Origin of the sequence: Pseudomonas sp. R3.Fl, from assembly GCF_023516765.1 — a bacterium.
GTDB classification, from domain to species: domain Bacteria; phylum Pseudomonadota; class Gammaproteobacteria; order Pseudomonadales; family Pseudomonadaceae; genus Pseudomonas; species Pseudomonas citronellolis.
This window is the reverse complement of record NZ_JAMGSO010000001.1, coordinates 6,082,453-6,139,843: the sequence shown is the minus strand read 5'-3', so window position 1 is coordinate 6,139,843 and position 57,391 is coordinate 6,082,453. Positions and strand designations below refer to the sequence as shown.

General features: G+C 59.2%; 52 protein-coding genes and 3 pseudogenes (2 of these 55 running past the window's edge). 15 read left to right on the top strand and 40 right to left on the bottom strand.

Going from position 1 to position 57,391, the window contains the following annotated elements; genetic code table 11:
• The 5 genes from mmsB to M8R19_RS27210 form a co-directional block, all read left to right on the top strand.
• Nucleotides 1-276 carry the final stretch of a 3-hydroxyisobutyrate dehydrogenase gene (mmsB, locus tag M8R19_RS27230; RefSeq protein WP_249919451.1) on the top strand. The gene continues 618 nt to the left of window position 1, outside the view, so 276 of the gene's 894 nt are visible here — the last part of the coding sequence; its start codon lies off the left edge, out of view; it ends in the stop codon at nucleotides 274-276.
• 2 nt (nucleotides 277-278) lie between these two features.
• Nucleotides 279-1,349, top strand: coding sequence for an enoyl-CoA hydratase/isomerase family protein (locus tag M8R19_RS27225; protein WP_249919450.1), 1,071 nt, complete (start codon nucleotides 279-281; stop codon nucleotides 1,347-1,349).
• A 43-nt stretch (nucleotides 1,350-1,392) separates the two neighbouring features.
• Complete coding sequence (locus M8R19_RS27220) at nucleotides 1,393-2,544, top strand: acyl-CoA dehydrogenase family protein (RefSeq protein WP_249919449.1); 1,152 nt, start codon at nucleotides 1,393-1,395, stop codon at nucleotides 2,542-2,544.
• Between the two features lie 61 nt (nucleotides 2,545-2,605).
• Nucleotides 2,606-3,355 (top strand): electron transfer flavoprotein subunit beta/FixA family protein, encoded by a 750-nt coding sequence (locus tag M8R19_RS27215; protein WP_249919448.1) that lies wholly within the window; start codon nucleotides 2,606-2,608, stop codon nucleotides 3,353-3,355.
• On the top strand, nucleotides 3,355-4,284 hold the full coding sequence (locus M8R19_RS27210) for an electron transfer flavoprotein subunit alpha/FixB family protein (RefSeq protein ID WP_249919447.1): 930 nt from the start codon (nucleotides 3,355-3,357) through the stop codon (nucleotides 4,282-4,284). The genes M8R19_RS27215 and M8R19_RS27210 overlap by 1 nt, the downstream gene beginning before the upstream one ends.
• Before the next feature lie 398 nt (nucleotides 4,285-4,682).
• Here M8R19_RS27210 and M8R19_RS27205 read toward each other — a convergent pair whose 3' ends face one another.
• Nucleotides 4,683-5,726, bottom strand: coding sequence for an AraC family transcriptional regulator (locus M8R19_RS27205; protein WP_249919446.1), 1,044 nt, complete (start codon nucleotides 5,724-5,726; stop codon nucleotides 4,683-4,685).
• A gap of 318 nt (nucleotides 5,727-6,044) precedes the next feature.
• Between M8R19_RS27205 and M8R19_RS27200 the strand changes: the two genes are divergently transcribed.
• From M8R19_RS27200 to M8R19_RS27185, 4 genes are all read left to right on the top strand, one after another.
• Complete coding sequence (locus tag M8R19_RS27200) at nucleotides 6,045-6,455, top strand: ester cyclase (RefSeq protein WP_249919445.1); 411 nt, start codon at nucleotides 6,045-6,047, stop codon at nucleotides 6,453-6,455.
• A gap of 117 nt (nucleotides 6,456-6,572) precedes the next feature.
• Nucleotides 6,573-7,976, top strand: coding sequence for an aldehyde dehydrogenase family protein (locus tag M8R19_RS27195; protein ID WP_249919444.1), 1,404 nt, complete (start codon nucleotides 6,573-6,575; stop codon nucleotides 7,974-7,976).
• A 23-nt stretch (nucleotides 7,977-7,999) separates the two neighbouring features.
• Nucleotides 8,000-8,791 (top strand): SDR family oxidoreductase, encoded by a 792-nt coding sequence (locus tag M8R19_RS27190; RefSeq protein WP_249919443.1) that lies wholly within the window; start codon nucleotides 8,000-8,002, stop codon nucleotides 8,789-8,791.
• Between the two features lie 74 nt (nucleotides 8,792-8,865).
• Nucleotides 8,866-9,732, top strand: a complete 867-nt coding sequence (locus M8R19_RS27185; protein ID WP_249919442.1) for an EthD domain-containing protein — start codon at nucleotides 8,866-8,868, stop codon at nucleotides 9,730-9,732.
• A 101-nt stretch (nucleotides 9,733-9,833) separates the two neighbouring features.
• Here M8R19_RS27185 and M8R19_RS27180 read toward each other — a convergent pair whose 3' ends face one another.
• The 3 genes from M8R19_RS27180 to M8R19_RS27170 all read right to left on the bottom strand — a co-directional run bounded on the left by M8R19_RS27180 (nucleotide 9,834) and on the right by M8R19_RS27170 (nucleotide 11,992).
• Nucleotides 9,834-10,163 (bottom strand): Rieske (2Fe-2S) protein, encoded by a 330-nt coding sequence (locus M8R19_RS27180; RefSeq protein ID WP_249919441.1) that lies wholly within the window; start codon nucleotides 10,161-10,163, stop codon nucleotides 9,834-9,836.
• Between the two features lie 63 nt (nucleotides 10,164-10,226).
• Nucleotides 10,227-11,273: an aldo/keto reductase gene (locus M8R19_RS27175; protein ID WP_249919440.1), complete on the bottom strand. Its 1,047-nt coding sequence runs from the start codon at nucleotides 11,271-11,273 to the stop codon at nucleotides 10,227-10,229.
• A 20-nt stretch (nucleotides 11,274-11,293) separates the two neighbouring features.
• A complete protein-coding gene (locus M8R19_RS27170) occupies nucleotides 11,294-11,992 on the bottom strand; it encodes a nuclear transport factor 2 family protein (protein WP_249919439.1) in 699 nt (232 codons plus the stop codon).
• A gap of 322 nt (nucleotides 11,993-12,314) precedes the next feature.
• On the opposite strand from M8R19_RS27170, the gene M8R19_RS27165 reads away from it, so the two are divergent.
• The 3 genes from M8R19_RS27165 to aldA are packed head-to-tail and all read left to right on the top strand — an operon-like array spanning nucleotide 12,315 to nucleotide 16,239.
• Nucleotides 12,315-13,556: a cytochrome P450 gene (locus M8R19_RS27165; protein ID WP_249919438.1), complete on the top strand. Its 1,242-nt coding sequence runs from the start codon at nucleotides 12,315-12,317 to the stop codon at nucleotides 13,554-13,556.
• Nucleotides 13,557-13,588: 32 nt separating this feature from the next.
• On the top strand, nucleotides 13,589-14,806 hold the full coding sequence (locus M8R19_RS27160) for an alpha-hydroxy acid oxidase (protein ID WP_249919437.1): 1,218 nt from the start codon (nucleotides 13,589-13,591) through the stop codon (nucleotides 14,804-14,806).
• Nucleotides 14,807-14,808: 2 nt separating this feature from the next.
• On the top strand, nucleotides 14,809-16,239 hold the full coding sequence (aldA, locus tag M8R19_RS27155) for an aldehyde dehydrogenase (RefSeq protein ID WP_249920236.1): 1,431 nt from the start codon (nucleotides 14,809-14,811) through the stop codon (nucleotides 16,237-16,239).
• A 218-nt stretch (nucleotides 16,240-16,457) separates the two neighbouring features.
• Here the strand turns inward: aldA and M8R19_RS27150 are convergent, their stop codons facing one another.
• The 19 genes from M8R19_RS27150 to M8R19_RS27060 all read right to left on the bottom strand — a co-directional run bounded on the left by M8R19_RS27150 (nucleotide 16,458) and on the right by M8R19_RS27060 (nucleotide 39,164).
• The gene (locus M8R19_RS27150) at nucleotides 16,458-16,904 is read right to left on the bottom strand and encodes a nuclear transport factor 2 family protein (RefSeq protein ID WP_249919436.1); all 447 of its coding nucleotides are present in this window, start codon (nucleotides 16,902-16,904) and stop codon (nucleotides 16,458-16,460) included.
• Between the two features lie 17 nt (nucleotides 16,905-16,921).
• Entirely contained in the window at nucleotides 16,922-17,668 is a 747-nt protein-coding gene (locus tag M8R19_RS27145; protein WP_249919435.1) for an SDR family NAD(P)-dependent oxidoreductase, read from the bottom strand.
• Nucleotides 17,669-17,728: 60 nt separating this feature from the next.
• Nucleotides 17,729-20,236: an efflux RND transporter permease subunit gene (locus M8R19_RS27140; RefSeq protein WP_249919434.1), complete on the bottom strand. Its 2,508-nt coding sequence runs from the start codon at nucleotides 20,234-20,236 to the stop codon at nucleotides 17,729-17,731.
• Nucleotides 20,237-20,266: 30 nt separating this feature from the next.
• Entirely contained in the window at nucleotides 20,267-21,379 is a 1,113-nt protein-coding gene (locus tag M8R19_RS27135; protein ID WP_249919433.1) for a WD40/YVTN/BNR-like repeat-containing protein, read from the bottom strand.
• A gap of 76 nt (nucleotides 21,380-21,455) precedes the next feature.
• Complete coding sequence (locus tag M8R19_RS27130; protein WP_249919432.1) at nucleotides 21,456-22,853, bottom strand: DUF1329 domain-containing protein; 1,398 nt, start codon at nucleotides 22,851-22,853, stop codon at nucleotides 21,456-21,458.
• A 20-nt stretch (nucleotides 22,854-22,873) separates the two neighbouring features.
• On the bottom strand, nucleotides 22,874-24,586 hold the full coding sequence (locus M8R19_RS27125) for a DUF1302 domain-containing protein (protein WP_249919431.1): 1,713 nt from the start codon (nucleotides 24,584-24,586) through the stop codon (nucleotides 22,874-22,876).
• An 86-nt stretch (nucleotides 24,587-24,672) separates the two neighbouring features.
• Entirely contained in the window at nucleotides 24,673-28,215 is a 3,543-nt protein-coding gene (locus tag M8R19_RS27120; protein WP_249919430.1) for an indolepyruvate ferredoxin oxidoreductase family protein, read from the bottom strand.
• A 44-nt stretch (nucleotides 28,216-28,259) separates the two neighbouring features.
• Nucleotides 28,260-28,970: a glutathione S-transferase family protein gene (locus tag M8R19_RS27115; RefSeq protein WP_249919429.1), complete on the bottom strand. Its 711-nt coding sequence runs from the start codon at nucleotides 28,968-28,970 to the stop codon at nucleotides 28,260-28,262.
• Entirely contained in the window at nucleotides 28,970-30,439 is a 1,470-nt protein-coding gene (locus tag M8R19_RS27110) for an FAD-binding oxidoreductase (protein ID WP_249919428.1), read from the bottom strand. Before M8R19_RS27110 ends, M8R19_RS27115 begins: the two co-directional genes overlap by 1 nt.
• Nucleotides 30,440-30,962: 523 nt before the next feature.
• A complete protein-coding gene (locus tag M8R19_RS27105) occupies nucleotides 30,963-31,349 on the bottom strand; it encodes a hypothetical protein (protein WP_249919427.1) in 387 nt (128 codons plus the stop codon).
• Nucleotides 31,350-31,432: 83 nt separating this feature from the next.
• Nucleotides 31,433-31,933, bottom strand: a complete 501-nt coding sequence (locus tag M8R19_RS27100) for a MarR family winged helix-turn-helix transcriptional regulator (protein WP_249919426.1) — start codon at nucleotides 31,931-31,933, stop codon at nucleotides 31,433-31,435.
• Between the two features lie 299 nt (nucleotides 31,934-32,232).
• Nucleotides 32,233-32,526: a limonene-1,2-epoxide hydrolase family protein gene (locus M8R19_RS27095; protein ID WP_419792504.1), complete on the bottom strand. Its 294-nt coding sequence runs from the start codon at nucleotides 32,524-32,526 to the stop codon at nucleotides 32,233-32,235.
• 242 nt (nucleotides 32,527-32,768) lie between these two features.
• Complete coding sequence (locus M8R19_RS27090) at nucleotides 32,769-33,194, bottom strand: organic hydroperoxide resistance protein (protein WP_249919424.1); 426 nt, start codon at nucleotides 33,192-33,194, stop codon at nucleotides 32,769-32,771.
• Nucleotides 33,195-33,330: 136 nt separating this feature from the next.
• Nucleotides 33,331-34,116 (bottom strand): enoyl-CoA hydratase/isomerase family protein, encoded by a 786-nt coding sequence (locus M8R19_RS27085; protein WP_249919423.1) that lies wholly within the window; start codon nucleotides 34,114-34,116, stop codon nucleotides 33,331-33,333.
• A complete protein-coding gene (locus M8R19_RS27080; protein WP_249919422.1) occupies nucleotides 34,113-35,345 on the bottom strand; it encodes an NAD(P)/FAD-dependent oxidoreductase in 1,233 nt (410 codons plus the stop codon). The genes M8R19_RS27085 and M8R19_RS27080 overlap by 4 nt, the downstream gene beginning before the upstream one ends.
• Before the next feature lie 35 nt (nucleotides 35,346-35,380).
• A complete protein-coding gene (locus M8R19_RS27075) occupies nucleotides 35,381-35,698 on the bottom strand; it encodes a 2Fe-2S iron-sulfur cluster-binding protein (RefSeq protein WP_249919421.1) in 318 nt (105 codons plus the stop codon).
• Nucleotides 35,699-35,745: 47 nt separating this feature from the next.
• Entirely contained in the window at nucleotides 35,746-37,143 is a 1,398-nt protein-coding gene (locus tag M8R19_RS27070) for an enoyl-CoA hydratase-related protein (RefSeq protein WP_249919420.1), read from the bottom strand.
• 10 nt (nucleotides 37,144-37,153) lie between these two features.
• On the bottom strand, nucleotides 37,154-38,359 hold the full coding sequence (locus M8R19_RS27065) for an acetyl-CoA C-acetyltransferase (RefSeq protein WP_249919419.1): 1,206 nt from the start codon (nucleotides 38,357-38,359) through the stop codon (nucleotides 37,154-37,156).
• 22 nt (nucleotides 38,360-38,381) lie between these two features.
• On the bottom strand, nucleotides 38,382-39,164 hold the full coding sequence (locus M8R19_RS27060; RefSeq protein WP_249919418.1) for an SDR family NAD(P)-dependent oxidoreductase: 783 nt from the start codon (nucleotides 39,162-39,164) through the stop codon (nucleotides 38,382-38,384).
• A 257-nt stretch (nucleotides 39,165-39,421) separates the two neighbouring features.
• On the opposite strand from M8R19_RS27060, the gene M8R19_RS27055 reads away from it, so the two are divergent.
• From M8R19_RS27055 to M8R19_RS33560, 3 genes and pseudogenes are all read left to right on the top strand, one after another.
• Nucleotides 39,422-40,363 carry a ketopantoate reductase family protein gene (locus M8R19_RS27055; protein WP_249919417.1) on the top strand — a complete coding sequence of 314 codons (942 nt, stop codon included), beginning with the start codon at nucleotides 39,422-39,424 and terminating at the stop codon, nucleotides 40,361-40,363.
• A gap of 65 nt (nucleotides 40,364-40,428) precedes the next feature.
• Nucleotides 40,429-41,445 (top strand): annotated as a pseudogene (locus M8R19_RS33235) (PAS domain-containing protein); the annotation flags it as partial.
• A 75-nt stretch (nucleotides 41,446-41,520) separates the two neighbouring features.
• Nucleotides 41,521-41,730, top strand: a pseudogene (locus tag M8R19_RS33560) (methyl-accepting chemotaxis protein); the annotation flags it as partial.
• A 116-nt stretch (nucleotides 41,731-41,846) separates the two neighbouring features.
• Here M8R19_RS33560 and M8R19_RS33555 read toward each other — a convergent pair.
• From M8R19_RS33555 to prpE, 17 genes and pseudogenes are all read right to left on the bottom strand, one after another.
• Nucleotides 41,847-42,710 (bottom strand): methyl-accepting chemotaxis protein, encoded by an 864-nt coding sequence (locus M8R19_RS33555; RefSeq protein ID WP_474065104.1) that lies wholly within the window; start codon nucleotides 42,708-42,710, stop codon nucleotides 41,847-41,849.
• Nucleotides 42,702-43,775 (bottom strand): annotated as a pseudogene (locus M8R19_RS33550) (methyl-accepting chemotaxis protein); the annotation flags it as partial. The gene M8R19_RS33555 and the pseudogene M8R19_RS33550, both read right to left, overlap by 9 nt.
• Before the next feature lie 126 nt (nucleotides 43,776-43,901).
• Nucleotides 43,902-45,206, bottom strand: coding sequence for a protoporphyrinogen/coproporphyrinogen oxidase (locus M8R19_RS27035; RefSeq protein WP_283939511.1), 1,305 nt, complete (start codon nucleotides 45,204-45,206; stop codon nucleotides 43,902-43,904).
• Nucleotides 45,207-45,231: 25 nt separating this feature from the next.
• Nucleotides 45,232-46,533: a phytoene desaturase family protein gene (locus M8R19_RS27030; RefSeq protein WP_249919415.1), complete on the bottom strand. Its 1,302-nt coding sequence runs from the start codon at nucleotides 46,531-46,533 to the stop codon at nucleotides 45,232-45,234.
• 190 nt (nucleotides 46,534-46,723) lie between these two features.
• The gene (gene dmpG / locus M8R19_RS27025; protein ID WP_283939510.1) at nucleotides 46,724-47,773 is read right to left on the bottom strand and encodes a 4-hydroxy-2-oxovalerate aldolase; all 1,050 of its coding nucleotides are present in this window, start codon (nucleotides 47,771-47,773) and stop codon (nucleotides 46,724-46,726) included.
• A 13-nt stretch (nucleotides 47,774-47,786) separates the two neighbouring features.
• Entirely contained in the window at nucleotides 47,787-48,731 is a 945-nt protein-coding gene (locus M8R19_RS27020) for an acetaldehyde dehydrogenase (acetylating) (RefSeq protein ID WP_249919414.1), read from the bottom strand.
• 13 nt (nucleotides 48,732-48,744) lie between these two features.
• Nucleotides 48,745-49,533 carry a 2-keto-4-pentenoate hydratase gene (locus M8R19_RS27015; protein WP_249919413.1) on the bottom strand — a complete coding sequence of 263 codons (789 nt, stop codon included), beginning with the start codon at nucleotides 49,531-49,533 and terminating at the stop codon, nucleotides 48,745-48,747.
• 10 nt (nucleotides 49,534-49,543) lie between these two features.
• The gene (locus tag M8R19_RS27010) at nucleotides 49,544-50,410 is read right to left on the bottom strand and encodes an alpha/beta fold hydrolase (RefSeq protein WP_249919412.1); all 867 of its coding nucleotides are present in this window, start codon (nucleotides 50,408-50,410) and stop codon (nucleotides 49,544-49,546) included.
• A gap of 117 nt (nucleotides 50,411-50,527) precedes the next feature.
• Nucleotides 50,528-51,151 (bottom strand): TetR/AcrR family transcriptional regulator, encoded by a 624-nt coding sequence (locus M8R19_RS27005; RefSeq protein ID WP_249919411.1) that lies wholly within the window; start codon nucleotides 51,149-51,151, stop codon nucleotides 50,528-50,530.
• A 123-nt stretch (nucleotides 51,152-51,274) separates the two neighbouring features.
• A complete protein-coding gene (locus tag M8R19_RS27000; RefSeq protein WP_249919410.1) occupies nucleotides 51,275-52,009 on the bottom strand; it encodes a class II aldolase/adducin family protein in 735 nt (244 codons plus the stop codon).
• Entirely contained in the window at nucleotides 52,006-52,362 is a 357-nt protein-coding gene (locus tag M8R19_RS26995; RefSeq protein WP_249919409.1) for a non-heme iron oxygenase ferredoxin subunit, read from the bottom strand. The genes M8R19_RS27000 and M8R19_RS26995 overlap by 4 nt, the downstream gene beginning before the upstream one ends.
• Before the next feature lie 10 nt (nucleotides 52,363-52,372).
• Entirely contained in the window at nucleotides 52,373-53,146 is a 774-nt protein-coding gene (locus M8R19_RS26990; RefSeq protein WP_249920234.1) for an SDR family oxidoreductase, read from the bottom strand.
• A gap of 2 nt (nucleotides 53,147-53,148) precedes the next feature.
• Nucleotides 53,149-54,087 carry a VOC family protein gene (locus M8R19_RS26985; RefSeq protein ID WP_249919408.1) on the bottom strand — a complete coding sequence of 313 codons (939 nt, stop codon included), beginning with the start codon at nucleotides 54,085-54,087 and terminating at the stop codon, nucleotides 53,149-53,151.
• Between the two features lie 12 nt (nucleotides 54,088-54,099).
• Nucleotides 54,100-54,645, bottom strand: coding sequence for an aromatic-ring-hydroxylating dioxygenase subunit beta (locus M8R19_RS26980; RefSeq protein WP_249919407.1), 546 nt, complete (start codon nucleotides 54,643-54,645; stop codon nucleotides 54,100-54,102).
• A gap of 10 nt (nucleotides 54,646-54,655) precedes the next feature.
• A complete protein-coding gene (locus M8R19_RS26975) occupies nucleotides 54,656-55,960 on the bottom strand; it encodes an aromatic ring-hydroxylating oxygenase subunit alpha (protein ID WP_249919406.1) in 1,305 nt (434 codons plus the stop codon).
• Nucleotides 55,961-55,992: 32 nt separating this feature from the next.
• A complete protein-coding gene (locus M8R19_RS26970; protein WP_249919405.1) occupies nucleotides 55,993-57,201 on the bottom strand; it encodes an NAD(P)/FAD-dependent oxidoreductase in 1,209 nt (402 codons plus the stop codon).
• 180 nt (nucleotides 57,202-57,381) lie between these two features.
• Nucleotides 57,382-57,391 carry the 3' end of a propionate--CoA ligase gene (gene prpE, locus M8R19_RS26965; RefSeq protein ID WP_249919404.1) on the bottom strand. 1,940 nt of this gene lie beyond the right edge of the window, so only the last 10 of its 1,950 coding nucleotides appear in the window; its start codon lies off the right edge, out of view; it ends in the stop codon at nucleotides 57,382-57,384.

The window sequence follows — 57,391 nt, the reverse complement described above, 5'->3', positions numbered from 1 at the left end:
AATACCTCCAGCGGTCGCTGCTGGAGCTCGGATACCTACAACCCCTTCCCCGGCGTCATGGACAATACTCCGGCATCGCGCGGCTATAGCGGCGGCTTCGGCACCGACCTGATGCTCAAGGACCTAGGCCTCGCCACCGAAGCGGCCAAGCAGGCGCATACGCCGGTGCTGCTTGGCGCGGCGGCACAGCAGCTATATCAGGCCTTCAGCTTGCAAGGCAACGGCGCCCTGGACTTCTCCGCCATCATCAACCTATACCGCAAAAAAGAGGCATGAGCATGAGCGATGCCGGAGCCCCAGTACTGGTCGAAGTGCGCAATCGTGTCGGCCACCTGACGCTGAACCGCCCAGCCGGGCTGAACGCACTGACACTGCCGATGATCCGCATCCTGCAGCAACAGTTGCAGGCTTGGGCAGACGACCAGGCGATCCTCGCCGTGGTGCTACGCGCCAATGGCGAAAAAGCCTTCTGCGCCGGCGGAGATATTCGTGCACTGTACGACAGTTACCGGGCCGGCACCGACCTGCACCATATCTTCTTTGAGGAAGAATACGCCCTTGACCAATACATCCACGGCTACCCCAAACCCATTGTCGCGCTGATGGATGGCTTCGTTCTTGGTGGCGGTATGGGCCTAGTCCAAGGCGCAGCACTAAGAGTTGTCACGGAGCGAGTGAAGATGGGCATGCCGGAAACCGGTATTGGCTATTTCCCGGATGTTGGCGGTAGCTATTTCCTTCCTCGCCTGCCGGGTGAGCTGGGCCTCTATCTCGGAATCACCGGCATCCAAATCCGTGCCGCCGATGCACTGTATGTACGACTTGCCGATTGGTGCCTCCCAAGCGAACAGATCAGGGAATTCGATCGCCGTCTGGATCAGATCATCTGGGCCCACCCGCCGCGGGAAACCCTAGCTGGTTTGCTTTCCAGCCTGGCCAATAACCGCCTGCCGGGGGCCGAGCTCAAGGCCCTGCATCCAGCCATCGACGAGCACTTCGCGCAACCCGACCTGGCTGCGGTCCGCGCCTCACTACAGGCAGAAAGCCGCCCTGAGTACCAGGATTGGGCTGAGCAAACGGTCGAATTGCTCAACAACCGCTCGCCGCTAGCCATAAGTACCACCCTGAAACTGCTACGCCTGGGCCGTACCTTGTCTCTGGCCAACTGCTTCGAGTTGGAGCTACACCTCGACCGACAGTGGTTTGCCAAGGGTGACCTCATGGAAGGAGTGCGTGCGCTCCTCATCGACAAGGACAAGACGCCACGCTGGAACCCTCCAACCTTGGAGCAACTCGATGCCAGCCGCGTAAACGAGCTCTTTGACGGCTTCCAGCCTGCCCAAACATGACGCTGCGCACCTAAGTCGTACTTTAAAAAATAGAGAAAACTCGATGCATGACCTCGAATTGAGCGAAGAGCAACGCATGATCCGCGACATGGCCCGCGATTTCGCTCGCAGTGAGATTGCACCTAAGTCGCAAGCCTGGGAAAAAGCGGGCTGGATCGACGACGCCATGGTGGCGCAGATGGGCGAGCTAGGGTTGCTTGGCATGGTAGTGCCGGAAGAATGGGGCGGTACCTATGTTGACTATGTTGCCTACGCTCTGGCGGTAGAAGAAATTTCCGCTGGTGATGGTGCCACTGGAGCCCTCATGAGCATCCATAACTCTGTCGGTTGCGGGCCAGTCCTGCTCTATGGCACTTGGGCACAGAAAAATGAATGGCTACCGAGCCTGGCTAGCGGACAGGCCATAGGTTGTTTCTGCCTGACGGAACCACAGGCAGGTTCCGAAGCGCACAATCTCCGTACCCGAGCCGAACTTCGAAATGGGCAGTGGGTACTTAACGGTGCCAAGCAGTTCGTCAGCAATGGTAAACGCGCCAAGTTGGCGATTGTCTTTGCTGTCACAGATCCGGAGCTAGGCAAAAAAGGGCTTTCCGCTTTCTTGGTGCCGACCGACACCCCCGGCTTTGTGGTTGATCGCAGTGAACACAAGATGGGCATCCGCGCCTCCGACACCTGTGCAGTAACACTAAACAACTGCCACATCCCCGAAGACAGCCTGCTAGGCGAACGCGGTAAGGGGTTGGCAATTGCCCTCGCCAATCTCGAAGGTGGGCGTATCGGTATTGCTGCCCAGGCTTTAGGTATAGCGCGAGCTGCATTCGAAGCGGCCTTGAGATACGCACGCGAACGCATCCAATTCGGCAAACCCATCATCGAACACCAGAGCGTAGCCAACCTGCTCGCCGATATGCATACCCAACTCAATGCTGCGCGCCTATTGGTGTTACATGCAGCACGACTAAAAAGTGCCCGAGTTCCCTGCCTATCAGAAGCTTCACAGGCCAAGCTGTTTGCCTCGGAAATGGCTGAGCGAGTCTGCTCCAAGGCCATCCAAGTACATGGTGGCTACGGCTACCTGGAGGACTACCCGGTAGAGAAATACTACCGCGACGCCCGCATAACCCAGATTTACGAAGGCGCAAGCGAAATCCAGCGCCTGCTGATCGCCCGTGAGTTGGCTCACTATAGCCTGTGAGCCTCATTACGCAGGCGATTTTCCATAGCCCTGCTTTTTCTATTTCCATGAGAAGCCCTTTATGAAAGTCCTTGTTGCCGTTAAACGCGTGGTCGACTACAACGTCAAGGTCCGCGTCAAGGCGGACAACTCCGGCGTCGATCTCGCCAACGTGAAAATGTCCATGAACCCCTTCTGCGAAATCGCCGTGGAAGAGGCCGTGCGCCTGAAGGAGAAGGGCGTCGCCAGTGAGATCGTGGTGGTTTCGGTCGGCCCCAGTGCTGCCCAGGAACAACTGCGCACCGCCCTGGCTCTGGGCGCCGACCGCGCGACCCTGGTGGAAACCGGCGAAGAGCTGAGTTCCCTGGCCATCGCCAAGGCCCTCAAGGCCCTGGTCGAGCGCGAGCAGCCGCAGTTGGTGATCCTCGGCAAGCAGGCCATCGACAGCGACAACAACCAGACCGGGCAGATGCTCGCCGCGCTGACCGGCTATGCCCAGGGCACCTTCGCCTCCAAGGTCGAAATCGCTGGCGACAAGGTGAATGTCACCCGCGAGATCGACGGCGGCCTGCAGACCGTGGCGCTGAACCTGCCGGCGATCGTCACCACCGACCTGCGTCTGAACGAGCCGCGCTACGCCTCGCTGCCGAACATCATGAAGGCGAAGAAGAAGCCGCTGGAGGTGGTCAGCCCGGACGCCCTAGGCGTGTCCACCGGCTCCACCGTCAAGACACTCAAGGTCGAGGCACCGGCTGCCCGCAGCGCCGGCATCAAGGTCACGTCCGTGGCCGAACTGGTCGAGAAACTGAAGAACGAGGCGAAGGTGATCTGATGGCTATCCTGGTAATCGCTGAGCACAACGACGGCGCCCTGGCCGGCGCCACCCTGAACACCGTCACCGCCGCGCAGAAGATCGGCGGCGAAATCCACCTGCTGGTCGCCGGGCAGGACGTCGGTGGCGTGGCCGAGGCCGCCGCCCAGGTCGCCGGCGTGGCCAAGGTGCTGCTCGCCGACAACGCCGCCTACGCCCACCAACTACCGGAGAACGTCGCCCCCCTGGTGGTCTCCCTGGTCTGCGACTACAGCCATGCGCTGGCGCCCGCCACCACCAACGGCAAAAACTACCTGCCGCGCGTCGCCGCGCTGCTGGACGTCGACCAGATCTCCGAGATCGTCGAGGTGCTCAGCGCCGACACCTTCAAACGTCCGATCTACGCTGGCAACGCCATCGCCACCGTGCAGTCCTCGGCCCCGGTCAAGGTCATCAGCGTACGTGCCACCGGCTTCGACGCGGCCAGTACGCAAGGAGGTTCGGCCAGCGTGGAAGTCGTGAACAGCGCGTTCGACTCACGCACCTCGGCCTTCATACGCGAGGAACTGGCCAAGTCCGACCGTCCGGAGCTGACCACCGCCAAGATCGTGGTCTCCGGTGGCCGCGGCATGGGCAACGGCGACAACTTCAAGCTCCTCTACGCCCTGGCCGACAAGCTGGGCGCCGCCGTCGGAGCTTCCCGCGCCGCGGTCGACGCCGGCTTCGTACCGAACGACATGCAGGTCGGCCAGACCGGTAAGATCATTGCCCCACGACTCTACGTCGCCGCAGGCATTTCCGGCGCTATCCAGCACCTGGCGGGCATGAAGGACTCGAAAGTCATCGTCGCCATCAACAAGGACGAAGAGGCACCGATTTTCCAGATCGCCGACTATGGTTTGGTGGACGATCTATTCGAGGCCGTGCCGGAGTTGACCAGCACATTCTGAGCTATCACTAGGCAGGCCGACCACGGCCTGCCTGTCTAGCAATAAGACTGCATGCCGGACCACATGAACATGCTCCAGGCTGAGTCAAAGGTCTTCCCTACGACCAATTGTTCGGGATGGAGGAGATCGGAGCTAGAGCAAGCCGATACGATCCGAGTGTGAGGTAATGACGTGGACAACCGGTGAAGCCCCCCATCACCGGTATGCCATTCCTCAATGATATATAAGACGCGCACCATGATCGTCGACAAACGCATGGCCAACGGCTATGCCACCTGGAGCCTTCAACGATACCAAGAAGGCCATCAAGAACATGCAAGGTATGTCGACTGCGATGCCCCTACCTTCGTTGAGCCTAAGCCTGTACCCCAACTTGGGCGCTCTTTCGTCCAAACGGTTTAACGTAAACCAAAGGCTGAAGTACCAAATACCTGAGGCGCCCGTCCTACAGTTTTTTCTTGCTGGGCCAGACTAGGTCGGCGCCCTGTCCAACGCTTGAAGGCACGAGAAAAGGTACTCGCATCAGAGAAACCAAGCATCAAAGAAACGGACTGCACCGTGACGTCCGAGCGGCTCAGGTATTCATATGCAAGCTCTTCACGCAGACGGTCTAGAACCTCCTGGAAGGTCGTCCCTTCATCTTTCAAGCGACGAAGCATCGTCCGCTCAGTCATATGCATGAGATCTGCGGTGCCACGGCGGGATATTTCACCTTCGGAAAACTGCCTCAACAGGCAATCGCGCACCTTCTTGGAAAAGCGCTCCGACAGTTGAGCCATTTGAGTAATGGCCACGCCGTCAAGTAATGCAGCCAGATTTTCATCTGCGGACAGAATCGGACGATTCATATCTTCGCTTCGATAGAGGATGCTGTCTTCTTGCTGTTCGAAATAAATCGGGCATTTCAATAGGTTCGTGTAAGCAGTCACATCAGCAGGACGCTCGTGTCTAAAGTGCACCTCAAGAGGCGCTACCGGCTTCCCAGCGATCCAACTAGTGAAACAGGCTAGACCTGCAATGACGGTGTCCAGGGTTTGGTAGATTGGCGGCGCTCCGCCGGTATCGAAACTGAAGGAAAGGTGCAAGTGCTCGGGGGTTTCGGCAAGTGTCACCGTCGCGGAGCTCGAGATCAATTTGGCGTAACGCGCGAAGCGATGCAGGGCGTCACCGAGAGTGGCGCTGCAACTCATGGCATAGCCGACCACATTAAAAGTCGAAGGCCGAATCTGCGCGGCAACCTTCAGGCCAAAATGGGGGTCCGAGGTTTCTTGGATCGCCGCCCGCCACAAGCGGCTGACCATTTCCTGAGAGTAGCGATTGTTGCCCGACTCAAGCCCTGCAGGATCCATCCCAACCTGGCGAAATATCCGCTCATGCGGCACACCAACACAGTCAAGTGTACGAGCGATGGCCAACACCCAACTTGAGAGTCCCGACTTCATGATCATCTCCTCGCACCCGGCATATCGCGCCACGGGTGTCCGTCTTATTTTTGTTCTCCAATAGACTCACAGAGCATAACGTCTGTCAACATCCACCTCAGGAGCAGCTCGCCCGCCTCGACAACCTCCTAGGCCAGAGCCGCCGGGGCTCTCCGCCAAAACGAGACGGCACCTGCTGGCGACCTCCCAAGGCACATTGTCACGTTCAGCCCGGCATTGGCATTACGTGCCATCGCCATTCTCTGCCCTGAACGTTAGCTTGACTCTCGGCAGCACCTCGGCCACCACAACAATAAATCGATCCGCCAGGAGATTCCCATGAACCTTCAATGGTCCCAATACTGGATTGGCCTTTTCGCCGATCGCACCGACGAACTGATGTCCCTTTACTCTGACCGGTTCGAATTCGAGGACGTCAACTTCGACCTACGTATCAACAACGATCTCGCGGCCCTGCGCCAATTCTTCTCCGGCTTCGTCATCGAGGACCCCAACAAGGCCTACAACCGCTTCGATGTCTTCGACTACGTCGGTGACGACAAGCTCGGCTCCTTCCAATGGACTTGGGAGGCCAAGCATGCCGGCGACTTCCTTGGCGTTCCTGCCGCCGGCAAGATCACCAAGACACGCGGTGTCACGGTCATGGGCTGGAAGGATGGCAAGATCATCCTCGAACGCAGCATTTGGGATGCAGCGCCCGTGCTGCGCCAGCTCGGCGCCATTAGCTAGGTGTTGTCGCCCGGGGCGGCCCTGTCCGCCGCCCTTCCCCCAGGATGAACGCCTGCCGCCGCTGACCACCTGACGGTCATGCCTGAGCAGCCAGGCGTCGGAACAAGAGAAAATGCAATGTTCCACATGCTGATCGACGGTCGCCTGACCGAAGCGCCTCATCATCTTCCAGTCATAGACCCATCCAACGAAAGCGTCATCGCCCAAGTTTCAGACGCCGATGCCGAGACGATCGACAGTGCAGTAAAAGCGGCTGTTACCGCTTTCGAAGCCTGGCGTACAACCGATATCGAAGAGCGTCGGCAGTTGCTGCAGCACCTGGCCAAGGCTCTGCAAGAAAATGCCGATGAACTTGCCACGCTGCTGGTCAGCGAACAGGGACGCCCCCTGCCTCTCGCTCATTTCGAAGTCGATCTGGCGCGACGTTACCTGGAGTTCTTCGCCGACCAGTCACTCGATGTAGAAATCATCGCCGACGACAGCAACAGCCGGGTCGAACTGCATCGCAAGCCGCTCGGCGTGGTCGCGGCCATATCTCCCTGGAACGCGCCGCTCTACCTGTCTCTCAGCAAGATCGCGCCGGCACTGCTGGCGGGCAACAGCGTAGTGCTAAAGCCACCACCGACTTCGCCGCTGAGCGTGCTGCGTTTCGGTGAACTGGTCGCCAACCTCGTACCACGAGGATTGCTGAACATCGTCTCCGGCGGCAACGCGGCGGGAGCGGCGCTGGTCGAGCACCCCCAGGTCGCCAAGGTCTCTTTCACGGGGTCGACCGCCACTGGCAAGCTGATCATGCGCTCGGCCGCCGACACCCTGAAGCGCCTGACCCTGGAGCTCGGTGGCAATGATGCCGCCATCGTACTGCCGAACGTGGACCCGAAGGCTGTAGCGCCTGCACTGTTCGGTGCCGCATTCTTCAATAGTGGCCAGGTGTGCGCGATCATCAAGCGGCTCTACGTCCACGATGCGATCTACGATGCGCTGTGCGAGGAAATGGCAGCCCTGGCCAACGCAGCCGCCGTCGGCAACGACGCACACTGCCAGTTCGGCCCTATCCAGAACAAGGCGCAACTGGACAAGGTGCTCGGCTACCTGGACGACGCTCGCCAGCATGGCCGGATCATCGCCGGCGGCCATCGCCTGGAGCGCCCAGGCTATTTCGTCGCACTGACCGTAGTCCGCGATATCGATGACGGCACCCCACTTGTGGATGAGGAACCGTTCGGGCCGATCCTGCCGATAATCCGCTACACCGACATCGATGATGTAATCAAGCGCGCCAACCGTTCTGAACTAGGCCTCGGCGCCTCGGTCTGGTCGAAGGATCTGAACGCTGCTCAGGCCATCGCTGCCAGAATTGACAGTGGCACTGTCTGGATCAACCAGCACTGCGCCCTTGACCCCTCGATTCCCTTCCCGACACGGAAACAGTCGGGTATCGGTGTGGAATCCGGGCATGAAGGGCTGCTGGAATACACCGCCCCCCAAGTGATCAACATCAACAAAGTCGCGGCCATATGATGGGTGGCCACGGAGGGAACGCCATGGCGTCCATTTATGAGCAATTATTTTCCGTGAGCGGCAAGACTGCGCTGGTTACCGGCGGAGCCAAGGGGATAGGCGCACTGATAAGCCGCACTTTGGTATTGGCCGGATGCCAGGTATTCATCACCGGGCGCTCGCAAGAAGCCGGAGAGCAACTGGCCGGAGAGCTGGCGCGATATGGTCATTGCACGTTTTTGCGCCATGACCTGTCTTCCGAGGAGGAAGTACGCGCTCTGGCGAAGGAACTGGGTAGCCACATCACTGAACTGCATATCCTCGTCAACAATGCAGGCACCTTCAGCGCTGAGCCAATTGGCAGCATTAGCGGCCAAAGCTGGGACAGTCTGATGGAACTCAACCTTCGCGCCCCATTTTTGCTGACTCAGGCATTGCTGCCGCTACTTGAAGCAGGAGCAAGCACCGATGATCCGGCGCGCATCGTCAATATTGGTTCCATTGGTGGCCTAATGCCACAGAGTAACGGCGCTTACGCCTATGGCTGCAGCAAGGCCGGCATACACCAACTGACACGCATGCTCGCCTCGGATTTGCGCAGCCGCAACATCAATGTCAACGCTATCGCCCCCGGTTATTTCCCCAGTGACATGACCGCTGGCTTCTTCGCAGCCGTACCCGATCTGAAGCGCTCGATGCTGGAAAGAATCCCGGCAAGACGCTTTGGCAGCCTGGAAGATATCGGCGGCACAGTGATTTTCCTCAGTTCACGGGCCGGTGCTTACCTGACCGGCGGCATCACCGCACTCGACGGCGGCCTGCTCGGCGCCCCCTGAATCCTCTCCCCTCACACTTTGCCCGCCGCCGTGTGTTCAACACACGCGCGGCGACGGCCCGAGGATAAATCAGCATGAATCCCGTCACCACCATCGCCCTCCTGAGCAAAAAGGACGGGCTGTCCTCTCCGCTGTTCTCAAAATACTGGCGCGACGTCCACGGAGTCTTGGCCGCCCGCATCCCAGGGTTCGAGTCCTATGTACAGTTTCACTTGGGCGCAGCGGTACGGGGTCTACCATTGCCCTCTCACATATCCCGCTCGATCCTCCCTACAGCCCGATTCCACGGCATCGCCGAAGTTACCTTCGCCGACGCCGAGGCTCGTGCTGGACTGGCCAGCAGTGAAGTCGCCGTCCATATCCAGGCAGACGAGCGCAACGTCTTCAAAGCCTCTCTGCTGTACAATCTGGAGCCAGGCGCAAGCCGCATCTATCTGGATAATTCGTCGGATACCGCTGCCAGTTTTTTCATCCTGCTCGGCAGACGTACAGGCCGCAGCGAGAACGAATTTGCCACCACGTTGGAGCGTCTGCTGATCACGCTTTCAAACCAAGCGTACATATCCAAGCTGAAGATCCACAACTTGGCCTCCGGTGATCCGTCGCAGTGGGATACCGAAGGCGTAGATAACTGCCAGACGCCCGCTACTACCTTTGATGCCGTGCTGCAAGTCAGTGGAAGGGACATGGATGAAACACTGATGAGCATTCGGGACGCCATCGAAAATGCCCCTTCCGGCTTGTTCGAGGGTATCGGCAAGCTGCAGCTTTATCCGGTTGCGGCCACCTACACGATGGTTCTGGGGGGACGTCCTACCCAACTCGGCCTACGCGGTCTAGACGCGCTGCAGACAATTAATGCCACAGGCGCCGTCAATCAGCTGTCGGAGACAGTCACACGCTGCATCTACGGCATCTCTCCATCGGCAACATTGAGTTGAGGCCTGGCTCGCCTTAACACATTGCCAACATCCGTAAACGAGAAAATAAAAAACGGACGACGGTCCATGACCGTCGTCCGTTCTGTCACTGTGGCAGGCCGTCAGACACGCACCAAGATATCGTCCCCTTCGATGCGCACTTCGTAGCGCTCCAGCTTCAAGCACGGGTCTTCTTCGCAAACACCAGAGTCCAGGTTGAATTGCCAGCCATGCCATGGGCAGGTGAGCACTCTCCCCTCGATTTCACCTTCATGTAGCGGTCCTGTCGCATGTGGGCATATGCCCTGGGTGGCGACAACCCCATCGCCTACTGCGAAAACTGCAATGATCTTACCTTCTACGGTGGCCTCGAGGGGCTGGCCGCCACGCAACGCGGCGACCGAACCAACGCGATGAAAAACGGTCCGCTCGGCGGTATCAGATGTACTCATGAAAATCTCCTTATCATAACCAATACAGGGCATACGGTGATTAGCTCGCCATTGCCCATCAATTCACCGACGAGTGGGGAAACCGGGGATATCGATCTGCTCGAACATCCCGCCATAACCGAGCGACATCGGCATGTCCCACGTCAGCATGTTGTAGGGGTGGCCGGCATCGAACGCACTGGCCCTGTCCAGCTCAGCCAGGGTCGCCCGATCCAGAATCAGCTGAGCTGCCGCGAGGTTCTCACGCATCTGTTGAGGTCGAGTCGCGCCGACGATGGGGGTTACCCCGCGCGACATAACCCAGGCCAGCGCCACTTGCGAAGACGGCACCTCCAGGCGATCAGCCACCGCATCGACCGCCAGGGCGATACCGCGGTTGCGCTCGTCCAGCGCCTGCAGTTGCATGGAGTCCAGGCGTTTCGGACCGTCCACAGCCTGCTGGCGGGTGTACTTCCCACTGAGGATGCCACCTGCCATCGGTGACCACGCAGTCACACCAATGCCGTAGGTGTCGGCTAGCGGTAGGTGCTCACGCTCGATGGAGCGTTGCACCAGGCTGTATTCCAGTTGCATGCAAGCGATTGGGGCCAGGCCCCGTAACTCATGGAATGCCTGTGCGCGCGACACGACCCACGCCGGCACGTCGGAAAGCCCGATGTGCAGAATCTTGCCAGCGCTGACTGCATCGTCCAGAGCGCGGTGGACCTCCTCCACTGGCGTGGTGAAGTCCCACCAATGCACAAAATACAGGTCGATGTAGTCGACACCCAGGCGCTTCAAACTGGCGTCCAGGGACTGGGTCAGACTCTTGCGGTGCATGCCCGCGGCATTAGGGTCGCCCTTGCCAGGAACGGCATTGGCGTACTTGGTAGCAAGCACGAAACGTTCGCGATCATCGGCCACCAGGCGGCCGACGATCTTCTCGCTTTCACCGCCGGTGTACATGTTGGCGGTGTCTATGAAGTTGCCACCGCCTTCGACGTAAGCGTCGAATACTGCCCGTGCCTCAGCCTCGGAGCGGGACCAGTCGGCACCGGGACCGAAGGTCATGGTACCCAGGCACATCCTGGACACCCGCAACCCGCTGCGCCCCAGAATCGAGTAACGCATCATTCACCTCCTCGGCGAACTCAGTTGTTGCGCCAGGCTTCGTCCGGCGGCGGAATCAGACCGAGTTGGATGGCGAACTCGCGGAAATTCCAATGGGTACGGCAGCGCACGATCTTGCCGTCACGGTAGAACTGGGTTGTAGTACCGCGAGTGACGGTGGTCTTGCCGGCGGCCGGTATACCGAAGAAGTCGGCATTGTGGGTAGCCTTCCAGATCCACTGCATGTAGCCCCACTCGTCATACTCGAAATCGGCACCGATCAGGATGTTGTCGGCCAGGCGATGGTAGTCCTTTTCGCTCCAACCCTTGGCCACACCATCATGACGCCGAGTAGCCTTGGAAAGTGGCACGGTATTTCCGTCGTAGCTGATCATTTCGAACTCATGCACACCGAACGGCGAATCGGGGCCTGAGTTATTGAATACCACGAAGGCTTTGTACAACTCCTCCTTGGTGGTAATGGTCTGACCGAACTCAATGTCTTCCCAGACGAAATCGTCGGCGTAATAGCCCAGCACCTCATCGGCGCCCTTTTCGAAGAACGCCGTCACCCAGTCCTGGGCCGTCTGAAAATTCTTGCGCGAACGACCGCCGCCCGCGAGCCCCAAGGAGCCTTCTATTCGTGTCTGCAGAGCCGGGTTCCGCAGCGTCCGCGCGAACTCTCGTTGCTCGGGCGAGAGGTGTTCGTCACTGACATCGTGCGCATACAGGATGTGCATCTTCACTTTCCTCTTGTTGTTATCGGCAGAGCTTGACTGCCCTGTTCTTATAGAAGGACGCACCTCTCCTCCCCACAACCTTTACGGCCAGTCGTGGGCGGTTCGTGACAATACTTGGCGTAATGCGAATCCTTCTTGGCCCGCATTGGGCAACGCTCTGCGATTGGCACAGGCTGAGCGACACTGGCACGTATTGCCCTTGAGCGTCGGCCGAACGAAGGGATAGCGTGAATAGGCCGCTGAACATGGCCGCGGCTCACGCGGTCCGGCGCTAAGCCTCGCCGAGACACAAGAATAAAAGTACGCAGCGTTGGAGAAAGACATGAATCAACTGCAATCCTCCCGGAACGACGATATCTCCGGCAAGACCTACGATCCCCTGGATCCCGCCGTCCAACAGAACCCCTATTCCTACTACACCAAGCTTCGCCGCGACGAACCGGTGAAGTGGATCGAAAGCCTGAAAGCGTTCGCCGTAGCTGATTACGACAACGTCGACGCCCTGCTGAAGAACGGCAAGTTATACAGCTCCGCGCAGTTCTGGCCGGAGCTGCTAGGTGAATATGACCCGGTTCCGGAAGTATTGCCGATGATCTCCATGGACCCGCCCAACCACATGCACCTGCGCAAGATCGCCAACAAGGCTTTCACTCCGACCAAGGTCGCCGCGCTGCAGCAACGTGCAACCGATATCGCCAATCAACTGATCGACGATCTCATTGCCAAGTACGGCAAGGAAGGCGAATGCGACTGGGTATGGGATTTCACTGCGTTATTTCCGGTTACCGTAATTTCGGACGTACTAGGTGTTCCGACCGACCGACGCGCCGAGTTCAAGGTCTGGGTCGATGACCTACTGTCGGCCGCCAACCGCGCCGCCTATGGCCCCGAGCGCCTTGCACAGATCCGCAAGCACTCCGATGAATTGCGCGCGTTCTTCGAAGATATCTACGACCAGCGCAGCGCCAATCTAGGTGATGACATCATCTCCACGCTGATCCAGGCCGAGGTGAACGGTGAGCGGCTGACCCGCCATGAAGTGTTGTCCATGTCTGTCCTGCTGTTGATCGGCGGCGTAGAAACCACCACCAACCTGCTGGGCAGTACCCTAGTAGCCCTGCACCAACACCCGGATGTCTACGAGCGCGTACGTGCCGATCACAACCTTATCCCGGCTCTGCTGGAGGAAGTGCTGCGCTTTAACCCTCCGGTACAGATGATCTTCCGCCATACCACCGAAGATACCGAACTGGGCGGCGTAGCCATCCCCAAAGGCTCGTGCGTAATGCCTCTACTGGCCTCGGCCAACCGCGACGAAAGCAAGTTCGCCAACTCGGAAGTCTTCGACATCGATCGCAAGATCGAGGTCCCCTTGATGTCCTTCGGCCAGGGACCGCACTTCTGCCTGGGCAGCTTCCTAAGCCGCATGGAAGCACGCAAAGCCCTGGAAGTGGTCTTCACTCGTCTGGAAGTACTGACCCCGTTGTCAAGCGAGGTGCACTGGCTCGAATCCTACTTCGCCCGTGGCCCGCACGAGCTGCGGGTACGCTATAAGGCGCGCTAAACATCCCTTCAGCTTTCCGGGAGGGATAGGCCATGGGCCGCCGACTCGAGGATTGTTTCAATCTCCACGATTTCGTCGTAGCGGCCCGTCGGCGTTTGCCGGCGGCGCTGTTCCACTATATAGAGGGAGGCGCGGACGACGAAATCACCAGAAGAGCCAACGAATCCGCATACTCCCGCTATGACCTCGTCCCGTCTTACCTGCGCGACATCCGCAAGGTGGACATGCGCAGAAGTGTCTTTGGCTGTGACCTGCAGTGGCCTGTCATGCTCTCTCCCACGGGCATGAGCCGGGTGTTCCACCCTAGTGGGGAGGTCGCCGTCGCGACGGAGGCAGCACAGGCCGGCCTGGCCTATGCATTGTCTACCATGGCCACGACCAGCATCGAAGATGTGGCGGCAGCCAGTGCCGGCCCCAAGCTATACCAACTGTATCTACTCAGCGACGACGGACTGAACATCGAGATGATCGATCGCTGCAAGGCAGCCGGTTTCGATGCGCTCTGTCTCACCGTCGATACCGTAGTGGCCGGTAATCGGGAACGCGACCTGCGCCACGGCCTGACCATCCCACCCCGTCTGGGACGCCGCAATCTGCTCGGATTCGCCAGCAAACCAGCATGGTGCCTTAGCTACCTGGCGGGGGGAGGCATCAGCTTGCCCAATGTACCGATGCCAGGCGGCGGGAACCTCGGGACACTGGCAAGCTATTTCGCCAACCATATGGAACAGAACATTACCTGGGCACGGATCGAGTTCCTGATGCGGCATTGGGACAAGCCCTTCATCATCAAGGGCCTTCAATCGGTGGCCGATGCTCGTGATGCAGCGACGGCCGGAGTCACCGGCATCATCGTATCCAACCACGGCGGCCGCCAACTCGACGGCGGTTCGGCGACCATCGAACTAGTTGCCGATATCGTCGACGCAGTAGGCGACCGCCTCGAAGTGGTGCTCGATGGCGGAGTACGCCGTGGCAGTCACGTGGTCAAAGCACTGGCCATGGGCGCACGTGCCTGCATGATCGGCCGTCCCTACCTCTACGGCCTCTCCGCTTTCGGTCAGCCAGGCGTGCGGCGTGTCCTCGATCTGTTGCGCCAGGAGACCGAGCGCACACTGGCACTGCTTGGTTGTGCCCGACTGGATGACTTGGGACGACAACACATAACGGCCGCCGGTAGATTGCCCAATTTTCTATCCGCCACGGAGCCCTCCCAGGGCATCCATCCCTTCTTGAGGAACATAAAATGACGATGACCAACCTGGGCTTCGAGCACTTCATCGACGGCGCCTTCGTTGCCGCCGATGCGGTGATCGACGTCATCAACCCGGCCAGCGAGGCACGTATCGGCACCATGCCCGATGGTGATGCTCAACTGGTCGAACACGCAGTGACCAGCGCTCGCGCGGCCCAACAGGGCTGGTCCCTGTTGCCAGCCAACGAGCGAGGCCAGTACCTGCGACGCATCGCTCAGGGCATCAGGAACGATATTCCGCGCCTGGCCCGGATCATCTCCACCGAGCAAGGCAAAGTGCTGCCGCTCGCGGAGATGGAGGTAGCGCTCAGCGCCGAATACCTAGACTACACAGCCGAATGGGCGCGGCGCATCGAGGGCGAGATCGTTACCAGCGACAGACCTGGTGAGAACATTCTGCTGTTCCGCAGACCGATGGGAGTAGTGGCCGGCATCCTGCCATGGAACTTCCCGCTGTTCATGGTCATACGCAAGGTCGCTCCTGCACTGCTCACCGGCAATACGGTGGTGATCAAACCCAGCGAGGAAACGCCCTACAGCGCCCATGCATTCGCACGAATCGCCGCCCAGGCAGGCCTGCCAGCAGGCGTCTTCAACCTGATCGGAGGACTGGGCAACAGTGTCGGCCAAGCATTGGTCGCCCACCCCGGGGTGGACATGATCAGCTTCACCGGCAGTTCGGTCGCCGGCGCCGCGATCATGGCCAACGCCGCGCACAATATCACCAAGGTCAGTCTGGAACTGGGTGGCAAGGCACCGGCGATCATTCTCGACGATGCCGATATCGACCTAGCTGTGGCAGCAATGAAAACCTCGAAGACACTCAACAGCGGCCAGGCGTGCAACTGCACCGAACGCATCTATGTGCAGCGTGCAGTGCATGCTGAGTTCTGCGAAAAACTGGCAGCAGCCTTCAACTCGATTAGTTTCGGCGACCCGTTTGGCGAAACGCCGGTAGAGATGGGGCCGCTCATCAATCGCACCGCCGTCGAACGCATCGAACAATTGGTCGACGATGCCCGTGCCAAGGGGGCCGAAGTATTGGCTGGCGGCAGCCTCGACAGGCGCGAGGGCTGTTACGTCAGGCCGACGGTGCTGGCCGGTACTCAGCCAGACATGCACATCCTGCAGCGGGAAATATTCGGGCCGGTGGTATTGGTCGACTCCATCGACGAGCTTGACGAGGGCATAGCCCGTGCCAACGACAGTGAGTATGGTTTGAGCTCTTCCATCTTCACCCGCAGTCTTGGCAGCGCCATGCACGCCATCGCCTCGCTCAAGTTCGGCGAGACCTACGTCAACCGAGAAAACTTCGAGGCCATCCAGGGTTTCCATGCCGGCGTGCGTCGCTCCGGCATCGGCGGTGCGGATGGCAAGCACGGTCTGTACGAATACACCCACACCCAGTTGGCTTACATCCAAGGTTGATCCAATGGGGCGGAAGTTACTCTCCCGCCCTCTACTTGCTCGGCCCTGCCCTTTGCTCAATCGTAGCGGTTTCCCCCTCGCCACTCTCTCCCTTCTTCCGATCCATGTCACTCGCCACAAGTCTCTGGCGACTTACCCAAGCACACCAATCACGATGCCAAAGAAAAAGCCCCCGAGAACCTTGCTCACCGGGGGCCACGTCGGCAGTTTTCGATGAATCAGGCCTTTAGTCGCACCCCGACATCGCCGCTCACATGCTGGACCTGCAAGCGTCGCTCGACGATGCGCCAGCCCTCCGCTCGTCTCTCCAATCGATCACTGTACTCTCCCCAAACGGTCATGGTCTGTCCGACAAAGGATCCCACGCCGGCATGGATAGCCTGCAAGTAACACTGGGCCTGAGCTTGGTCTCCAGAGACCTGGATGCGAACATTGCCCAGCAGGTGCTGAGTCGAACCACAGCCCTCGAGAAAATCGCGTACTACCGCGACGATTGCATCACGACCATGGAAGTCACCCACACCAGCGTAATAGGCCACTGCCTCGGGAACGAACACTTGATGTAGTCCCTCCCACTCATGTCCGTCCAGGGCGGTCGCATAGCGAATCAGAACCGCCTGGATCCGCGCCTGATCGAGCAGGGTTTCAAGGTTCAGCTCATCCACAGAATTTCTCCTTTCATTCAAGTGGCCAGGGCCAGTTCGATGGCCTTGAGCGATGTGCCGGTGCTCCAGCCACCATCCACTGAAAGAATCTGTCCAGTGACGTAGCTGGAGTCATCGCTGGCAAGGAAATGCACGGCAGCGGCCAGTTCCTCCGCTTGCCCAATTCGCCCGAGCGGAGCGAACACCGCAGCGTTCTTACGTATCATGTCCGGCGCTTCGCTCATGGCCATGGGCGTCTCGATGATGCCAGGGGCAATGCAATTGACGCGGATGCCGCGTGGGCCGTATTCAATAGCGGCGGTCTGGGTCAGAGCGATGATCGCGCCCTTGGTGCCGGCATACTCACCCCAGTGGGCCAGCCCTCGCACAGCGGTGATGGAAGAGAAATTGATGATCGAACCGCCAGCTCTCATCCGTGCCGCCGCTTCCTTGATACCCATCTGCACACCCATCTGGTTGACTCGCCAAAAACGCTCGGAACGCTGCAGGTCAGCATCGGCCAGCAGGTGGCTACTGGAGATCGCCGCGTTGTTGACATAAATGTCCAAGTGACCAGCACTTTCCATCACCTCATCGCAGAGGCCGATGAGGTCTTCGATTCTGGAAACGTCAGTGCGACGGAAATGACAGCCCTCCTCCACCGACTCGATAACGTCGGCGATCCAGACCTCGGCCCCCGCTTTACGCAGGCGCCGTGCCGTAGCAGCGCCAATACCCGAAGCGCCACCGGTGACGATGGCGGTCTTGCCTGAAAGATCGAACATTGGGTATTCCTCGTAAAAAAATTAAACCCCAGTCCCGGATAGAACTGGGGCTTATGACGACTACGGTCGTGCCTGCCGTAGCCCCTCATCGGCTAGAAGTTGTTGAGCATCGGGGCTCGACGACTTGGTAGACGTAGTTCTGGTGATCGGTTTGACGGTAGCGCCACCATCACGTCGCTCTGACTCCTGCTGCTTGAGATCAGGCAAAAGGAATACCGCTAGGCTGGGCACCAGGACCAGCGCGCCGAGCATGTTCCAAAGGAACATGAAAGCCAGCAGGATTCCCATGTCTGCCTGGAACTTGATCGGCGACCAGGCCCAGGTGACCACCGCCGCGGACAGAGTGATGCCGATCAGCGCCACCACCTTGCCAGTGGACGCCAACGCACCGCTGTAGGCCGCCTTCAACGGCTGGCCCTGACGCTGGTACATCAGGTGAATGGTCAGCAGGTAAAGCGAATAGTCCACACCAATGCCGACGCCCAGAGCCACTACCGGCAAAGTAGCGACCTTGACACCGATACCGAGAAGAACCATCAGTGCCTCACAGAGAATGGTGGTCACCATGAGCGGCACCACTGCAACGATAACCGCGCGCCAGCTGCGGAAAGTGATGAAGCACAAGAGCACTACGGCGCCATACACATAGAGCAGCATGGTGCGGTTGGCCTTTTCTACGGCGATGTTGGTTGCCGCCTCTATACCTGCACTGCCAGCAGCCAGGAGAAATTGGCGGTCAGATGTATTGTGCTCGCGGGCAAAAGCCTCGACAGCCTCCACCACGCGGCTAAGTGTCTCGGCCTTATGATCGGAGAGAAAAGCAATGATCGGAGCAACCGAACGTCCCTCGTTGAACATCTCCGGGTTGGTATTGTTGATGCTATTCATCGCATCCTGGATAACGAAGGGGTCGCGGTTGATGGTTTCCCATTTCAGCGAGCCCTCATAGCCGGCAGCTGTAACGCGCCGAGCCATGCTCGCCGCGGAAACCGTTACCTGAACTCCCGGCAAATCGCGCAGAATCTGCTCCAGACGGTCCATTTCCAGTAGGGTCTCGAAGCTCACCAGCCCCTGGGGTGACGTCGAGACAATTACCGCGAATTGGTCATTGGACAGTTGGTAATGCGCTGTGATGTAGGCATTGTCGCGATTGTAGGTCGAGTCCGGACGCAGCTCGGGCGCTCCCGGGTCAAGATCGCCAATTTTAACGTCCAGGGCGACCATCCAACCGACGGCAGTGAGCACCACGGTTACCGCGATCACTACGATTGCTCGTGATTTTTCGGTGAATCGGGCTAATACCCGTAGCAGCTGAGGCTCATTCTGTAAGCGCTGCTGACTGTGCGCTGCCGCCGACGGGCTGACGCCAGTGAACGACAGTAGTACTGGCAGAAGAATCAGGTTAGTGAAGATCAGCACTGCCACACCAATGCTGGCGGATAATGCCAGCCCCCGGATTACCGGAATATCGATCAGCGCCAGTACCGCAAAGCCGACAGCGTCGGCCAACAGCGCGGTCAGCCCCGCAAGAATCAGACGGCGGAAGGTGTAGCGTGCGGCAACGTACCTGTGGGCACCACGGCCGATGTCCTGCATCACGCCGTTCATCTTCTGTGCACCGTGCGAGACGCCAATGGCGAAGATCAGGAACGGTACCAGAATCGAATAGGGGTCCAGGTCAATACCCAGTACGCGCATCAGGCCGAGCTGCCAGACCACCGCTACAACCGAGCATCCTGTGACCAGCAGGGTGCTGCGAACGCAACGTATGTAGATGAAGATGATCAGCATGGCTATCAAAGCAGCGTAGAAGAAGTAGGCAAGTACCTGGTTCAAGCCATGGATCAGATCCCCCACCAATTGTGCGAATCCAATTACCTGGACCTTCACGCCGTCCTTCTCGTATTCGCGCAACGACTCAACCTTGTCGCGGAAAGCCTTGTAGTCGAGCTGCTTGCCGGTTTCGGGATCCTTCTCGAGCAACGGCACGAAGATCATGCTCGACTTGCCATCTGTACCTACCAGCGAACCGATGATTCCAGCGCGCATGACGTTGTAGCGCAGCTGGGCAAGTTGCTGTTCGGAACCATTGAAGCCGTCGGGCATCACCGAACCTGCCTGGTAGCCATCGGCGGCGATCTCGGTCCATCGTACCGCTGGCGTCCACAGTGACTTCATGAACGAGCGATCAACGCCAGGGAACAGAAACACCTTGTCGTTGATCTCGCGCAGAGTACGCAGATAATCGGCGTCGTAGATGTCATCCCCCTTGGTATTGCTGACTACGATGCGTACTGAGTTACCCAGGCTACGCAGCGAGCTGGCGTGTTGGAGGTAGTTGCGCACGAATTCATGGGACTGCGGCATCATGTCTTCGAAGCTGGCTTTGACCTGCAGGCGGCTCGCGAAGAAGCCAAGTGTCAGCGTCAAGGCCAGGCAGACTATGATTAACAGAACACGATTGTTGAATATCAGGCGCTCGCCCCGACTGCCTGACGCCCTGTCGAAATCGTCGAGACGGGTGGTGACCGGCATGCCGTCACTGGGACTGGTGTAGATGGCCATCATCTGTGCCTTCTGAATTGATTCACGGGAAAATTACCTGCTCGCCTGAGCATCGTTCAGAGACTCGCTACGTACGCCCTCGAGGCTGGTCAGCAGCAGGCGTCCACCATTGAGCGGAAGTACGGAGGTGAAGCGTGCCGAATGGAGCGCCTTGCGTAGCATGAGTGAGGTGCCAGTGGCGCTTCCCAGCAGCAGTTCGCCACCGGCGTTGACCAACACGAACCCCTGCTCGTCCGGGAGGGCGGCACCGCCGGTGACAGTGGACCGGGATGCCGCAGTGAACAATGTCCAGCGCTGGCCATGGTCATCGCTACGGTATACTGCCCCGTTCAACCCATAAGTCAGCATCGCCGATCCATAGGCCGTGAGACCGAAGAAACTGCCGTCGTAGCCAGTCTCTATTTTCTCGAAACGCCCAGCAGCCCGGTCGAGCCGGAACAGCGTGCCGCGTTCAGCAGCGATGTAGACATCCCCGCCATTGCCACGTACAGCGTTGAGGTTGAGCATCTCTTCGTTGTCGATGTGTTCGAACCATGGTTGCCAAGTCCGCCCTCCATCGATGGTCGCCGCCAGGTTGCCGAAGGAACCTACGACCCAACCACGCTGCGTATCCTCAAACCAAACATCCAGCCATGGCAGTACAGGACCGCCGGCATAATTGCGCTCCACTGATGCCAGAGCCAACTCGCTCGTGCCATCACTCGCTGTACCGCGCTTCTCGTAGTAATGAGTAAAGAGCTCCCGGGCCAGGCGACCATCTAATTGCTTCTCCCATGTCATGCCACCGTCGCCGCTGTGCAACACCACGCCATCATGACCAACCGCCCAACCGTGCATCGGACTCGGGAACGTCACGGCGACCAAGTCGCTCTGAACAGGTGACGGGCGCTGGGTCCAGCTCTGCCCTTCATCTTCCGAAGTCGCGATCACACCGCGAGCGCCAACTGCAACCAAAGTGTGGCCGGCCCGTGCAACCGCCTGCAGTGGACGCTGTTCGACATGACTGACCATGACTGCAGGGTGATCAATGGGATCGACAAAGCTCGCCTGTACAAACCCCGGGGTTAAGCCAGCGAGCAGGCCACAAAGTGTTAGACCGACCAAATGGAGTGAGCGGACGCCGAAAAATCGACAAGCTTCATTCATTTTGCATTCCCCTCTTTCGGATCCGGGCAAACCACACACGAAATAAACGGGACGGCATTACGCCGTCCCGCTCCGATCAACGAACACTGCCGCCAGCAATGGCCTGCGGAGTGAATGGGATATTCAGTCCCTCTTCGCGCTGATAGCTACGTACGTAGTTTCCAGGCTCATTTCGGCCGGTGTTGATGACGGTATAATTCCCCTTGAGGAGGTCATTGAATGACCAAGTGTTATTGTTCAAACCGCCGATATTGTATGCTGGGAAAGTATAAAGATAAGCCACACGCCAAAGCTTCCCGGCATTGTCGAAGGACTCAGTACTCACCATTGCCCAACTATCTTCCTCGATATAGAAGTTGCGTTTGCTATAGACATGGCGCACACCATTTTTGCGCGTAGCCTCGACCACCCACACGCGGCGCTTCTCCCAGCGCACGGCATCCGGGTTCACAGTGCTTTTACCCAGTACTTCTTCAGAAGTTTTCTGGTTGGTAACCCCAAACACGTTGTACGGCACGATCAGTTCCTTCTTGCCGACCAACTTGAAATCGAACCGGTCCATACGTCCGACAAATCCCCAGGGTTCGTCCCAAAGCAGCACTCCGGCATAGCTAGACATCGGAATGTCGTAGGCAAATTCAGGCGCTTTGCGCACACGACGTTGACCAGGGGTATAGATCCAAATAGGTGCTGGCGCGGCGGAATCCACCTTGTAGAAGTTCAGGAACTGCACACCCGCCGAGGTCGAAGGCGAGTACAATGAGGTCTGGAAGGCAAAATAGGAATCGTGAGCCTTCTTGCGCAGTTCGCCGCTCTGTTCGGAGAATGGATTCATATATGCAGCTTGGATACCAGGCAACTCATTGGGAGTACCACCGGTATCTACCAGCCAGCTGCGACTGCGCAGCAAAGTGACAGGGGGAGAAAATCGCAAATTGTTATTCCACATCACCTCCAGGCCATTACGAGGGATCGGGAACGGCACGCCTTGGAAGGGGTAACCATCTGCCGCAGCCCCTCCGACCTTATCGCCCTCCACTTCGCCTTCAAGCTTCGCCGTGGTGGCATTCTTCACAGTGTTCTCAAGGAACCAGTCTGGATAGCTTATGGTGCGGTGGGTAGGATAAACATTCAGATGGTAGTCCGGATACCGCCGAAGCATTTCCGCGGTACCCGGAGTAAGCATCGCCTCATACTTGGCCAGGTTCTTTCCATCCACCACGTACAAAGGTTTTTCGCCAGCGAAGGGGTCAGGATATCTATCCTTACCGACTGTCGGTGGATTCTTGAGACCACCGTCATAGGCTGGAATAGAACCATCGGAGTTACCCTGCGCCTCAGCTCCAAATTTTGTCAGGGTGGCACCCAATGCACGAGCATCATCGGCCGAAACGGCAGCGTAACCGGTTTGCGCTGCTAGCAGCACAATAGCCAAGGCCAGCGCAGAACGTCGGATTTCTTTCATTGTTTTCATTGTCATTATCCTCGGCATGCCTAGAAGGAAGTTTTGAAGTTGAGCGAGACCCAGCCTTTGTCATTAAGAGCAACCGGGCCATTACCGCCGAACCCCGAATAGGCATCGTTGCCAAACCCGCTGGGGCCTTTCGGGCTGGTATTCCAGTGGTAGCCGTTGTATTGCAGCGTCACTGAATGCTTCTGCTGATAAACAGCCTTGATACCAATCGAGTAGATCTGAGTCTCTTCGGCATAGAAGGAACCAGCAGCATAGGCGGGGTTTCCGTTGATGCCGTAGGTCAGTGATGTAGGCATGCTCAGATCGATGCTTGGCAGTGCTTGCAACCACTGCGGCTCAAACAAGAAGGCAACGGCAACCGCGTTGCGAGTTGCACATCCATCCTTCTTGCCACCCTTGAGAGCAGAATTAAGGCTGTCGGTACAGCTGGCATAACCCACGCCGTTGAAGTACGCATCATTCTCGGTAACTTTATCCAGGTGGGTGTACGACAGCTCTGCCAAAAGCACTCCGGTATCCCAAAGTGAATTCTGACCGAGGGTATATAGACCGTTGGCGATCAAGTTAACGATATTGCCGCGTGCACCTTCGCGATAAGGAACGCCAGGCTGCCCATTAGAGAAGGCACTATTTAGCGCAGTATTAGTTCGATAGGAGAGTTCAAGACCAGTACTCAGAGCCCCAAAGGTACGCTCATAGCTTATGCCATACAGGCGAACCTTATCCGCATAGTTCAGGCCGACTTCACCGCCCCCACCAGCATAGATAGTTCCACCGGACCAAGGCTGCACTTCGTCGAACTGTCGATAGTAGAATCCGAGGTCGCCGCCTGCCCATTCCGGAGACCAAGCCACCTTCACACCGAAGTTATCGTTAATGTCCTTAGGCTTGTGCTCATTACCAGCGGAAACGGGGCCGCCAAACATGCCAGCCACCGCCCCACCATTGTTTGGCCCGGAATAAAGAATGTCAAATGGCCCTAGATAAGTACCACCTTCCGGAAAGCGGTTTGGTCGAAATTCAAGAAAATATTGAGCAGAAACAGATAGCTCCGGAGTTAAATCGGTCGACGCCATCAATTGCGTCCGCGGAAGGAACAACTCCTTGACCTCAGAGCCTGGCTGGGTGAACGATTTCAGGAAATCAACTGGATGCTGTGAGTAGGCAATATTGCTGAATGGAAAGAATAACGCATTGCCCCAGTACTGAGTGAAGCGACCAGCCTTCAAATAGAGTGGTTTGTCGGCTAATTCGGTATTGTGAAAAACGAAGGCATCAAGTAGCTCACCACCTTGGATGTGATACCGCTTAGTTTCGTTCGAATACTTCCCACCATTGTAGCTGAGAATGCTGTCATAACCAGGCTGAGGATTAGTTTCAACCTTATCGTCGTAAGCGAAGTCCTTCCAAGCGGATGCAGAAATACGAAATCCGGTATTATTCTGGTAGACACCTTGTAACTCAGACAGTGCCTGCAGGCGGCTGGTAACCATGTCGCCTTTATCGAACTTATAGTCACCTTCGGCGAAAAATGCATGGTTGGCGATGCCACTGTCACGGCCTTGGGCACGCCATCCAGCAGTGTACTGCACAGTAGTATCGAGGTTGACATCCCAATCACCACCGCTAGAAATATTGAAGGCATGCACCTGGGTAGCGCACCCCATCGCCATCACAGCCAAAGACAGGGACTTAAGAGGCGGCAGGCCCTGGCATTTCTTGTTCATATTCATGTAACACCCTCTTGGATTTATTATTGAGGTCACTTTTTTAGGGGGCTGATACAAAGTTACGTACACGCCCCAGTCCACATCTCCGGCTAGACGAGATTTCCTCCTGTCTTCGTTGCTTCGTGTTGATCCGCAGACGTCTGGCTGTCCAACTGACGCAAGGGAATAAACGTGACCGGCCCGGCGGTGGGCGGATTGTGGAAGTCGGTCAGGAGCTGCGCCTCGAGCGCCCTGACTTTCTCCACATTGGCTTCCTTGACGTGGCCGAAGCCGCGGATCTGCCCTGGCAGCGAGGCGATCTGCACGGCGATGGCATGATTGGCCGGGGTCAGTTGGTCGATCAGCACCAGCAGTTGCTGCTCGTAATGCACGATCAGGCGGCGCTCCATGCGGCGCTCATCAGTGAACCCAAACAGGTCGAGCGGTGTGCCGCGCAGCCCCTTGAGTCTGGCGAGCAGGCTGAAGACATGCCCAACCCAGGGACCAAATTCGCGCTTCTTCAGGTGACCGGTCAGCGGGTCGCGTCGGGAGAACAGCGGCGGCGCCAGGTTGTAGCGATAGCGGGCGCCATCCTCGAAGACTTCGCGCAGTTGGGCCTTGAATACCGGGTCGTTGTGCAGCCGAGCGACTTCATATTCGTCCTTGTAGGTCATTAGCTTGGCGAAGTTGCGCGCGACAGCCACAGCCAGGCTATCCACTCCAGGCATCACCCTGCTTTCGGCGGCGGCTACCGCATCTACCAGGCGACGATAGCGCTGGGCCCAGGCGACATTCTGGTAGTCGGTCAACAACCGGGTACGATGCTCGACGATATCCGCCAGCGCTGTAAGTGGCTTGAAGTCCAGCACTTGCGGCTGATGCAGCGCCAGCGCCGCCTCAATACGTCCCGGGTCGATGGCCTGCAGGCGACCGAGGGCAAAGGCCTCCTTGTTGAACTGAACGGATACACCATTGATTTCCACCGCCCGCTCCAGCGCTTGCGGCGAGACCGGCAACAAGCCAAGCTGCACGGCGTAGCCGAGCATGAACAGGTTTGCAGCAATGCTGTCGCCCATCAGCGCCAACCCCAGGCCGCTGGCGTCGACACCATAGAGCTCGCGCGACAGCTTCTGGAGGTGACCGACGATGCGCTCGCGGTCAACTTGCAGATCCGGATTGCGCTGGAAGGCCGGCGTCGGCGTGATGCGCATATTCACCACAGTGCGAGTCCGGCCGACATCCAGCGTTACCGCCGGCTCCTTGGACAGCGCGGCGACTGCGTCGAACGCCAGGGCCAAGTCGGCCTCACCGAGACCGAGCTTCTGCGCACCCAAAGCGGAGTCATCGGCCGCGATCCGCACGTGGCTGTAAACTGCCCCGTTCTTCTGACTCAGGCCAGTCATGTCGAACACCGAGCAAGCCTTGCCCTCCAGGTGAGCAGCCATCGCCAGCAACGCGCCGACAGTTACTACCCCAGTGCCGCCGATACCGGACACCATGATGTTGAAAGCGCCATCCAGCATCACCTGGCTCGGTGCCGGTAGATTCTGGATTAGCTCTGCGACCATGTCGGACTTCTTCGGCTTGCGCGGTTCGGCACCGAGTACGGTGATGAAGCTTGGGCAGAAGCCCTTCACGCAGCTGTAGTCCTTGTTGCAGTTGGACTGATCGATCTGGCGCTTGCGCCCCAGTTCGGTCTCCTTCGGCCACACACTGACGCAGTTGGACTGTACCGAGCAGTCGCCACAGCCTTCGCAAACATCGGAATTGATGAACATGCGCTTGGCCGGGTTGGGGAATTTGCCGCGCTTGCGGCGCCGACGTTTCTCGGCAGCGCAGGTCTGCTCGTAAACGATCACCGTGACGCCCTGGACCTCGCGCAGCTCACGCTGCACCGCTTCGTAATCGTCGCGGTGGTGCACCGTCACTCCGGTACCGAGGCCACTTTGTTTGCCGTAATTGTCCGGGTTGTCGGTGACCACCACGCAGCGCTGCACACCTTCGGCGAGTACCTGGCGGGTAATGTCTCCGGGGGTCAACGGCCCATCCACCGGCTGGCCACCGGTCATCGCCACTGCATCGTTGAACAGGATACGGAAGGTTATGTTGACCTTCGCCGCCACCGCCCCGCGGATAGCCAGCAAGCCCGAGTGGTAGTAGGTGCCATCGCCCATGTTCTGGAAGATATGTGGCGTATCGGAGAAATGCCCGAGGCTGAACCAGTGTCCACCCTCGCCGCCCATGTGAGTGTTGGGCAGCATCGCCGGGCCGCTGTACATGGCCATGGCATGACAACCGATACCACCGGCAGCGATGCTGCCTTCCACCGTACGGGTACCGGTGTTGTGCGGACAGCCGGAGCAGAAGTATGGCGAGCGTGCAGCCTCGGCAGGGTCCATCGAGGCGATCCGCTCGAGGATCTTCACCAGATCGGCGGAACGTGCGAACGCAGAGTCTGCCTGAATACCCAGGCGCCGCAGGCGCTCGGCGATCACCACAGCCAATTGTGTCGGTTCGAGCTGAACATCAGAGGGGATCATGAACGCGCCGTCCTCGTCGAGCTTGCCGACTATCAACGGTGCGTCCTCCATACCGTAGAGAATCGCCTTGGCCTGGCTCTCCACCAACGGGTCCTTTTCCTCGATGAACAGCAGTTCATCGTGTCCGCTGGCGAACTCTCGCAGCCCCTGCGGCTCGATCGGATACATGCAGCCGAGCTTGTAGAAGGAGATACCTAACATGGCCGCACCGGCAGCATCGAGGCCGAGCATGGCCAGGGCCTGGATCACGTCCTGCACAGCCTTGCCGGCCGACACGATACCCAGGCGACGCCGTGGTGCATCGATGCGAACCTCGTCGATACGATTGGCGCGGACGAATTTCTCGATCAGTGGCCAGCGATAGCGTTTGACCACTACTTCCGACTGCTGGCGGTCGATGTGCGAGGAATAGTTGTGGATGCCGTTGGGCGGAAGCTCGCCATAAGGAGGCAGCACCGGCGTAACGATGGCGGCGCCGACATCGACGGTCATCGTCTGTTCGAGCGTCTCGTTGCACATCTTGAAGCCGGTATACAGGCCGGTGTAGCGCGACATGGCGAAACCGAGCAGCCCCAGGCGCACCACGTCAAACACATTCGATGGTGCCAGGATCGGCATATTGCAGTGCATCAGCGCAACTTCGCTCTGGTGCGCCAGAGTCGAGGACTTGCCGGAATGGTCGTCACCGGCCACCACGAGTACGCCACCGTTGGGGTGGGTGCCACCGACGTTGCCATGCTTGAGCGGGTCGCCGGAACGATCCACACCCGGGCCCTTGCCGTACCAGATGGCAAACACACCATCCTTGTTCGGCTTTGGCGCACCAGCCAGCATCTGGGTGCCCCACACGGCAGTGGCGGCCAGATCCTCGTTGACGCCGGGCTGGAACAGGATGTCGTGCTGTTCCAGCAGTTTCTTCACTCGCCACAGCTCTAGGTCGTAACTGCCCAGCGGCGAGCCACGGTAACCGGAGATGAATCCCGCTGTGTTCAGTCCGTTGGCCCGGTCGATCTCGCGCTGCAGCATCGGTACGCGAACGAGCGCCTGCGTCCCGGTCATCAGTACGGTCCCGCTCTCGGCGGTGTATTTGTCCTCTAGCTTCACGTCACGCATGATTATTGTTTTCCGTAGATCGTTGGAGCGGAGCCCGAGCGGTGTCAGGCCGATACCGGGCGCGTACGGTAGTGCGTCGGTTCGAATGGATAGGTAGCGTTCTTCGCCACTAGATAGGCTGAGAAGGCCTCGTCGAAAGCGGTCAGCACTCGCTGCGAGCTGTCGCGCCCGGCCACCTGTTGCGCCCACTGCTCAAGACCCAATTCGGCCAAGATGGAACGTTGGTAGACGAACAAGCAGACGCGTTCGGCGATGTCCAAGCAGTAGAAGGCGAACAGGTCGGCATAGCCGAGTGACTCACCCAGCAGGTAGGGACGCGGTACCACCAAACGCCGCAGCGCCGCAGTGGAGCGGTCCAGGGTGAAACGCGAGGCCTCCAGTGTGGAGATGTCGTTATCACCGCCCATGAAAACGCCGGGGAACAACGCACGCACTGGCACTTCAACGTACATCTGCACGACATTGATGATCTGCCGGGCCCGGGCACGCAGGAACGCATCGGCCGGGTACAGGCCGGTCGGCCCCATCAGATCCTCAAGGTATTCGAGAATGGCCACGGTTTCCGCCAACCAGCCATGTTCGGTTTCCAGCACGGGAATCTTGCCCATCGGGCTCAGAACGAGGAACGACTCGTCCTGGCTAGCACGCCGCGGCACCACCTCGAAACGCGCCCCGACCTCGATCAGCGCGGCGTGCGCGATATTGAAGTAGTTGCTCACGGCATAGCCGTGCAGGCGCAGCAGCGGCCCGTTCATCACGCCTGCCCTGCCGTACCGGCGCAGTCGAAGATCTTGCCGGGATTGAGAATGCCGCGCGGATCCAACAGGCGCTTCAGATCCTGCATCAGTTGCCGCTCGACCGGACTGCGGCTGATCGGGAACCAGCGCTTCTTCTCCAGACCAATGCCATGCTCGGCAGAAACCGAACCGCCGTAGTCAGCCAGCGGCTCGTAGACACAGGCTTCGATCGCAGAGCTCTCCTCGGGTGTACCCGCACCAATGGCAATATGCAGGTTGCCGTCGCCGACATGTCCGAGGAAGGCAATCGCACCTTGCGGCCAACCAGCCTTCAGGCGCTCAGCGACACGCTGCATGTAGGGCTCCATGTCGCCGACCGGCAGGGAGATATCGAAGGCATGGAAGGGGCGGAAATCGTTGAGCAGGTGCTCCAGGTCTTCACGAATCGCCCAGATCGAATGCTTCTCACGCTCGGAGCGGGCGATCACCGCGTCATCGACCAAGCCCTTCTCGATCCCTCCCGACAGGGCTCGCTCGAACAGCTCCGCATCACGCTCCTGACTGGCACCGAGGGACTCGATGATCGCGTAATAAGGCTTATCCGAGGGCAGCGGCGGATGATGGCGACCAGGGCCGGTATTGACCCGATAGAAGTTGTTGTCGATCAGCTCGAAGGCGCTCAACTGCCCGCCAAGTGCGCCATCCATATGGCGCAGCAGTTGGGCGATCTGCTCGAAGTTGCTAGCGCAGACCATCGCAGTGTTGCTGCTCGATGGTAGCTCGCGCAGACGCAGCACCAGACGGGTGATCACCCCCAGCGTGCCCTCGCTGCCAATGAACAACTGCTTGAGGTCGTAGCCAGTGTTGTTCTTGATCATGCGATTGAGCGACGACACCACTCGGCCGTCGGCCAATACCGCCTCGAGACCGAGCACCTGCTCGCGCATCATGCCGTAGCGGATAACCCGCACACCGCCAGCGTTGGTGGCGGCGTTGCCGCCCAACTGACAAGAGCCACGCCCCCCCAGATCGAGCGGGAAGCTCAGACCGAAAGGCTGTAGGTGATCCTGCAGGGTTTCCAAGATCACGCCCGCCTGCACGGTGACCGTACGATTGGCAGGATCGACGTGTTCGATCCGATTCATCCGCTCCAGCGACAGCACCAAGTCGCCAGGCCGTGTCTGAGTCGCGCGCACCCACCCAGACATCCCTCCCTGAATCACCACGGGCTGACCCGCCGTGTTGCACAGAGCCAGGACACGGGCCACCTGATCGACGTCAGCCGGCCGGACGATGGCATCAGCCTCAATGCGGCTCATAAAAACGCCCGGATGGCGCGAACTGACATCCTGGCCAACGAGGAGCCCATTGTCGCCAACGATCGCGCGTAGCTGTTCGAGAAACTCGACCGGTATCCGCCCTACGCCGCTGGCGGCATTCGACGGGAGGTCGGCCTGGAGTTGGGAAGAAATGTCTGATGTGGTCATAAGCATTGCGGGCCTGTTCTTGGAGTTATCGCGGTCGCACGCCCTGCGGATGGCATGGCACGCAGGCTGGGTGGACTTCATTCTTGGCAAATAGCCGCAACCCCGCGATGGCTGTGCGAAGAGGCAGAAAGCAATTCGTGCCAAATTTGCGACCAGCCGGCAGGTGGTCGCTTGCGCGGGAAAGACATTCCGGGAGGAGTTTCTGACGCTGCGTCAGCAATGGCCCATCAGAATGGGGGCCATGGATGGCGAGCTGAAACGATTGGAATCGGCATGGCGTTCGAGCTTGATCCGACTATGGTTCGCTCGGGAGTACGCCGTATCGTGTCGCCGGACGTCAGCAGTTGCCACGCTGTTTCCTGGCGGGCACCCCAGCCATGCCAGTGGCGGGTGCAGTGCCCTGGGGATACAAGGCTGCGCTTCCATCATCGATCACCATGCGGACACGGCAGCTCTCCCCTACCATCAGGGAGAACTCAGGGGCATGTACCCACTCAGCACAACGGGGTCGCGGTCGTGTGTATCAGAAGGGCTTGGCACGCATCATGTAGAAAGCCAACAGAAGCGCTACCACCTGTACCAGCAAGGCAACCCGTCGCCTGGTATCCCCGTGCTCACTGGCAAAGGCTCGCCTGGACATCGTCGCGGCAATGCCATGAACCAGGAACAGGGCCAGGCCCACGTACGGGAACAGCATGAAGCGCCATGGGCCGACAAAGGTGACGGCCAGGCCGGTGAGCCCCATTAGGCCAGCGACCGCGCGATGGGCGATGTAGGCGGCCTTCTTGCCGCCACTCGGCCCGGCAGCGTTGCCCTTGCCTCCATTCCAGGCCAGGAATGACCAGGCGACCGTCAGCAGCAACGACAGAACCGCCGTCAGAAGATGGGAGTGTTTGAGAGCGACATACATGAGAAGTCCTTATTTTTTTGAAAAAACGCTGAGCCGGAGCAGGTGTCGATTCGTCCTTGCAGAGCTAGCACCGCGCTCCCACCTCATCCGCCCGGAGGTGACGATCGTTTGTGCCCGCAAAGGATGTTCACCAGAGCTTTCACCGAGTTGCGCAATTCATCGACCGCCGTCATATCCAGGCCCAGTTGCAGGGCCAGAGTTTCCGGAACGGACAGGGCATCCGCGCGCAGCTCGCGCCCGTGCGCCGTGAGGTCGATGAGCACTCGCCGCTCATCCTCGGGGTCGCGCCGCCGGCTGATGAATCCCCCTTGCTCCATACGCTTGAGCAGCGGAGTCAGGGTTCCAGAGTCTAGGTGCAGGCGTTCCCCCAGATCCCCGACACTGGCTGGGGAGCGCTCCCACAGCACCAGCATGACCAGATACTGCGAGTAAGTGAGTCCGAGTGGCTCCAGCACCGGCCGATAGAGACGTGTCAACAGATTGGATGCGGCATAGATGGGAAAGCAGACCTGGCGATCCAGCATGAGTGGATCATCGTCCTTCTTGATTTTCGCGAGTTCCTTGGGACGTTTTCCTGCCTTCATCTCAATCGCCTATCTGGTTCGACTGCACACTGGTGGCGACATGTTCAAAGCGCCAACAGCAATTAATTGCTAGCAATTGTATTGCTAGCCTATGAATTGGTAAATGCACCACAATGCTTCCTCCTAGATTTTGCAAGGGAATACCGTCATTTCGCCGATGCTAGGCGTGGTGGGATCAGCAGTTAGGTGAACGGTCAGGATTCATAGGGGTTGGTTCAGTCATTGCGTCCGGTCACCCGAGCTTGCGGGAACAACATCGAGATCGGACAGCGAACGTGGCTCATACAGCGGGTAGCCGTTCAGCTCGCTTCGGTAGCGGGCAGCATGCGGAAGTAGTCGCACCATTCGGCGATCCATCCGTCGCGTATCACGAAGATGCCCATTAGGTGGATCGTCGCGATAACGGTGCTGTCGGCCTTGCGCAGGTAGTCGACGCGCTCGGTGAACACGCGCTCGCCGTCCTGCGCGATCGCCAGCATGTCCACCGCGATGTTGTCTAGGCCCGGCGCGAACGTCTCGATCAGAGCGATCGCGTCGGCGCGCGTCGTGGTGCGGGTCAAGCTGACGTTCTCGTAGAGCGCATCCTCGGCCAGCCAGTCGGCAAACGATTGCCTGAGCGATCCCAGTCCTTGTGGTCATACGCCAATGAAGGACTGCACGACATCGACGAGAGTGAGTGATGACATCGTCTTTTCCTCTCCTGCTCGGATGATTCGGGTCCGCCGGGAGTGCCAGCCTGGGCGGATGCCGCGGCAGCACACCTTAGCCACAACGGCATCACCAAAACCTGACGCCAGCCGCGAGCGCCAGGTTCGCTATCGGCACGTGGATCACGTCAACGCGTATGCACCGTCAGCACCACATCGACGTTGCCACGTGTCGCGTTGGAGTACGGGCAGACCTTGTGCGCCTCAGCGACGATCACCTCGGCCTTGGCCTGCTCGATACCGACCAGGGTCACCTCCAGCGCGACCGTCAGCCCGAAGCCGCCGGCAGCGTTTGGCCCGATGCCGACCGCGGCGACCACTTCCACGTCGTTGTCGCGGATCTTCACCTCCTGGTTGCGGGTCGAGTGGATGATCGCATTGCCGAAACAGGCCGCGTAGCCGGCGGCAAACAGTTGCTCGGGGTTGGTCGCCCCACCCTTGCCGCCAAGGCCAGCAGGCAGGGCCAATTGCAGGTCAAGCAATCCGTCGTCACTGCGAACGGTGCCATTGCGACCACCGATGGCGGTGGCCTTCGCGGTATACAGCACACTCATGAAGCATCTCCTTAACGTTGGCTCAGTCCAGAATGGAAGCTACAAATTATATTGCTAACAATATAATTGACAACAACATGACAATGAGAAACCGCTTCCGGCCGGCAATAACCTCAGCAGATACCTCAGGAAGCGCTCAATTGCCTCTGAACAGCGCTCTGCGTTTGGCGAAGAATGCGGCGATGCCTTCACGGAAATCGCCGCTGCCGGCACAAGCACGAAATGCCTCGTGCTCGGCGTCTAGCTGTTGCTCCAGGGTTCGACTGGACGCACCTCGCAACAGCCGTTTGATCTCCCCATAGGCGAACCCTGGCCCAACAGCCAAACGCTGTGCCAGCTTCCGGGTTTCCACCACCAAGTCGTCCTGCGCTACGACCTGGGCGACGAGCCCGAGCTGCAGCGCCCGTTCGGCTGACAGCACCTCGTTGAGCAGAGCCATACGCATGGCGCGCTGCAGGCCGACCTGCCGCACCAAATGCCAGGAGCCACCAGCATCGAGGCAGGTAGCGATGCCACTGTAGGCCAGACAGAACCTGGCGTCGGCCGCAGCGATAGTCAGATCGCAGCCCAGGGCGATACTCATGCCTGCACCGGAAACCGCACCCTGCACACTACCGAGGACGGGTTGCGGAAACGTCGCCAGCAAGGCCAGGGCTTGGTGTAGCGGTTCAATGATCTCCGAGGCCAGTTGCACCGGATCGGCGGCGGCGTGGAATGCCGCCAGATCACCACCTGCCATGAAGGCCCGGCCTGTGCCGGACAGCACGATAACCCGAACGTCTGTCCGCTCCCGCAGCTCCTCGCAGAGGGCCAACAAGCAGCGCGCGCTGTCCACGTCGATGGCGTTGAGCGCCTCGGGGCGGTCGAAGATGACTTCGGCGATGCCAGCCTCGACCTCCAGCCTGACCGGGACCGCCTTCATACCGTGACCGCCAGTGCCTTCAGCGGTGTTTCTGCATTGCCCAAGGCCTGCAGGTCAGGTTTCACACCGGCCTTTACCAGAGCCTTGCCCTGCACGTAGTCACGCGTCAGGTTCACGCAATCCAGCGCCAGCACACGCCCTTCCTTCAGGTAAACAACGGAGAAGCTGCGCGAGGTGGGGTCGCCCCGTAACACTGTCTGGTCGTAGCCCGCCGAAAGGCCGATGGTCTGCAGTTTCAGGTCGTATTGGTCGGACCAGAACCAGGGAACCGCATCGTAGGCCTCAGGCTGCCCAACCAGATACTTGGCCACCACCTTGGCCTGGTCGTTGGCATTTTGCACCGACTCCAGGCGTATCGGCCCTGGCAGGGCGCAATAGCGGTTTACGTGGGCGGCGCAATCACCGATGGCGAACACATCCGGCAAACCACTGCGGCAGAACTCGTCGACTTGCACACCATTGCCTTGCGGCAGGCCGGCAGCGATCAGCGGCTCGACCGCAGGAATAATGCCGATGCCGACGATGACCATGTCCGCCGGCAGCAGTGTGCCATCGCCCAGGGCCACGGCGCTAACCCTACCTTCTTCGCCGACCAGACGCTCGACCGCCACCCCGAGGCGTACGTCCACTCCATGACCACGATGTTCGGCCTCATAGAAGCGCGATAATTCCTCCCCGGCCACGCGGGCCAGCACCCTGTCCTGAGCTTCCAGTACCGTCACCGACTTGCCAAGCTTGCTCAGTACCGCCGCAGCCTCCAAGCCGATGTAACCACCACCGATCACCACTACCCGGCGGGTACCATCAAGCTCAGCAATCATTCGGTCGACGTCGGCGCGATTGCGCACCGAGTGCACTCCAGCCAGATCGTACCCCTCGCAGCTCAGGCGTCGAGCCGCCCCGCCGGCAGCCCAGACCAATGCCCCGTATTCGATGCTCTCGCCAACGGCAGTCTCCAGACGGTGCGCCTGGGAATCGACCTTGACCACGCGCTCGCCGAGGCGCAGCTCAATATGCTTTTCGTTCCAGAAGCTCGCCGGGCGCAGGAGAAAATGGTCGAAACCCTTCTCGCCCGCCAGGTAGTCCTTGGATAGCGGCGGGCGCTCGTATGGCAACTCGCGCTCTTCGCCGATCAAAACAATGCTCCCCTGGAATCCCGACTGCCTGAGCAGGCTCGCGGCCTGTGCCCCTGCATGTCCGGCGCCGACAATCACCACATCTTTACGCATCGTCCATCCCCTCTTGTCGTTGTTGCGACCGTCGCTCAGTCTTCCGGTGCCAGAGTCACCCGAAGCCCGTCGAGCTCCTCGCGAAACACCACCTGGCAGGACAACCGCGAGGTCGGCGTGCGGTGCTCGGAACTATCGAGCAGGTCGTTCTCGTCGGCACCCATCGGCTCCAGACGATCAGCGAACGCAGGGTCGACAATGACGTGACAGGTGGCGCACGAACAGGTCCCGCCGCACAATGCGAGGATTTCATCCACCCCGCCGCTGCGCATGATTTCCATCAGAGTCTGCGAGGCTTCCGCCTGCAGAGTCATCAATTCACCTTCACGGTTTTCAACGATGAGAATGCCCATTTCGGTTCTCGCTGTTCTTGTCTTGTTGTTGTAGGCCGCTACCGCGGTCAGCCGTACGGACCAATCCCGGAAGTCATCCGTTCGCGCCAAGTGGACGACAGTGCGAAGCAATTCCCATGGCTCGCGGCCAGTCGGTCGGCGCTTTCGAGAAAGTACGCCAGTCCCTCTACCTCGACAAACGATACCGGGCCACCGCTCCAGCTCGGGAAACCAGCCTCGATCGCCGCCGCATCCGCCTCCAGCGGATCGGCGATCAGGCCCTCCTCAAGGCAACGCAGGGCCGCCAGGGACTGCACATAGAGCAGACGCTGGCGGAGCTCGGCCATCATGGTGAAATCCACCTCGTGCTCACCCCACGGCTGTACCGTGTCCGCCATTTCGACTCGCACTGCATGGCGGCGAACCAGATTGTTCACCAGTACTACCGGGGCACCTTCGTCCAGCATCGCCAGTCGCTCCTCGAGCACCGACTGGCGCAGACGTTGCAGGTAGATCTCCGGGTCGCCGCGTTCGACGCGTCTGGATAGGACCTGGCGAGAAATGAAGAAGGTGCGTGCCATGGCTTCGGCCCGGGGTGAACGCACGGTGTTGAAGAAATAGCGAGACTCGATGCGCAGGCCGGCATCGATCGGAACCTGCGCCCCTTCATAGACACACTTAAGAACGTTGCCCAGTGCCGGATGATCGGCTCCCGAGTTGGCCAGACGCGCGGCAATGGCTGGCGCAAAACCTCGGTAACCCTGCGGCGAGTGCGGTCCGCCACCAGGTAGCTTGAACGCCGGGTCATCCCACGGCGCCTGCGCCTGAGGATGTTCGAGCACCCAGCGACGGGCAGTATCCAGCAGGGAGTCGGCGGGCACCCGAGCATGCAAGATACCGCCGGCCAAGGCCGCGTCGGCAGTGATCGGCACACCATCGAGCAGATAAGGCAAGGCGGCCTCGATACCGATTAGGCGCATCAGCCTCTGGGTACCACCTGCCCCCGGCAGCAAGCCGACCCCTGTCTCGGGAAAAGCCAGGCGCAGTTTCGGGTCATCCACCGCAACGCGGTAATGACAAGCCAGCGCCAACTCCAGTCCGCCGCCAAGGGCCATCCCGTTGATGGCGGCTGCCACCGGCTTGCCACAGGTTTCCAGGGCACGTAGGCGGCGCGACAGGCTGCTGCTCTCGACCAACCCCTGGCGTAGCGCCTGCTGGTCGCGGGCCGCACGCCAACGTTTGAAATGACCGACGATCTCCGGCAGGTCCGCTCCGGCGCAGAAGCCGCTGGGCTTGGCGGAGATCAGCACCGCTCCGCGAATCCGCTCCGAGTCGCGCAGCATTTCCACCACGGCGTCCAGTTCGGCCTGCACCTCGTCACTGATGACGTTCATGCTCTTGCCGGGAATATCGAAGGTGACCAGGGCAACGCCGTCGTCATCGATCGCGATCGAAAAATTCTTCATGCTCGTCCCCTCACACCCGCTCGATAACGGTGGCGGTACCCATACCAGCACCGACGCACAGGTTGACCAGTGCAGTCTGCCTATCACTGCGCTCCAACTCGTCCAGTGCAGTGCCGAGGATCATCGCCCCGGTAGCGCCCAGCGGGTGCCCCATGGCAATAGCTCCGCCGTTGACATTGACCTTGGCCGGGTCTAGCTCCAGCTCCTGCAGGTAGCGCAGCACCACCGCGGCGAAAGCTTCGTTAAGCTCAAACAGATCGATATCGGAGATAGCCATGCCCAGCCGTCGCAGAACCTTCTGTGTCACCAGTGCCGGCCCGGTGAGCATGATGGTCGGCTCCGAGCCAATGGAGGCCATGCCCAGGATCCGCGCACGCGGCTTCAGACCGAGCGCCTCACCAGCCATCTTCGAACCAATGAGCACTGCGGACGCGCCATCGACCATTCCGGATGAATTGCCGCCATGGTGGACATGCTCGAGCCTCTCGACCTGCGGATAGCGTTGCAACGCCGCGGCGGCATAGCCGGACTCTCCCATCCTGACGAAAGCTGGCTTGAGTCCGGCCAGCGACTCCAGGGTGGTCTGCGGACGCATGTGTTCGTCGCGCTCCAGCAGAACGATGCCGGACTGGTCCAACACCGGAACGATAGAGCGGGTGAAACGGCCCTCACTCCACGCCTGCGCTGCACGCCGCTGGCTCTCGACCGCGTAGCTATCGACATCCTCACGACTGAAGCCATGCAGGCTGGCTATCAGATCGGCGCCAATCCCCTGAGGTGCGTAGTAGTGATCGAAGGCGAAAACCGGATCGACCATCATCGCCCCGCCGTCGGCGCCCAGCGCCACCCGGGACATGGACTCGACTCCCCCGGCTACGACAAAGCGCGCCTCCCCGCTGGCTACCTTGCCGGCGGCGATATTGCAGGCCTCCAACCCCGAAGCGCAGAAGCGGTTGAGGTGCACACCCGGCACGCTCTGATCGTAGCCGGCCACCAGTGCGGCGATACGGGCGATATCACTGCCCTGCTCCCCCACCGGCATCACGCAGCCGAGGATCACGTCATCAACCAACGCAGTATCGAGCCCGTTGCGCTCACGGATGGCATGCAGCACTTGGCTGGCCAGGTTCAGGGCGGTCACTTCATGCAGGGCCCCGTCGGGGCGGCCGCGGCCACGCGGAGTGCGCACCGCATCATAGATATAGGCGGAAGTCATGCTGTCTCCGATTGCCGTATGGCTAGCGCGGCGCCAGACGAATCGCGCCGTCGAGACGTACGGACTCGCCATTCATGTAGGCGTTGGTGATAAGGAACGTAGCCAGGTCGGCATACTCCTCGGGTAAGCCAAGGCGCTGCGGGAAGGGCACCGAGACCGCCAGCGACTGCTGCACGTTTTCTGGCAGACCGGCCATCATCGGCGTGGCGAACAGGCCAGGCAGGATAGTGTTGATTCTCACACCGTCACCGGCCAGGTCACGGGCGATCGGCAAGGTCATGCCGACTACACCGGCCTTGGAGGCAGCATAGGCCGCCTGGCCCACCTGTCCGTCCTGGGCAGCGACGCTGGCAGTATTGACGATCACTCCGCGCTCGCCGTGCTCCAGCGGCTCGAGTGTCAGCATGCCGGCTGCCGAACGGGCCAGGCAGCGGAAGGAGCCAACCAGATTGATCTGTACCACCCGGTCGAAATCGGCGCTAGGAAACACCTTGATTTCGCCGGTCTTGCGATCGCGTCCGGCGGTTTTGATGCCTTTCGAAATACCGGCGCAATTCACCAGGATGCGCTCCTGGCCATGCACCTCTCGAGCACGAGCGAAGCCTACGTCAACTGACTCGTCCGACTGCACGTCGACCTGACAGAACACCCCCCCCACTTCCCGAGCCACCTGTATGCCGCGCTCTGCGTTCATGTCAAAGATAGCGACCTTCACACCACTCGCAGCTAGCCTGCGGACTACCGCCTCCCCTAACCCAGAGGCACCACCGGTCACCACCGCGGCGATGTTCGAATCCAGCTTCATAGCACTCACCTTTCTTGTAGATCTTATTGTTGCGGACCAATTGCCCGCCAAGCCGTCGGCCAGTGACACACATTGTCCGCACTGTGCTTGGTCGGGCCACAACCGAAAATGCCATTACATGCCTTTTCACGACATTAATCGGCGCCAGCCCCCGACTCGCTCTAGTGCCTCCAACAAGAACGGCTTCAAGATTCCTTCAGACACGCGGGGCACACCCGCCAGATCATTCGAAATGGCAGACAAAGAAGGAGATGAAAATGCGCATATTGATCGTCGGGGCAGGCGCCATTGGCGGTTACATCGGCGGGCGCCTGTTACAGGCGGGGCAGGACGTAACCTTCCTGGTCCGCCCCCAACGAGCAGTGATGCTCGCCCGCGAGGGCCTCGTCGTGAAAAGCCCGCGCGGAGACATCCACTATCCCTCTCCAATCTGCGTGTTGGGCGGTGAGATACAGCAGCCCTATGACCTGATCCTACTGAGCTGCAAATCCTACGATCTGGAGCGAGCGATGGAGGACTTCTCTCCGGCCGTCGCCGAGCATACCGCCATCCTTCCGCTGCTTAATGGCATGCGGCACCTAGACCTGCTGGAGAGGCGCTTCACACGACACAACGTACTGGGCGGCCAGTGCCGCATCTCGCTCGACCGGGACGCTTCCGGCGCCATCGTCCATCACAATGACGTCAATCAAATCTCGTTCGGTGAACTGGACGAAGAGAGAAGCCCTCGCACCCAGGCAATTGCCGTAGCTCTGCATGGTGGCGCTGGCTTCGAGGCGATCCCCTGCACACGGATAGTGCAGGAGATGTGGGAGAAATGGGCTCTGATAGCCACCGGCGCGGGTATCACCTGCCTGATGCGAGCTGCGCTGGGTGACATTCTAGCGGCGGGTGGAAAGCACCTGGTCGTCGCGCTTCTCGACGAGTGCGCGGAGATTGCAGCCAGGGCCGGCTACCCCTTACGTGATGCCATCCGCCATCGCTACCTGGAGGTACTGACGGAGCCAAGCTCCCCCCTGATGGCGTCGGTCCTGCGTGACGTCGAGCGAGGCGTGGAGACCGAAGCCGAGCACATCCTGGGCGATCTCTTGGAGCGCCGGGGCCCACCTCAGGAAGACGATCGCTCGATTCTCGCCGTTGCGCTCGTTCACCTGAGGGCCTACGAAGCCCGCCGCATACGCGAAACCACTTACGGCTAATGAGAGGGCACTGATCAGTGCTATTGGCATCAAAAGGATGTCGATTCACTCCAGAGGAGATCCGCATGCTGTCATCGAAAAACAACAAGGCGGTACTGGCTTGCCTGTCACGACTCGTCGAAGCTCTAGAAGATTTTCCTACCGTCATTCTGCCCAGCCGCTGCGAGATGAGCACGCTGGCTACCCGTGCCTATCAGGCCTGGCAAGCGCATTCTGAGGAATATTCGCGCCAGCAGCAGCAACGCGATGAACTTCAGCTTGCACTGGATGCGCTCGCTAGCCAGATGTCCTCTAACGAAGCCCAACTACAGGCCGCCAACAGTCGTTTCGAACTGATCGGCCATGCGAGCGTTGACGGCTGGTGGAGCCAAGCCCTGATAACCGACAAGAGCGTGGATGAAGACGGGTGCTGGTACTCAGATCACTTCCATGCCTTGCTGGGATTTGATGGCGACGACTCGCATATCCCACCCGGTGGCTGGACAGCTCTGCTGCATGAGGAAGACAGGCAGACGACCTTGGACGCCCTGGCACGTCATCTGGCCAGGAAGCATGAGAGCCGCCCCTTCACCACTGAAGCCCGCCTACGCACAAAAAGCGGAGAGGACCGCTGGTTCTTGATTAGCGCCGCGATCCAGCGCGACGAACAAGGCGTGCCCCTACTCATGGCCGGAACCATTCGCGATATTCACGCTCAGCGCCAGCGGGACATCGAGCTCGACAGAACCCTGGTACGCTTCGAGCTATCCCGGGAGATGCTCAGCGACGGCCTCTGGGATATGGAGGTTATCGATGGCGATCCCCTCAACCCGAGCAACCCTTTGTGGTGGTCACCTCAGTTCCGCCACATGCTCGGTTTCGATGATGGGGAAGATTTTCCCAACGTGCTCGACAGTTGGGCTTCGCGCATCCACCCAGACGACAAACCGGATGTCATTGAACTATTCGCCGCTCACCTCGGCGATCGCAGTGGCAAGACGCCGTTCAAGTCCGTCTACCGAATCAAGTTGAAAAGCGGGGAGTACCGCTGGTTCCGCTCACTCGGCCAGACCCGGCGCACACCAGATGGCACGCCGGTACGTGTGGTCGGGGCGTTGGCCGACATTCATTTGGAGCGGTTGGAGGAGCAGTTGCGTGGCGAACAGGAACAGCAACGCCAGAACATGGAGCAGAGTCTGCAAAAACTGACGGAAATCGTCGGCGTCATCCACAGTATCGCCAACCAGACCAACCTGCTGGCACTAAACGCCGCCATCGAGGCCGCCCGCGCGGGCGATGCCGGACGGGGCTTCGCGGTGGTGGCTGACGAGGTCCGCAAACTCGCCAACCGTACGCGGGAGGCCACGCAACAGGCAGCCAACATGATCAACTCGCGCTGAACTATGTCTAACTCCGAGAGCAGCAGTTCAACGAATGCCAAGTCAGGCCAACCATGTCAGCGCATCTGTACCTGATTCCTGACATGTTTTCAGAAGCTCTAATATCAGATACGGAAACACCCGACCAAGGTTTGCAAATGACTACCTAGACGTGCCAACTCAACGCTAACAGCCGCGGTTTCCTCACCTGCCGCGGCGCTTTGATCCGCGATGTCACGAACCTGCACCACGCTACGGGTTATTTCCTCGGCGACCGTACTCTGCTGCTCGACAGCCGTGGCAATCTGCAGATTCATGCTCTGGATTTCAGAAATTTTGCTGGTGATGCTTGCCAGCATCTTTCCAGCTTGGTTGGTCAGCGCCACGCTGCTACCAGTCAGCTCCTGGCTGCTCTTCATTGCCTGAGCCACTTGCTGAGTACCAGCATGCAGCCCGGCCACCAACTCCTCGATCTCCAAGGTGGACTGCTGGGTACGTAATGCCAAGCCACGCACTTCGTCGGCGACCACAGCAAAACCACGCCCAGCCTCTCCAGCCCGAGCGGCCTCGATGGCGGCGTTTAGTGCCAGCAGGTTGGTCTGCTCGGCCACTGACTTGATCACATCCATCACACTACCGATGCGCTGGCTTTCTTGCTGCAGATGGGCCATGGCTGCCACAGAGCGGGTAACCTCGGCTGACAGTTTGTCAATCTGTGAGAGCACTTCGGCCGCTATCCGATTGCTGTTACGGGCCTCTTCATCCGCGCTAGTGGCAGCCCGGGAAGCGTCAGCGGCGTTACGGGCCACCGCCTGCACAGTAGCAGCCATTTCGTTCATGGCAGCAGCAGCCTTGTCGGCCTCTACTTTCTGACTCTTGATCCCCGAGCAGCTCTGTTCAGTGACTGCTGCCAACTGCTCCGACGCACTGGCAATCTGAGCGCTGCTGTCGAGAATGCCCGAGATCAATTCGTGCAAAGCAGTACCCATACGTTGAATACCTTGCTGAAGCACACCGATTTCGTCGCGGCGCAGGAAGTTCGGAATGTTTGTCAGGTCACCGTTGGCGATGCGCTCGACCACTCCTAGAGTACTACTCAGCGGCTGGGTAATCTGCCGGGTAATAAACCATGCAGCCAGGATACCGGCCAATAGGGCAAGCAGCGTCAGCGCCGTCTGTACAATGCGACTGGATGCAGCCAACTGGTCTCGGTACTCAAGCTGACGCAGGTTCAACGAGCGGGTTATTTCACCGGTTTCTTCGGCGACCCTGAGCAGCACTCGCCGGGCCTGCTCAACTGCCGCGATGGCAGCTCGGTAGTCGCCGATGCGCTTGGCATATTCCTGCCGATCCTCCGAGACAGCTAATAACTCGCTGGGCGGCTGCTCGCCGAAGACACCGAATAGGTCGGGAGAGCGCCCTATCGCCAAGCGCATCTGCTCGTCCAATAACCGTTCAGATGCCCCGCTGGGGTTATTCACATAGCCTTCAGCACGAAAGCGAACCAGCAACAGATCTTGCATAAGACCTGCGGAGGCTTGGTAATAAGCGAAACGGCGTTGGTCATGCTCATCCATATCGAGCGCCAACTTTTCCAGAGTACCAAGTGCCTCGAACGCGCGGTCGGCGCGAACCGTCATCTCATTTCGAGTCAGATCAGCTACACGGTTGGCATCGCGTAGCGTATCCAGGGCCTTACGGTACTCACCAACCAACTCGCTCTGCCGCTGCTCAAGCGCAATGAGCTCCGGCTGAGCGAAGAGCCTTAAGGCCCGCATCGCTGACTGCTTGTGCTGGAAATTGTCTAGCGCGCCGTTCAGCTTCTGCTCGGCAGCCGCATTGCGGCCGTCCAGCAGATAGTCCTGTAACGACAGGCGCAATACCGCCAGGGATTCGTTGAGCTCGCCATAGACCTCTTGGGCCCTGCTCCGCTCCAGCAGGTTCTCGCGGGTACTCCAACCTCCCAGCGCGAGCAAGACGTTGAAGAGCAAGACCAGACCAAATCCCAGCCCCAGCTTGTAGCTGACGCTGAGATTGTCGAACCACTGCTTCATACAGAACATCTCCTACTCCAAGGGACTTGGTATAGCTCAAGATTTGAGTGCATATTATTTTAAATGAGAACGAAAACACTCCTCGCCGTACTAGGCTAGCGAGATACATCCAGATACTCTTATCCCTTAGACAAGATCACGCTCCAACCGGTTCGCCGCCAACTCTCCACTGTAAATCGCCGCCTCCACCCCTGCGTGAGCGAAATAGTCTCCCGCTAAATATATGCCTTGGGGAACTTCTCCGTGGATGGAATTCATCTTTGCATAGTGCCCTGGAACTGCAATTGAAAGCCCACGCTTGTAGTAGAACACTTCTACGAACGAAGGCTCCGGCGCACTGCCAAATACCTCTGTCACTGCTAGGAGGGCCTCACGCTTTATGTCCTCTTCACTCATGCTCTTCAACGGTGGGGTATAAAAATAAACTCCCACAGCTTCACCACCTGGAGGAACCGCACCAGGATGACGACGACTTTGCAATACGCAAGCCCCCCAACTTCTCACCTGATTACCTGGAAGCGCCAAGCTAACGGGAAAATCTGGCCATGGATTTTTCTTATAACAAACCTGTACATGAGCATATTCGGAATAAGTACAACCGCGTAGGATTTCACACACCGAGTCCGGTACTAGCCCTTGCAAAAGAGTAGCGGAAACACCTGGCTCCGATGCTAAAACAACAGCATCAACCTCCAACTCACGATCTTGGGAAGCTACTACATACTTACCTCCCCTGTGGCACAAAGACTCGACTTTACTGGAGAGATTCAAATGAACGCCCTGCGCCCCTTCAATCATCCACTCTGAAATCTGACCCATTCCTTTAGGCGGCACAGACAAAGACAGTTTATAGAACTGCTGAACGACTGCCTGAAACAATGAAGTGCTCAACCAACTCAAGGGTACGGCGTACAGAAACCCCATATATGGTAGAGTGATATACTGCGTTGCTTTATCACCCAGCACACGTTCTGACCATCCCTGCAGGCTTTCACCATGGTCGTACTTGGCTAGCTCAGCGCCGTCAAAACAGCTCTTAGGGCCAGCAGAAAACAACTGTTTGAGCACACCATAAGCAATACTAATTTTTTCACCAAGACTAAATACAGGAAGTTTAAGAAAACTCATCACCTGATCGAAGCTAACGAGATATCGCTGTTGATCTCGATCTATAATATGAGCCTTAGCATCCCAGGGAACCAACTCCTTGTATTTGCCAAGCTCTTTAAGAATGGCATTGGTCCGCGGATAGATTCCTCCCATTAAGAATAGCGCGCCTGTCCCAAGATTGAACCCATCACGCTGTATCTGACTGGTCCGCCCACCAATGTGCTCTTGTGCTTCAAATAGATACACCTCATGGCCATTCTTACGCAACGTATAGGTCGCAGCACAACCAGCCGGCCCAGCACCGATCACAGCAACTTTCATGAAATCCACCTTACGCTTTATGTCATTAGGTTCTACGAGGAGAATGACGGCAGATTTCGCCAACGATCAACTTGGCGGTCTCCGCACATGCTGCCGTACCCGCAGCCCCCCAAGGCTTCACACCGTCACCGACATTCCAAAGGTTCTTAACAGGTGTAGTTGGCGGCAGGTCGTAACCCGTGATGGCCCGTTGTGCCGGCCACTCATGAGCAGTGACGTCAATTGCCACTACCATCGACTGATTGAAGCCTGGGAACTGTTCACGGATGTCTTCAAGCAACAAACGCTTCTCCAGTTCGAGATCAAACTCGCCGCGTGCAGGGCGCGGTACCGACGCACCACAATAGAGGTACCATCCTGTAGGCGCCCTCTGCAGATCGGGCGAACTGAAATTAGCGGCATAGACCATGCGGCGGCTTTTGCTGAAGATCGCTAGGCACGGGAAGGAAGCCAGCGGCCTAGGACTGGCGAAGTGCACAGTGATGATCGCGGCGGGGTCACTGACATCGCGCACGCTTTGCGCGTAACCTTCAGGAAGCTCCGACTCATCAGCCAGTTCTACGGTAGCCAGCGGGCCAATATTGCTGACAAATAGATTGCCCGACACCTTGATCAAGTTTCCGTCTTTTTCGACTACGACACCAGAGACTACTCCTTCTTCGGAGAACTCAAGTTTAGTGGCCTTGCTTCCCAGCCAGACCTCACCTCCCCTCGCTTTGATCAAGTCGACCAGCGGCTTCCACACTTCGATAGTGCCGCCTACCGGTAGGCCTATCTTCTTGAAAGAAGTACCCTTAGTGAAATAATGCAGGATGACATCTGCCGGGATATCTTCAGTGCTGGCAGCGAACATCGCTCCGACGACATTGTTTATTAAACCGTGAATCCAGGGGCGATGGGTAAGCTTATTGAGCCATATCTTAAGCGACTGCCCAGGATATGGTCGCAAGGAGGGGCACAGATTGGTAATATTTCGCAAGATCAGTGGAGCAAAGTTTCGGACCCACCCCGCTGGCCCCTCAGTGATATTGATATCTCGCCTCCCAACTCTTAGAACAGTGCTGGCGCGACGCGGCTCATATAGTCTCAGCTCCAAACCGAGATCCTTATAAGTTTCCGCCACTGCACCGTCGAGTTCGATCACCAGAGCGCCGGTATTGCACAGAAAACCATCGACGGTGCGGGTAGAAGCTCTCCCACCTATGGCATCCTGTGACTCCAACAACAGTACTCGATAGCCACTGTGTGCCAAACGCGCGGCGGTACAAACGCCACCGACTCCCGCTCCTATTATTACGGCATCGAAATTATTGTTTTTATTTTGCATAGGAAGACCCCCCCTGTATCGGGTTTATTTATACCGAGACTCGACAAAGGCTTACCTGCACCGAGCTATAGCCGCATTCATATACAGCCCCAAGCCAGGAAAACAGAATGAAATAAACAGAAAGTGTTAAGCAAGGTGCCCCGAGAGAGTCTCCGCGAGGCACCTGACAACAAGAACGATGGTTGGTCTACTAAAAAACAACTGTCGACGTCGTCCTTCGTGTTGCTCTTGAAACCAGATCCAGTGCGACGTCCACGATCATGTCTTCCTGGCCACCGACCATGCGACGCCTGCCTAGCTCGACCAAGATATCGAAGGCATCCAGACCGTACTTCTGCGCCGCCGCCTCGGTATGGCGCAGGAAGCTCGAATAGACTCCCGCATACCCCAGCGCGAGCGTTTCCCTGTCCACACGCACGGGCCGCTCCTGCAGTGGCCGGACGATTTCCTCCGCAGCATCGATCAGCTTGCGCACGTCGCAGCCGTGGTTCAGCCCCATGCGGTCTACCGCGGCGATGAATACCTCCAGGGGCGCATTGCCGGCGCCCGCCCCCATGCCAGTCAAGCTGGCATCGATACGATCGCAACCATGCTCCAGGGCGACGATCGAGTTGGCCACACCCAGGCTCAGGTTATGGTGGGCATGCATGCCGGTCTGGGTAGCCGGATCCAGCACATCCTTGAGCGCCTTAAAGCGATCGGCGATGTCGTACATGTTCATCGCGCCGCCGGAATCGACGACGTAGATGCACTGTGCGCCATAGCTCTCCATCTTTTTCGCTTCGGTAGCCAAGGCTGCCGGGGTGGTCATGTGGCTCATCATCAAAAAGCCCACCGTGTCCATACCCAGCTTGCGGGCATACTCGATATGCTGCTGAGAAATGTCGGCCTCGGTGCAGTGAGTCGCGACACGGACAACGCTCGCCCCCGCCACATGTGCGTTCTTCAAGTCATGAACAGTGCCGATTCCCGGCAGCAATAGCGTGGCGATCTTTGCTCGTCTTACCGTGGCTGCGACACGTTCGATCCATTCCAGATCCGTGTGTGCACCGAACCCATAATTGAACGACGAGCCCTGCAGCCCGTCGCCATGGGCGACTTCAATACTGTCCACTCCAGCCTCATCCAGTGCTCTGGCGATGCGCTCGGCGTCGGCCAAGCTGTACTGGTGGCGAACAGCGTGCATACCATCACGTAGGGTCACGTCGGAGACGTAGATCTTCTTGCTGCTATCGAACATGATCGTTTCCTCCTTACGCTGCCACCAACTGGCGAGCGGCGATGCGCTCGGCCGTCGCCAATGCCGCGCTGGTCATGATGTCCAGATTGCCGGCATAGCTCGGCAGGTAGTGGCCTGCACCCTCGACTTCGAGGAATACCGAGACCTTGAGACGAGGCGCAGACACCACGCCTGTCTCTTGTGGCATACGCCCATTGAATTCATCGAACTGCACAGATTGTTTGAGCCGGTAACCGGGCACATATGACGCCACCGCAGACGCCATGCGTTCGACCGACTCGACGATACCCTGCCGATCCGCATCCCCCGGTACCAGGCAGTAGACGGTGTCACGCATGATGAGTGGTGGTTCTGCCGGGTTGAGGATGATGATGGCCTTGCCGCGCCGGGCGCCTCCCACGCGAACGATGGCGTTGGAGGTGGTCTCGGTGAACTCGTCGATATTGGCGCGTGTACCTGGTCCGGCCGAACGGCTGGAAATGGAAGCAACGATCTCGGCATATTCGACCGACGCCACACGTGAAACAGCCGCAACGATGGGGATCGTCGCCTGCCCCCCACAGGTCACCATATTGACGTTCGGCGCATCCAAGTGCTGATCGATATTCACCGCAGGCACCACGAACGGTCCGATCGCAGCAGGAGTCAGATCTATCACACATACCCCGTGTGGCCGCAGCAGTTGCTCATGACGCGCATGCGCGCCGGCGCTGGTGGCATCGAATACGAAACGGATAGAGCCGAAGTCGGGATGGGCTAGCAGGCCGTCGATGCCGGTGCTCACCGTGGGCACTCCCATTCGCTCGGCTCGCTTGAGACCATCGGACTCCGGATCAATACCGACAAAGGCCCCCATTTTCAGGTGTTTACCATGGCGCAGTATCTTCACCATCAGATCGGTACCGATGTTGCCCGAGCCAATGATGGCCACCGCGCTCTTGTCATCATGTAGTTGCATGAGAGGAACTCCTTCAGGAGAAAATCGCCCGTACCGGAGCGAAGCCTTCGATCGACGCCGTGTAGGTCTGGCCAGCCTCCACTGCGACCATTGGCCCCAGCGCACCAGTCAGCACCACGTCTCCGGCGCGCAGTGGCGTACCGACCCGAACCAGGGTGTCGGCCAGCCAGCGCGCGGCATTCAGGGGGTTGCCCAGGCATGCAGCGCCAACGCCCTGAGATACGGCTTCGGAACTGCGAGTCATGCGCATCGACAAGCCGGCCAGGTCAAGCCTCGACAACCCGACAGGCTGGGTGCCAAGTACGAACAAGCCTGAGGAAGCATTGTCGGCCACGGTGTCGACGAAACGGATGTTCCAGTCGGCGATTCGGCTGTCCACCACCTCGATTGCCGCCAACGCATAGGCCGTCGCGCCGATCAGATCGGCGACCGTGTGCCGTTCGTGGTTGAGGTCGTGCTCGAGCACCAGCGCAATCTCAGCCTCGACCTTCGGCTGTAGAAGACGCCTGATGTCGATCAGTTCGCCATCGACGATCGCCATGTCATCCAGCAGCGTGCCGAAGTCTGGCCGGTCAACACCCAGTTGTTTCTGTACAGCCGGAGAGGTCAGACCGATCTTGCGGCCGACAATACGCCGGCCAGCCAGCACCTGACGCTGGACGTTCGCCTGCTGCACCGCATAAGCCAATTCGGCCTGGTCAATCTCGCTACGCCCCTCAAAATGTTCCCGTACGGGTGAGCAGGGTTGCTTTTGCTGCTGCGCATTCCACAGCAGGTTCGCCATCACGTTGGTTTCGCTCATGGCACGCTCCTCACTCAACTTGGCCGGTCTGGAAAAACCGGACTGCCAGGGCGTTGAACTCGTCGATCGCCTCATACTGCGGCCAGTGCGCCGAATCGCCCTTGACGAAGTACAGGATGCTGTCTGGCACCCTGGCCTGAGCCGCCTTGACCGACTCGGTATCATGGATGGGGTTGTCGTGCGTCCACAGGAACAATGTTCCGGCCGGCAGCTTCTCCAGTGGGATAAGATAGTCATCGTGGTGCGCAAGGATCTCGTTCAACTTTGGCAACACCGCTCGACTTTCCGGCTGCAGGTAGATGCGCAGCCGCAAGTTGATGAGCTCATCGTCCACCAGTTGGCGATTGCTGGGGTGCATCAGCCAATGCAGGCGTGCCTGCACCGACTCATACGTCGGAGTGTTGTCGATGTTGCGTCGGTTCAATGCGATGAACTGCTTCAGGTCTTCACGGCCTTTCTCAGTCACGATTGGAATGCCGCCAGCTGTATTGAGCATCAACCGTCCTACCCTATGCGGATAAGCAGCAGCGAAGTGGCCAGAAACCCAACCGCCAAGCGACTCACCCGAGAGATGCGCCTTTTCGATGCCGAGGGCATCCATCAACTCACCGAGCTGTTCGGCCAGCATTAGCGGGCTGTAGTCTCGAACCGGTTTACTCGATAAACCGTGCCCTACGTAGTCGAAGGCAACGACATGGAAATCCCTCGATAACGGAACCAGATTCTTTGCGTAGGCCTCCAGGTGGCCATTGATGCCATGCAGGAAAATGATTGTTTCGGGATTCCCTTTGCCTGCCTCAGCGACACGGATCGTGCCAAAGCTTTTGGTATCGACGAAACGGACTTCCGCGCCAAGCAAATCAAGCCAAAGACTCATAAACACCTCTTGATAAAAACTGCACGCACGACGACACCGCCCCTGCTGAAAACACAGTGGCAGTGTGAGTTGTTGATGAAATGGAATGCCGACGAAGCCGGCGATATGGTGCTGCGGCTAGCGCTTGCTTGTGTGCTGGTCTATGAACGCGCGCGCGATCTTCGACCATTGCTCGAATGTGAAGCGGGCGTAATCCGGGTCGTTGCGCAGGAAGCGTCGGATTGTCATGCCGCGATAGACGCTCTGGGTAATGTTCAGGATGGTTCGTGCGGGCTCTTCGTCCAGACCGGAACGGAGCAACGCATCTAACCATGCCTTCTCGATGGGCAAGCGATACTTGCGAGAAATCGCACGCACCTTCTTCCGCAGCTCGGGCTCGCTCTCGCCCAAGTTCAGAAGAGACATGGCAATAGTAAAGTTCGGCCCCAGATAGAACTTGGCCGAGTCTTGCATCAGAGCATCCAGCACATCCTCGGAATCCAGGTTCTCGATGACTTTTATGCTGGCCTCTGTCGACGCCTGATACAACGTTTCCAATGCCGCCAGAACAAGACTTTCCTTGGTCGGGAAATGATGCGACTGAGCCCCTCGCGATACCTTGGCGGCAATCGCTACCTTGTCGACTCGGAATCCTGCATAGCCGTTGTGCGAGAGTTCGCTGACCGCAGCCTCCAGGATTCGGGAACGTGTTTCTTCGCGCCTTTCGGCCTGGGTTCGGCGTTGCGCGGGACTTTTTGCCATCGAAGCTCAGAGTGTCTAAGGAAATTGATGCGGATAATACAATACTCTTACCCTCAATTAAGCGGCAAGCACGAACCCCCTGTCCTGCTATCGTCGTGGCCAGGCCATAACATACCTTGTATGTCATGACCGACTCCCCCATCGTGGCGCTGGGAATTCGGCCTCGCCGCTCATGTACTCTGGATCATCCTCAGCCAGGAAATCCCATAGCCGCTCAAAGACAGCTCCCGAGCTGACCTGTCTCACACTGACTTCCTCCTCGGTCAGGGAAGCATCATCACACTCGGCATCCGCAGTCATGGAACGCACCAGTGTTTCGATCCGGGCAGCATCTTCCAGGCACCAAGCAAACCCAGCAGCCAGCTCAATGCTTGGGCCAACAGTCACCGCACCATTGGCCCGCATGACCAAGGATGGGGCATCGCCAAGAAGAGCCGCCAACTCCCCAGCCAGACCGTCGTCCCGCAACAGTCGCGGATCATCCCAGAGACGGCACGCAGCATTGAATGCCCCCACACCATGGCGTGGCCTAGGCACACAACGCAGCGTAGACAGCGCCATCACATGTGGGGGCATGACGCGACAAACGCCACCTACATCAGCGCGGAGCCGATAGATCTGCTGGTGGATGCGAACTTCGCCCAGCACACCGGGCGGCAGCGGGCCCTCGATCGGTACGATGGTCCCCGGCTCGCCGACACCGATCCGGCCCATGGGTCGGGAAGCACACACCAGGAAGGACTCGGTGTCGATCCGGGCACTGCAGTGTCCCCACGCCTGCACTAGACCGTGTCGGGCCAGTGCACGCGACGCCACACGCACGCGACGCTCAAGAACGGAAATTTCGACGCTGCTCATACAGGGTGAGCCCCTGCGTCGACGAAGATCCGCCCACCGTCGACCTTTACCGGCCAGCTGCGCAGCGGGTGCTCGCAAGGCATCGCGCAGGCATTCCCGGTGCGAATGTCGAAGCGTCCGAAATGCCAACTGCACTCGACCTCGTAGCCATCGAGCGAACCATCTTCCGACAAGGACGCCTCGCCATGGGAGCAGATGTCGTCTGTGGCGAAAAACTCTCCATTGACACAGTAGATCGCCACAGCATGGCCAGATGGCAGCTTAGCGCGAAAAATCTCGCCCTCCGCCACCTCATCGGCCGCACACAGATCCACTAGGCCAGTTAGGTCAACCGTCTTGATGATGCTATTCATCTCACTGCCCTCACAGCATTGCGCTACCGCCGTTGACACTGATCACCTGCCCAGTGACAAAAGCCGCCTCCGGCAGGGCCAGGTAGCCAACCATCGAGGCAACCTCTTCGATCTCCCCCACCCGCCCCATCGGAATTACATCCAGAAATCGCTGGGCAAGCTCGGGGTTGGAGTTCCTCACCCTGACCCACACTTCTGTGTTCACGGCGCACGGTGCGACAGTGTTCACGGTAATGCTCTGGCGAGCGAACTCACGGGCCAGCCCGGTGGTCAATCCGTGCATGCCTCCCTTCGCGGCGTTGTATGCTGCGTGGTCCGGCAAGCCATTGCGTACCGAGTCGGCACCGATGTTGATGATCCGACCATACTGGCGAGTGACCATGTCCGGCAGGAACACCCGGCAGCACCACAACGCGGTCCACAGGTTGCGATCGATGGTCGCTTTCAGGGTTTCCGACGTGTGCTCCAGGAAGGGCCGAATCACCCCTCCCCCAGCGCAGTTAACTAATATCTGCGCCGAGCCGAAGTATTCGACGGTGGCCTGGTGCAACGCCTGGGCCCCACGCTCTTCGGACAGATCGGCAGCGTGGACCGCTATGGAGTCCTCGTAGATCCCGGCCAGACGTTCACGCACCGAGGTGAGACCTAATTCATCGATGTCCGAGGCGACGACCCTGGCACCAAGGGCCAGCAGGCGCTCGACGATGCCCAGGCCGATGCCATGGGCACCGCCGGTGACCACCGCGACCTGTCCCTCCAGTGGTGGCGCTGTTCTGTCTTGCACGTTCAAGCCACGACCCTCTTCACACTCGGAGTGGGTGTCGGCTCCCGCTCGATCGGACCACTGCGACCAAACTGTCCATCCGGCACCGCTCCCCATACATCAAGCGACTCGGGTACGGGCTCCAGGTAGCGCGGCGGACGAGCGCCATGTTCGGCGAACTCTTCCATGCCAAAGCTGTATTCCACGGTGACTCCGTCGGGATCGAGGAAGTAGAAGAAGACGCTGTCCGACGGCGGGTGCCGGCCGGGGCCAAAGACCACCTTGATGTCGTGCTGCTTGATGCGATACAGCGCCTTACCGATGTCGTCGATGTCCGTGACCATGAAGTTGACATGGTGGAAATGGCTGCTGCTTGCAGGACCGACCGCGAAGGTGTGATGGAATGGGTTGGGATGGCAGCGCATGAATACGATGCGGTCTTCAATCAAGTCCGAAATCCGGAAACCGAAGTCGTTGACCAGAGAATCACGAGATGCCTCGAAGTTCTCGCTGCCGATCACGACATGACCGATGCGCGCGATCTTGGCCACTGTGGGCACGAACGGCCGGCTGAGGTGCATATTCCCAACAAACAGTTCGAACAAAAGCCCGCTGTGACGTTCACGCACGCGGAACCCTATACCCTGTCGCAGCTGCTTGCTCTCTTCCGCGGGCACCCAAACCGGCTTCATGCCAATCCGATCGAAATGCTCGAAAGCAGCGTGCACATCGCTGTCCTGCTCCAGCTCGAAACCTACTCGTTTGAGTCCGTGCCCGGGTGCCTGGTAGAGCAGGATGTTGTGGTGGTCACGACTGCAGCGCAGATAGGCGATATCGCTATCCTGCTGCACGACATCGAGACCAACGATGTCACGGTAGAACGCCACCGACCTTGAAAGGTCGGTCACGTTGATCGCGGCATAACCTAGTTTCTTGTAGCGGAAGGGAAGTGTGATATCCATCGGTGCTCTCCGTTACAGAATGATGCTGACCCGGCCATGCGGGCGCAGCGCTTCAAGATCCAGGAAACAGCGTTTCTCGACGATGCGCAGTTGCCCCTCAATACGTCGCAGCCGGTAGTGCGTACTGCCGACGTAGGCATCGTTACTGCCGAACTTCATGCGATATGTAATGAAGGCTGCCGCCACCCGAATCTCTTCGGCATCGGCCGCGAGAATGCGAACGTTGCCAACCAGATGGCGCGTGCGTGAGCGCGGGTACTCGGAGTGGGCGGTCTTCTTCATCAGCCGGATCACCCGCTCGCGCAGGCGCACGGCGTCGTCGGCGATGTAGAACAGGCTGTCGTCGGCGCTGGCGGTGCGCGGCAGGTCGGTCGACGGTACGAAGTAGCTGCAGTCCTCGGTGAACAGGGCCAGCCAGTCGTGCAACTGCCAGGTATCCAGCAGTTCGGCCTCGTGGTAGAGCAAGTCCTCCACTTCGCCGCGGCTAACGTAGGCGGTGAAGTCCTGGGACGACGGGATGCGCAGGGGTTCTTTCTTCTCTAGGGCAACGGCACTCATCGGCGTGTCCTCAGGCGACGGCTATGGAAGGGATGCGCTGCACGCCGGTATCCGGCGTAGGCGCGCCACCGATGAACTGGTTCCAGCGCGTCCAGAAGGCGCGCATCTGCAGTTCGTCGTCGTAGTTGGGCGTTTCCTTGCCCATCCCCTTGGAGATGTCGCTCCAGGGCACCAGCCGGTAGTTGTTGAAGCCGTTCTGGCAGGACTCCAGCGCCTCGACGTCGTCCGGGGTGGCGAAGCCGCCCGGGCCGAGGAACTCCAGGAAGTTGCTGAGGCGGAACTTGCGCGCCCAGTCCGACTCTTCGTTCGGCGCCAGCGACCAGCCGTTGACCAGCATGTAGTTCGGTGCCTGCGGATAGAAGGTGCGCACCGTGATGGCCATGATGTCGTTGATGACCAGGTTGGGGAAAATCAGCAGGTTGCGGTTCTTGTGCGCCATGCGATCGGCCATTTCCTCGCCGTGCAGCTCGACCAAGCGTGCGTAGATGCGGTCGATCTCCTGCTTGCCCTCCTCGCCCCAGAGCGGGATCCAAGAGGCAATCGGCCGGCCCCAGGGCGCGGTATACTCGAGCACCGCATGGCCATTGCCGAGGTCGATGCTCTTGCCTTCGAGCTTGGTACTGGACAGCCCGCCGTTGGTGTTCTTCAGGTAGTCGAGGTAGGTCGCGTGGGTACTGACGGCGTGATAGCCGTCGACGCTGTTCTCGACCAGCAGCTTCCAGTTCGCGCGGATGGCATACTCCTGGGTGCCGCTGGAGATGCCCATGCCACTCTCGGAATACCTGGACACCAGGTCGAGATACTCCTTGGCGCCCGCCAGGTAATCAGGCAATGGCTCCACCTCGGCATTGAAGCTGACGAAGCAGAAGCCGGCATAGACATCGAAGCGCGGCACCGGCACCAGGTTGCCCATTCCACTGGCGATGAAGTCGGCGCCGTAGCGTTCCTTGCCCGGCTGGCTCTTCAGGTTGCCATCGCAACCGAAGACCCAGCCATGGTAGAAGCACTGGAAGTTCTTGGAGTTGCCCGAGCGCTCACGGCAGACGGTGGCGCCACGGTGCGGGCAGGTGTTGAAGAAGGCGTTGATCGTATTGTCCGTACCCATGGTCACCAACAGGTTGCGACGTGCGATCGTGCGCGTGACGAAGTCACCCGGCTTGTTGAACTCGGATACGTGGCCGACGTACAGCCAGCACCGATCGAAGATCTTCTCGTACTCCTGGACCAAGACCTCTTCGCTGACGAAAGACTCGCGGGCCACGCGAAAATGGAGATTCTTTTCGTCAATCTCCACCAGGTTCTTGTCGTTGTTCATGGTGTTTTCCTCGTAGTTCAAGCTGCTTGTATTCACACGGCACAGTCGCGTAATGGAATGGAAGGATCGGCCAGCCGCTGCGGATCGACGATCCCGCCCTGCTTCATCCAGCGGCGGGCCACGGCCATGTCTTTCGGGGAGTTGACCGTCGCGCAACCGATAACCCGCTGGTTGGCGTCGAGCCGGAAAATGCTGAAGGCGTCGCCGTGCTCATCGCCACGAATGACCCGCCGCCCCTGGGTCGCGTCGCCGACGACCTGCAGGTTGATCGGCCCCTGGTCGGACCAGAACCAGACAGGCGCGTCGTAGGGAAGCTCCTCCCCCAGAAGGTTCCTGACCAGGTTCAGCGCGTGATCCTGAGCATTGGCCCAGGTTTCGATGCGCCCGAAACCACCGCCATTGGGCTGCGAGGCGATGTCTCCCGTGGCGAAGATGCCGGGAACTGGAGTCTGGCCGTACGCGTCGACTCGCACGCCAGCGGCATCGGTGATGTCCAGATGCTCAAGACCCTCGATGTTCGGGGTCACGCCAATACCGACCAGCACGCTGTCCGCTAGTACGCTGCCGCCATCGGACAAACGCAGGCGGCCGCCGTCGAGCAGTTCGCCGACCGATACGCCATAGCGGATATCCACGCCATTGGCCCGGTGGGCCCGATCCAAGTAGGCGGAGACCGTCTCGTCCACGCTGCGAGCCATCAGCCGATCCGCAGCCTCGATCAGAGTCACCGGGCAGCCCAGCGCGCGCGCAGCGGCCGCGACTTCCAGCCCGATCACCCCTCCACCGACGATCACCAGCGGCTTGCCGGCTGCAAGGTCGGCACGCAGGCGAGCCGCATCCTCAAGCGTACGCAGGTAGTGGATCCGCTGCGCATCCCGTAAGGCCTGAGGCAGCTGGCGTGGCCGTACTCCTGCGGCGATCACCAGTCGATCGAACTCGACCTGGCGGCCGTCATCCAGGGTGACGCTACGCACCTGGCCATCGACCCCGACCACCTTGTGTCCGAGCTCCAGGCGGATCCGCTGATCCTCGTAGTCGGCCCGTGTCTTGATCGATCGATGACCGGTCGCCTCAGGACGCAGCATTTCCTTGGATAGCTGCGGCCGCTCGTATGGCAAGTGGCTCTCTTCGCCCACCACAGTGACCTCGCCGTCGAATCCGGCGCGGCGAAGGCCGAAGGCCACCGTCGCTCCGGCCTGACCGGCACCGATAATCACGATTCTGCTGATGTCTGCGCCCATCGGGTTGACCATCCTCTTCCGGTTGCATTGCGCCCATTGTTCGCGGGCATCGCCATTCAAAATACAAACAGACTATCTTGTCTGTTTTATGAGTTGAATCATCATCCCTCTCGATCTGCCTGTCAACTCACTGCTTGACGACCATCTGCCGCTGGTACTCTTGAAACGGAGCCTTGGCCATCAGGCTCCC

Bases quoted from the DNA above. Each gene is read 5' to 3' on its own strand.
- M8R19_RS27130 (WP_249919432.1), bottom strand. From the start codon at position 22,853: ATGAAAACAATGAAAGAAATCCGACGTTCTGCGCTGGCCTTGGCTATT.
- M8R19_RS27125 (WP_249919431.1), bottom strand. From the start codon at position 24,586: ATGAATATGAACAAGAAATGCCAGGGCCTGCCGCCTCTTAAGTCCCTG.
- M8R19_RS27215 (WP_249919448.1), top strand. From the start codon at position 2,606: ATGAAAGTCCTTGTTGCCGTTAAACGCGTGGTCGACTACAACGTCAAG.
- M8R19_RS27225 (WP_249919450.1), top strand. From the start codon at position 279: ATGAGCGATGCCGGAGCCCCAGTACTGGTCGAAGTGCGCAATCGTGTC.
- M8R19_RS27165 (WP_249919438.1), top strand. From the start codon at position 12,315: ATGAATCAACTGCAATCCTCCCGGAACGACGATATCTCCGGCAAGACC.
- M8R19_RS27120 (WP_249919430.1), bottom strand. From the start codon at position 28,215: ATGCGTGACGTGAAGCTAGAGGACAAATACACCGCCGAGAGCGGGACC.
- M8R19_RS27180 (WP_249919441.1), bottom strand. From the start codon at position 10,163: ATGAGTACATCTGATACCGCCGAGCGGACCGTTTTTCATCGCGTTGGT.
- M8R19_RS27210 (WP_249919447.1), top strand. From the start codon at position 3,355: ATGGCTATCCTGGTAATCGCTGAGCACAACGACGGCGCCCTGGCCGGC.
- M8R19_RS26970 (WP_249919405.1), bottom strand. From the start codon at position 57,201: ATGGGCGCAGACATCAGCAGAATCGTGATTATCGGTGCCGGTCAGGCC.
- M8R19_RS27060 (WP_249919418.1), bottom strand. From the start codon at position 39,164: ATGAAGCTGGATTCGAACATCGCCGCGGTGGTGACCGGTGGTGCCTCT.
- aldA (WP_249920236.1), top strand. From the start codon at position 14,809: ATGACCAACCTGGGCTTCGAGCACTTCATCGACGGCGCCTTCGTTGCC.
- M8R19_RS27185 (WP_249919442.1), top strand. From the start codon at position 8,866: ATGAATCCCGTCACCACCATCGCCCTCCTGAGCAAAAAGGACGGGCTG.
- M8R19_RS27195 (WP_249919444.1), top strand. From the start codon at position 6,573: ATGTTCCACATGCTGATCGACGGTCGCCTGACCGAAGCGCCTCATCAT.
- M8R19_RS27075 (WP_249919421.1), bottom strand. From the start codon at position 35,698: ATGGGCATTCTCATCGTTGAAAACCGTGAAGGTGAATTGATGACTCTG.
- M8R19_RS27135 (WP_249919433.1), bottom strand. From the start codon at position 21,379: ATGAATGAAGCTTGTCGATTTTTCGGCGTCCGCTCACTCCATTTGGTC.
- M8R19_RS27070 (WP_249919420.1), bottom strand. From the start codon at position 37,143: ATGAAGAATTTTTCGATCGCGATCGATGACGACGGCGTTGCCCTGGTC.
- M8R19_RS27020 (WP_249919414.1), bottom strand. From the start codon at position 48,731: ATGCAACTACATGATGACAAGAGCGCGGTGGCCATCATTGGCTCGGGC.
- M8R19_RS26975 (WP_249919406.1), bottom strand. From the start codon at position 55,960: ATGAACAACGACAAGAACCTGGTGGAGATTGACGAAAAGAATCTCCAT.
- M8R19_RS27175 (WP_249919440.1), bottom strand. From the start codon at position 11,273: ATGCGTTACTCGATTCTGGGGCGCAGCGGGTTGCGGGTGTCCAGGATG.
- M8R19_RS27010 (WP_249919412.1), bottom strand. From the start codon at position 50,410: ATGAGTCTTTGGCTTGATTTGCTTGGCGCGGAAGTCCGTTTCGTCGAT.
- M8R19_RS27190 (WP_249919443.1), top strand. From the start codon at position 8,000: ATGGCGTCCATTTATGAGCAATTATTTTCCGTGAGCGGCAAGACTGCG.
- M8R19_RS27030 (WP_249919415.1), bottom strand. From the start codon at position 46,533: ATGCAAAATAAAAACAATAATTTCGATGCCGTAATAATAGGAGCGGGA.
- M8R19_RS27220 (WP_249919449.1), top strand. From the start codon at position 1,393: ATGCATGACCTCGAATTGAGCGAAGAGCAACGCATGATCCGCGACATG.
- M8R19_RS27015 (WP_249919413.1), bottom strand. From the start codon at position 49,533: ATGAGCGAAACCAACGTGATGGCGAACCTGCTGTGGAATGCGCAGCAG.
- M8R19_RS27105 (WP_249919427.1), bottom strand. From the start codon at position 31,349: ATGTATGTCGCTCTCAAACACTCCCATCTTCTGACGGCGGTTCTGTCG.
- M8R19_RS27090 (WP_249919424.1), bottom strand. From the start codon at position 33,194: ATGAGTGTGCTGTATACCGCGAAGGCCACCGCCATCGGTGGTCGCAAT.
- M8R19_RS27055 (WP_249919417.1), top strand. From the start codon at position 39,422: ATGCGCATATTGATCGTCGGGGCAGGCGCCATTGGCGGTTACATCGGC.
- M8R19_RS33555 (WP_474065104.1), bottom strand. From the start codon at position 42,710: ATGGGTACTGCTTTGCACGAATTGATCTCGGGCATTCTCGACAGCAGC.
- M8R19_RS26980 (WP_249919407.1), bottom strand. From the start codon at position 54,645: ATGAGTGCCGTTGCCCTAGAGAAGAAAGAACCCCTGCGCATCCCGTCG.
- M8R19_RS27160 (WP_249919437.1), top strand. From the start codon at position 13,589: ATGGGCCGCCGACTCGAGGATTGTTTCAATCTCCACGATTTCGTCGTA.
- M8R19_RS26995 (WP_249919409.1), bottom strand. From the start codon at position 52,362: ATGAATAGCATCATCAAGACGGTTGACCTAACTGGCCTAGTGGATCTG.
- M8R19_RS27005 (WP_249919411.1), bottom strand. From the start codon at position 51,151: ATGGCAAAAAGTCCCGCGCAACGCCGAACCCAGGCCGAAAGGCGCGAA.
- M8R19_RS27115 (WP_249919429.1), bottom strand. From the start codon at position 28,970: ATGAACGGGCCGCTGCTGCGCCTGCACGGCTATGCCGTGAGCAACTAC.
- M8R19_RS27145 (WP_249919435.1), bottom strand. From the start codon at position 17,668: ATGTTCGATCTTTCAGGCAAGACCGCCATCGTCACCGGTGGCGCTTCG.
- M8R19_RS27065 (WP_249919419.1), bottom strand. From the start codon at position 38,359: ATGACTTCCGCCTATATCTATGATGCGGTGCGCACTCCGCGTGGCCGC.
- dmpG (WP_283939510.1), bottom strand. From the start codon at position 47,773: ATGTTCGATAGCAGCAAGAAGATCTACGTCTCCGACGTGACCCTACGT.
- M8R19_RS27100 (WP_249919426.1), bottom strand. From the start codon at position 31,933: ATGAAGGCAGGAAAACGTCCCAAGGAACTCGCGAAAATCAAGAAGGAC.
- M8R19_RS26985 (WP_249919408.1), bottom strand. From the start codon at position 54,087: ATGGATATCACACTTCCCTTCCGCTACAAGAAACTAGGTTATGCCGCG.
- M8R19_RS27035 (WP_283939511.1), bottom strand. From the start codon at position 45,206: ATGAAAGTTGCTGTGATCGGTGCTGGGCCGGCTGGTTGTGCTGCGACC.
- M8R19_RS27140 (WP_249919434.1), bottom strand. From the start codon at position 20,236: ATGATGGCCATCTACACCAGTCCCAGTGACGGCATGCCGGTCACCACC.
- M8R19_RS27170 (WP_249919439.1), bottom strand. From the start codon at position 11,992: ATGCACATCCTGTATGCGCACGATGTCAGTGACGAACACCTCTCGCCC.
- M8R19_RS27205 (WP_249919446.1), bottom strand. From the start codon at position 5,726: ATGAAGTCGGGACTCTCAAGTTGGGTGTTGGCCATCGCTCGTACACTT.
- M8R19_RS27110 (WP_249919428.1), bottom strand. From the start codon at position 30,439: ATGACCACATCAGACATTTCTTCCCAACTCCAGGCCGACCTCCCGTCG.
- M8R19_RS27080 (WP_249919422.1), bottom strand. From the start codon at position 35,345: ATGCGTAAAGATGTGGTGATTGTCGGCGCCGGACATGCAGGGGCACAG.
- M8R19_RS27085 (WP_249919423.1), bottom strand. From the start codon at position 34,116: ATGAAGGCGGTCCCGGTCAGGCTGGAGGTCGAGGCTGGCATCGCCGAA.
- M8R19_RS27000 (WP_249919410.1), bottom strand. From the start codon at position 52,009: ATGAGCAGCGTCGAAATTTCCGTTCTTGAGCGTCGCGTGCGTGTGGCG.
- M8R19_RS27200 (WP_249919445.1), top strand. From the start codon at position 6,045: ATGAACCTTCAATGGTCCCAATACTGGATTGGCCTTTTCGCCGATCGC.